Source organism: Bacillus sp. KICET-3 (assembly GCF_033261025.1).
Taxonomy (GTDB): domain Bacteria; phylum Bacillota; class Bacilli; order Bacillales; family Bacillaceae; genus Bacillus; species Bacillus sonorensis.
The window spans coordinates 633731-691401 of sequence record NZ_CP137345.1 but is presented as its reverse complement, the minus strand read 5'-3'; the positions used below and the strand labels follow the sequence as shown (position 1 = coordinate 691401).

The 57671-nt window shown below is 41.8% G+C and carries 50 protein-coding genes, 7 tRNA genes and 4 pseudogenes (1 of these 61 cut by a window edge); 19 read left to right on the top strand and 42 right to left on the bottom strand.

The features are described 5' to 3' along the window. Window positions 1-1382 (bottom strand): annotated as a pseudogene (locus R5H20_RS03440) (SpaA isopeptide-forming pilin-related protein); its annotated part reaches 247 nt to the left of the window's first position; the annotation flags it as partial. On the opposite strand from R5H20_RS03440, the pseudogene R5H20_RS03435 reads away from it, so the two are divergent. Together R5H20_RS03435 and R5H20_RS03430 are read left to right on the top strand one after the other, a co-directional pair. Continuing rightward, window positions 1367-1951 (top strand): annotated as a pseudogene (locus R5H20_RS03435) (sensor histidine kinase); the annotation flags it as partial. The pseudogenes R5H20_RS03440 and R5H20_RS03435 overlap by 16 nt on opposite strands. 225 nt (window positions 1952-2176) lie before the next feature. Further along, window positions 2177-3349 carry an iron-containing alcohol dehydrogenase gene (locus R5H20_RS03430; protein ID WP_006638841.1) on the top strand — a complete coding sequence of 391 codons (1173 nt, stop codon included), beginning with the start codon at window positions 2177-2179 and terminating at the stop codon, window positions 3347-3349. Between the two features lie 48 nt (window positions 3350-3397). Here R5H20_RS03430 and R5H20_RS03425 read toward each other — a convergent pair whose 3' ends face one another. Then, a complete protein-coding gene (locus tag R5H20_RS03425) occupies window positions 3398-4603 on the bottom strand; it encodes a Bcr/CflA family efflux MFS transporter (RefSeq protein ID WP_006638840.1) in 1206 nt (401 codons plus the stop codon). Window positions 4604-4813: 210 nt separating this feature from the next. Here R5H20_RS03425 and R5H20_RS03420 point away from each other — a divergent pair, with 210 nt between their 5' ends. After that, a complete protein-coding gene (locus R5H20_RS03420; protein ID WP_006638839.1) occupies window positions 4814-5260 on the top strand; it encodes an NUDIX hydrolase in 447 nt (148 codons plus the stop codon). Window positions 5261-5324: 64 nt separating this feature from the next. On the opposite strand, the gene R5H20_RS03415 is transcribed toward R5H20_RS03420, so the two are convergent. The 3 genes from R5H20_RS03415 to R5H20_RS03405 all read right to left on the bottom strand — a co-directional run bounded on the left by R5H20_RS03415 (window position 5325) and on the right by R5H20_RS03405 (window position 8772). Further along, window positions 5325-7208, bottom strand: a complete 1884-nt coding sequence (locus R5H20_RS03415) for an acyltransferase family protein (protein WP_006638838.1) — start codon at window positions 7206-7208, stop codon at window positions 5325-5327. Window positions 7209-7414: 206 nt separating this feature from the next. Beyond that, window positions 7415-8275: an anti-sigma-V factor RsiV gene (gene rsiV / locus R5H20_RS03410; protein ID WP_006638837.1), complete on the bottom strand. Its 861-nt coding sequence runs from the start codon at window positions 8273-8275 to the stop codon at window positions 7415-7417. After that, entirely contained in the window at window positions 8275-8772 is a 498-nt protein-coding gene (locus R5H20_RS03405; RefSeq protein ID WP_006638836.1) for an RNA polymerase sigma factor SigV, read from the bottom strand. The genes rsiV and R5H20_RS03405 overlap by 1 nt, the downstream gene beginning before the upstream one ends. A gap of 355 nt (window positions 8773-9127) precedes the next feature. On the opposite strand from R5H20_RS03405, the gene R5H20_RS03400 reads away from it, so the two are divergent. Continuing rightward, a complete protein-coding gene (locus R5H20_RS03400) occupies window positions 9128-9391 on the top strand; it encodes a CD3324 family protein (RefSeq protein WP_006638835.1) in 264 nt (87 codons plus the stop codon). A gap of 143 nt (window positions 9392-9534) precedes the next feature. Further along, entirely contained in the window at window positions 9535-10353 is an 819-nt protein-coding gene (locus R5H20_RS03395) for an alpha/beta fold hydrolase (RefSeq protein ID WP_006638834.1), read from the top strand. Window positions 10354-10401: 48 nt separating this feature from the next. On the opposite strand, the gene R5H20_RS03390 is transcribed toward R5H20_RS03395, so the two are convergent. The 3 genes from R5H20_RS03390 to R5H20_RS03380 all read right to left on the bottom strand — a co-directional run bounded on the left by R5H20_RS03390 (window position 10402) and on the right by R5H20_RS03380 (window position 12272). Continuing rightward, the gene (locus R5H20_RS03390) at window positions 10402-11142 is read right to left on the bottom strand and encodes an SDR family oxidoreductase (RefSeq protein WP_006638833.1); all 741 of its coding nucleotides are present in this window, start codon (window positions 11140-11142) and stop codon (window positions 10402-10404) included. Window positions 11143-11165: 23 nt separating this feature from the next. After that, window positions 11166-11747, bottom strand: a complete 582-nt coding sequence (locus R5H20_RS03385; RefSeq protein WP_006638832.1) for a TetR/AcrR family transcriptional regulator — start codon at window positions 11745-11747, stop codon at window positions 11166-11168. Between the two features lie 159 nt (window positions 11748-11906). Beyond that, the gene (locus R5H20_RS03380) at window positions 11907-12272 is read right to left on the bottom strand and encodes a putative zinc-binding protein (RefSeq protein ID WP_006638831.1); all 366 of its coding nucleotides are present in this window, start codon (window positions 12270-12272) and stop codon (window positions 11907-11909) included. A 297-nt stretch (window positions 12273-12569) separates the two neighbouring features. On the opposite strand from R5H20_RS03380, the gene R5H20_RS03375 reads away from it, so the two are divergent. Beyond that, window positions 12570-13355 carry a cyclase family protein gene (locus tag R5H20_RS03375; protein WP_006638830.1) on the top strand — a complete coding sequence of 262 codons (786 nt, stop codon included), beginning with the start codon at window positions 12570-12572 and terminating at the stop codon, window positions 13353-13355. 370 nt (window positions 13356-13725) lie between these two features. Here the strand turns inward: R5H20_RS03375 and R5H20_RS03370 are convergent, their stop codons facing one another. Beyond that, window positions 13726-14358 (bottom strand): DUF2306 domain-containing protein, encoded by a 633-nt coding sequence (locus tag R5H20_RS03370; protein WP_006638829.1) that lies wholly within the window; start codon window positions 14356-14358, stop codon window positions 13726-13728. 428 nt (window positions 14359-14786) lie between these two features. On the opposite strand from R5H20_RS03370, the gene R5H20_RS03365 reads away from it, so the two are divergent. Both R5H20_RS03365 and R5H20_RS03360 read left to right on the top strand, forming a co-directional pair. After that, window positions 14787-16175, top strand: a complete 1389-nt coding sequence (locus tag R5H20_RS03365; RefSeq protein WP_006638828.1) for an amino acid permease — start codon at window positions 14787-14789, stop codon at window positions 16173-16175. 134 nt (window positions 16176-16309) lie between these two features. Continuing rightward, a complete protein-coding gene (locus R5H20_RS03360) occupies window positions 16310-17671 on the top strand; it encodes a serine hydrolase (protein WP_006638827.1) in 1362 nt (453 codons plus the stop codon). A 191-nt stretch (window positions 17672-17862) separates the two neighbouring features. Here R5H20_RS03360 and R5H20_RS03355 read toward each other — a convergent pair whose 3' ends face one another. The 3 genes from R5H20_RS03355 to R5H20_RS03345 all read right to left on the bottom strand — a co-directional run bounded on the left by R5H20_RS03355 (window position 17863) and on the right by R5H20_RS03345 (window position 20097). After that, on the bottom strand, window positions 17863-18501 hold the full coding sequence (locus R5H20_RS03355; protein WP_006638826.1) for a nitroreductase family protein: 639 nt from the start codon (window positions 18499-18501) through the stop codon (window positions 17863-17865). A 15-nt stretch (window positions 18502-18516) separates the two neighbouring features. Further along, window positions 18517-18978 (bottom strand): MarR family transcriptional regulator, encoded by a 462-nt coding sequence (locus R5H20_RS03350; protein ID WP_373870236.1) that lies wholly within the window; start codon window positions 18976-18978, stop codon window positions 18517-18519. A gap of 222 nt (window positions 18979-19200) precedes the next feature. Further along, a complete protein-coding gene (locus R5H20_RS03345) occupies window positions 19201-20097 on the bottom strand; it encodes a LysR family transcriptional regulator (RefSeq protein WP_006638824.1) in 897 nt (298 codons plus the stop codon). Window positions 20098-20229: 132 nt separating this feature from the next. Here R5H20_RS03345 and R5H20_RS03340 point away from each other — a divergent pair, with 132 nt between their 5' ends. Further along, a complete protein-coding gene (locus tag R5H20_RS03340) occupies window positions 20230-20808 on the top strand; it encodes a LysE family translocator (protein WP_006638823.1) in 579 nt (192 codons plus the stop codon). Between the two features lie 104 nt (window positions 20809-20912). Next, entirely contained in the window at window positions 20913-21290 is a 378-nt protein-coding gene (locus tag R5H20_RS03335; RefSeq protein ID WP_006638822.1) for a VOC family protein, read from the top strand. A gap of 123 nt (window positions 21291-21413) precedes the next feature. On the opposite strand, the gene brnQ is transcribed toward R5H20_RS03335, so the two are convergent. Continuing rightward, a complete protein-coding gene (gene brnQ, locus R5H20_RS03330; RefSeq protein ID WP_206702659.1) occupies window positions 21414-22694 on the bottom strand; it encodes a branched-chain amino acid transport system II carrier protein in 1281 nt (426 codons plus the stop codon). A 475-nt stretch (window positions 22695-23169) separates the two neighbouring features. Beyond that, complete coding sequence (locus tag R5H20_RS03325) at window positions 23170-23751, bottom strand: TetR/AcrR family transcriptional regulator (RefSeq protein WP_006638820.1); 582 nt, start codon at window positions 23749-23751, stop codon at window positions 23170-23172. A 247-nt stretch (window positions 23752-23998) separates the two neighbouring features. Between R5H20_RS03325 and R5H20_RS03320 the strand changes: the two genes are divergently transcribed. Next, a complete protein-coding gene (locus R5H20_RS03320) occupies window positions 23999-25189 on the top strand; it encodes an MFS transporter (RefSeq protein WP_006638819.1) in 1191 nt (396 codons plus the stop codon). Between the two features lie 186 nt (window positions 25190-25375). On the opposite strand, the gene R5H20_RS03315 is transcribed toward R5H20_RS03320, so the two are convergent. Further along, on the bottom strand, window positions 25376-25960 hold the full coding sequence (locus R5H20_RS03315) for an NAD(P)H-dependent oxidoreductase (RefSeq protein WP_081605393.1): 585 nt from the start codon (window positions 25958-25960) through the stop codon (window positions 25376-25378). A gap of 110 nt (window positions 25961-26070) precedes the next feature. On the opposite strand from R5H20_RS03315, the gene R5H20_RS03310 reads away from it, so the two are divergent. Then, window positions 26071-26451: a winged helix-turn-helix transcriptional regulator gene (locus tag R5H20_RS03310; protein WP_006638817.1), complete on the top strand. Its 381-nt coding sequence runs from the start codon at window positions 26071-26073 to the stop codon at window positions 26449-26451. 418 nt (window positions 26452-26869) lie between these two features. On the opposite strand, the gene R5H20_RS03305 is transcribed toward R5H20_RS03310, so the two are convergent. Continuing rightward, window positions 26870-27691, bottom strand: coding sequence for a MerR family transcriptional regulator (locus R5H20_RS03305; RefSeq protein ID WP_006638815.1), 822 nt, complete (start codon window positions 27689-27691; stop codon window positions 26870-26872). Window positions 27692-27883: 192 nt separating this feature from the next. On the opposite strand from R5H20_RS03305, the gene R5H20_RS03300 reads away from it, so the two are divergent. Beyond that, window positions 27884-29086, top strand: a complete 1203-nt coding sequence (locus tag R5H20_RS03300; protein WP_006638814.1) for an MFS transporter — start codon at window positions 27884-27886, stop codon at window positions 29084-29086. Window positions 29087-29250: 164 nt separating this feature from the next. On the opposite strand, the gene R5H20_RS03295 is transcribed toward R5H20_RS03300, so the two are convergent. The 6 genes and pseudogenes from R5H20_RS03295 to R5H20_RS03270 form a co-directional block, all read right to left on the bottom strand. After that, window positions 29251-30357, bottom strand: coding sequence for a D-TA family PLP-dependent enzyme (locus tag R5H20_RS03295; protein ID WP_088273075.1), 1107 nt, complete (start codon window positions 30355-30357; stop codon window positions 29251-29253). After that, window positions 30357-30644, bottom strand: a pseudogene (locus R5H20_RS03290) (RidA family protein). Before R5H20_RS03290 ends, R5H20_RS03295 begins: the two are co-directional and overlap by 1 nt. Window positions 30645-30915: 271 nt before the next feature. Next, window positions 30916-32013, bottom strand: coding sequence for a threonine synthase (thrC, locus tag R5H20_RS03285; RefSeq protein WP_006638811.1), 1098 nt, complete (start codon window positions 32011-32013; stop codon window positions 30916-30918). A 74-nt stretch (window positions 32014-32087) separates the two neighbouring features. Then, window positions 32088-32402: a RidA family protein gene (locus R5H20_RS03280; protein WP_051056690.1), complete on the bottom strand. Its 315-nt coding sequence runs from the start codon at window positions 32400-32402 to the stop codon at window positions 32088-32090. A 55-nt stretch (window positions 32403-32457) separates the two neighbouring features. Beyond that, window positions 32458-33123 (bottom strand): helix-turn-helix transcriptional regulator, encoded by a 666-nt coding sequence (locus tag R5H20_RS03275; protein WP_006638809.1) that lies wholly within the window; start codon window positions 33121-33123, stop codon window positions 32458-32460. A gap of 238 nt (window positions 33124-33361) precedes the next feature. Continuing rightward, window positions 33362-33703: a winged helix-turn-helix transcriptional regulator gene (locus tag R5H20_RS03270; protein WP_006638808.1), complete on the bottom strand. Its 342-nt coding sequence runs from the start codon at window positions 33701-33703 to the stop codon at window positions 33362-33364. A gap of 105 nt (window positions 33704-33808) precedes the next feature. Here R5H20_RS03270 and R5H20_RS03265 point away from each other — a divergent pair, with 105 nt between their 5' ends. The 3 genes from R5H20_RS03265 to R5H20_RS03255 all read left to right on the top strand — a co-directional run bounded on the left by R5H20_RS03265 (window position 33809) and on the right by R5H20_RS03255 (window position 36668). Then, a complete protein-coding gene (locus R5H20_RS03265) occupies window positions 33809-34723 on the top strand; it encodes an arginase family protein (RefSeq protein ID WP_006638807.1) in 915 nt (304 codons plus the stop codon). A 470-nt stretch (window positions 34724-35193) separates the two neighbouring features. Next, window positions 35194-36303, top strand: a complete 1110-nt coding sequence (locus R5H20_RS03260) for a Rap family tetratricopeptide repeat protein (RefSeq protein ID WP_006638806.1) — start codon at window positions 35194-35196, stop codon at window positions 36301-36303. A 2-nt stretch (window positions 36304-36305) separates the two neighbouring features. Beyond that, window positions 36306-36668, top strand: a complete 363-nt coding sequence (locus R5H20_RS03255; RefSeq protein ID WP_006638805.1) for a hypothetical protein — start codon at window positions 36306-36308, stop codon at window positions 36666-36668. Between the two features lie 336 nt (window positions 36669-37004). Here the strand turns inward: R5H20_RS03255 and R5H20_RS03250 are convergent, their stop codons facing one another. The 7 genes from R5H20_RS03250 to R5H20_RS23510 all read right to left on the bottom strand — a co-directional run bounded on the left by R5H20_RS03250 (window position 37005) and on the right by R5H20_RS23510 (window position 45186). Then, window positions 37005-38090: a glycoside hydrolase family 26 protein gene (locus R5H20_RS03250; RefSeq protein WP_006638804.1), complete on the bottom strand. Its 1086-nt coding sequence runs from the start codon at window positions 38088-38090 to the stop codon at window positions 37005-37007. A 654-nt stretch (window positions 38091-38744) separates the two neighbouring features. Beyond that, window positions 38745-39338, bottom strand: a complete 594-nt coding sequence (locus tag R5H20_RS03245) for a YdeI/OmpD-associated family protein (RefSeq protein WP_006638803.1) — start codon at window positions 39336-39338, stop codon at window positions 38745-38747. A 37-nt stretch (window positions 39339-39375) separates the two neighbouring features. After that, window positions 39376-40095: a metalloregulator ArsR/SmtB family transcription factor gene (locus tag R5H20_RS03240; RefSeq protein WP_006638802.1), complete on the bottom strand. Its 720-nt coding sequence runs from the start codon at window positions 40093-40095 to the stop codon at window positions 39376-39378. A 565-nt stretch (window positions 40096-40660) separates the two neighbouring features. Beyond that, window positions 40661-41956 carry an MFS transporter gene (locus tag R5H20_RS03235; protein ID WP_006638801.1) on the bottom strand — a complete coding sequence of 432 codons (1296 nt, stop codon included), beginning with the start codon at window positions 41954-41956 and terminating at the stop codon, window positions 40661-40663. A 115-nt stretch (window positions 41957-42071) separates the two neighbouring features. Then, window positions 42072-43457: an aminotransferase-like domain-containing protein gene (locus tag R5H20_RS03230; protein ID WP_006638800.1), complete on the bottom strand. Its 1386-nt coding sequence runs from the start codon at window positions 43455-43457 to the stop codon at window positions 42072-42074. A 794-nt stretch (window positions 43458-44251) separates the two neighbouring features. Beyond that, window positions 44252-44455: a cold shock protein CspC gene (gene cspC, locus R5H20_RS03225; protein WP_006638799.1), complete on the bottom strand. Its 204-nt coding sequence runs from the start codon at window positions 44453-44455 to the stop codon at window positions 44252-44254. Window positions 44456-45087: 632 nt separating this feature from the next. Next, a complete protein-coding gene (locus tag R5H20_RS23510) occupies window positions 45088-45186 on the bottom strand; it encodes a molecular chaperone TorD family protein (protein WP_411859079.1) in 99 nt (32 codons plus the stop codon). Window positions 45187-45365: 179 nt separating this feature from the next. Between R5H20_RS23510 and R5H20_RS03220 the strand changes: the two genes are divergently transcribed. Beyond that, complete coding sequence (locus R5H20_RS03220) at window positions 45366-46394, top strand: Delta(5) desaturase DesA (RefSeq protein WP_006638798.1); 1029 nt, start codon at window positions 45366-45368, stop codon at window positions 46392-46394. 1340 nt (window positions 46395-47734) lie between these two features. Here the strand turns inward: R5H20_RS03220 and R5H20_RS03215 are convergent. The 4 genes and pseudogenes from R5H20_RS03215 to R5H20_RS03200 form a co-directional block, all read right to left on the bottom strand. Beyond that, window positions 47735-48376: pseudogene (locus R5H20_RS03215) on the bottom strand (glycoside hydrolase family 11 protein). 642 nt (window positions 48377-49018) lie between these two features. After that, complete coding sequence (locus tag R5H20_RS03210; protein ID WP_006638796.1) at window positions 49019-49516, bottom strand: hypothetical protein; 498 nt, start codon at window positions 49514-49516, stop codon at window positions 49019-49021. Between the two features lie 17 nt (window positions 49517-49533). Beyond that, window positions 49534-50394 (bottom strand): hypothetical protein, encoded by an 861-nt coding sequence (locus tag R5H20_RS03205; RefSeq protein WP_006638795.1) that lies wholly within the window; start codon window positions 50392-50394, stop codon window positions 49534-49536. Window positions 50395-50551: 157 nt separating this feature from the next. Then, window positions 50552-51577 (bottom strand): tetratricopeptide repeat protein, encoded by a 1026-nt coding sequence (locus tag R5H20_RS03200; RefSeq protein WP_100244895.1) that lies wholly within the window; start codon window positions 51575-51577, stop codon window positions 50552-50554. Window positions 51578-51937: 360 nt separating this feature from the next. Between R5H20_RS03200 and R5H20_RS03195 the strand changes: the two genes are divergently transcribed. Further along, window positions 51938-52786: a hypothetical protein gene (locus R5H20_RS03195; protein WP_006638792.1), complete on the top strand. Its 849-nt coding sequence runs from the start codon at window positions 51938-51940 to the stop codon at window positions 52784-52786. A 102-nt stretch (window positions 52787-52888) separates the two neighbouring features. On the opposite strand, the gene R5H20_RS03190 is transcribed toward R5H20_RS03195, so the two are convergent. The 8 genes from R5H20_RS03190 to R5H20_RS03155 form a co-directional block, all read right to left on the bottom strand. Next, window positions 52889-52972, bottom strand: a tRNA-Leu gene (locus tag R5H20_RS03190). Window positions 52973-52991: 19 nt separating this feature from the next. Further along, window positions 52992-53074, bottom strand: a tRNA-Leu gene (locus tag R5H20_RS03185). Window positions 53075-53084: 10 nt separating this feature from the next. Beyond that, a tRNA-Lys gene (locus tag R5H20_RS03180) sits at window positions 53085-53160 on the bottom strand. Window positions 53161-53168: 8 nt separating this feature from the next. After that, window positions 53169-53243 (bottom strand) — tRNA-Gln (locus tag R5H20_RS03175). Between the two features lie 14 nt (window positions 53244-53257). Next, window positions 53258-53329, bottom strand: a tRNA-Glu gene (locus R5H20_RS03170). A 29-nt stretch (window positions 53330-53358) separates the two neighbouring features. Then, window positions 53359-53449: transfer RNA gene (locus R5H20_RS03165), tRNA-Ser, on the bottom strand. Between the two features lie 3 nt (window positions 53450-53452). After that, window positions 53453-53527: transfer RNA gene (locus R5H20_RS03160), tRNA-Asn, on the bottom strand. A 115-nt stretch (window positions 53528-53642) separates the two neighbouring features. Beyond that, window positions 53643-54101 carry a SprT family protein gene (locus R5H20_RS03155; protein ID WP_006638791.1) on the bottom strand — a complete coding sequence of 153 codons (459 nt, stop codon included), beginning with the start codon at window positions 54099-54101 and terminating at the stop codon, window positions 53643-53645. Between the two features lie 108 nt (window positions 54102-54209). On the opposite strand from R5H20_RS03155, the gene cmpA reads away from it, so the two are divergent. After that, the gene (gene cmpA, locus R5H20_RS03150) at window positions 54210-54320 is read left to right on the top strand and encodes a cortex morphogenetic protein CmpA (protein ID WP_006638790.1); all 111 of its coding nucleotides are present in this window, start codon (window positions 54210-54212) and stop codon (window positions 54318-54320) included. Window positions 54321-54487: 167 nt separating this feature from the next. Here the strand turns inward: cmpA and R5H20_RS03145 are convergent, their stop codons facing one another. Further along, complete coding sequence (locus R5H20_RS03145) at window positions 54488-57607, bottom strand: MMPL family transporter (RefSeq protein WP_006638789.1); 3120 nt, start codon at window positions 57605-57607, stop codon at window positions 54488-54490. Window positions 57608-57671 lie beyond the last annotated feature (64 nt).

The following is a 57671-nucleotide window of genomic DNA, read 5'->3' as shown; positions in this document are numbered from 1 at the left end:
GCTCTCGACTGTCCTGCTTTAATGTCGAACTGAAGCGGTGTTTCGTCCAGCTGATAGCCGTCCGGCGCTTTTGTTTCGATGAATTGGTAGCGCCCAGGCGCCAGTCCTTTCACCGTGAACTGTCCATTCTGATCCGTTTTCCAGACTGCCGGCAGCTCTTTGCCGTAGCCATCGGTTTTAACAGGATGGCCGCTGGAATCCACCAGCTTGAATTCAGCCCCTTGCAAAACGGCATTTTTATCGTTACGATCCACTTTCGTCAGTTTGACATCGCCTGGCGTCAATAGATTCGCCGCGGTGATTTCGACTGGTTTTGTATCGGTATTGCTGATCTTGAACGGTATTGGCGTCTTATCCAAACTGTAATTCTCAGGTGCTTTTGTTTCGACAAACTGGTAATCGCCCGGTTTGAGACCGCTGACTTTAATCTGCCCTTTGTCATCAGTGGTCAGTCCGGCTTTCAATACTTTGCCGTTTGCATCTGTCAGATTGAATGTCGCGCCTTGAAGAACGGAGGCTTTGTCGTTCTGATCCACTTTTGTCAGGACAACGCCGTTCTCCTTGTTGACCGCCGTTAATTCAACCTGCTCCGGTTTTCCTGCGTGCTCAGCCTTGATGGTGAACTGTACTGGGCTGGTTGACAAAAGATAGCCGTCGGGCGCCTCTTTTTCAACAAATTGATAGCTTCCCGGAGCCAATCCGTCCGCCTCAATTTTACCGCCATCTTTTGAGACTAGATCGTCTCTGACTGTTTTTCCATCACTGTCAATGATTTTGAAAACAGCGCCGGCTAATCCTTTTCCATCTTCATCTTGTTTCAGCAAATGAACAGCGCCTTTATAGTTGACAGCAGTGCCGGCATCAGCCGCCTTCGGCTTCCCTTCTGCTGATTCAATGATGGTAAACTCTATTTTCTCCGTATTCAACACATATCCTTCCGGCGCTTTTGTTTCGACAAAGGCGTAATGCCCCGGCGCGAGACCTGAAGCTGTTACGTTCCCGTCTTGATCTGACGCCAGATCTTCCTGAACGGTATTCCCTTTCTGATCAACAATCTTGAAGACCGCTCCCTCTAGTTTATGGCCGTCCGCATCTTCCTTCGTCAATTGGACAGAACCTTTATGGTTGACTGCAATTCCGGCGTCAGCCGCCTCTGGTCTGCCTTCTGCTGAATCGGAGATGGCAAACTCTATTTTCTCTGTATTCAGCACATATCCTTCTGGCGCTTTCGTTTCGACAAAAGCGTAGTGTCCCGGAGCCAGACCCGAAGCCGTGACTTTGCCGTCTTGATCAGCGGTCAGCTCTTCTTGGATTGTGTTCCCTTCCCGGTCAACAATCTTGAAGACCGCTCCCTCTAGTTTTCGGCCGTCCGCATTTTCTTTACAATGTATTGAACACGATCATTTCCCTCAGTCATCTGGATATTGAAAAGGCGCGGGAAGTAACTGCTGAGTTTACCAATTTTTTAAGAATGAGTTTTAATTTTCAAAATACGTCTGCGATCAGCACATTCAGAAAAGAGCTGTCAATTGTCAGATCCTTTCTTTCAATTGAAAAAACGCGCTACGGTAACCGGCTGAAAGTCATATTTGATATCGATCAAGACATCGATTTCAATCTCCCGCCTTTAATGATTCAGCCTCTGGTCGAAAATGCCATTCAACACGGAATCGGCAGGAAAAGAGGCGGAGGCTGGATCAAACTGATAGCCAAAAAAGAAACCGACCATCAATATGTCGTCAAAGTCGAGGACAACGGAGCCGGCATGACACCGGAAAAACAAAAAGAAATCCTTTCCCCTGGTTTCGATCGCGTCGGCCTGAGAAATATTAACCAGAGGCTGAAGTATTTCTGCGGAAGCGAACTGGAGATACAGAGCACTCCAGATGTAGGCACCGCTGTCTCGATGGTGATCCATAATCATGAATCTGCGGACATTTCAGTGAGCTGAACCGGCTCACGCTCAGTATTTTTAGATGTAATCGCGGCAAATCCGCTGAAAATGGTTTTGCAGGCAAGCTTTTTTCGTTGGAAACAGCTGTTGGGAGGTGCCGGCCTCACGCTTTTTTGTGCTGTTTGGTCCTTCATTCCGTAAGAAGTTCAGCTCTTTTGCTCTTTCCGGTTATATGTTATAGTAGGAAACCTGTTTTTATTTACATATTGGAGGTTTGATGATATGGAAAATTTCAGCTACTATAATCCGACGAAGCTGATCTTTGGCAAAGGCCAGCTTGAACAATTGAAACAGGAATTAAAGAAATACGGGAAAAGGGTTTTGCTTGTATATGGAGGCGGCAGCATTAAACGAAACGGCCTTTATGATCAAGTAACAGGCGTTTTAAGAGAAGAAGGCGCTGATTGGCATGAACTTTCCGGAGTCGAACCGAATCCGCGCCTTGCGACAGTGCAAAAAGGAATCGATTTGTGCAGACAGCATGACATCGAATTTCTTCTCGCGGTCGGCGGAGGGAGCGTCATCGACTGCACCAAAGCGATTGCGGCCGGCGTCAAGTACGAGGGCGATCCTTGGGACATTTTCAGCAAAAAAACAACTGCGAAGGACGCTCTTCCGTTCGGTACGGTTTTGACCCTTGCCGCAACAGGATCTGAAATGAACCCGGATTCTGTCATTACAAATTGGGAAACAAATGAGAAGTATGTGTGGGGAAGCGATGTGACACATCCGCGTTTCTCTATTTTAGACCCTGTCAATACATTCAGCGTCCCTGAAAATCAAACGGTCTACGGCATCGTCGATATGATGAGCCACGTATTTGAACAATACTTCCATAACGTCGAAAACACGCCGCTTCAAGACAGAATGTGCTTTGCCGTGCTGCAGACGGTGATCGAAACAGCACCGAAACTCCTGAAGGATCTGCAAAACTATCAGCACCGCGAAACGATTTTATACGCCGGCACCATCGCATTAAACGGGACGCTGCAAATGGGATATTTCGGCGACTGGGCGTCCCATACGATGGAGCACGCCGTTTCAGCCGTTTATGATATCCCGCATGCGGGCGGACTGGCGATTCTGTTCCCAAACTGGATGAGATATACACTTGATACAAATGTCGGCCGCTTCAAAGCCCTGATGCTCAATATGTTCGACATTGACACTGAAGGCAAAACAGATAAAGAAATCGCGCTTGAAGGGATCGACAAGCTGTCCGCCTTCTGGACAAGCCTTGGCGCTCCTTCCCGTCTGGCCGATTACGACATCGGCGAAGACAAGCTTGACTTGATTGCCGATATTGCGGCTAAAGAAATGGAGCACGGCGGCTTCGGCAACTTCCAAAAACTGAACAAAGACGATGTGCTCGCTATTCTCCGCTCGTCTCTATAAAAGCAAAGGACGGAATCAAACGATTCCGTCCTTTTTTGTGTGGATGTGTTAGTTCTGCTCCGCTTTTTCTTTTGTCAGCGTGAAAAAGGCGACAGACCCGATGACGGCTGTGACAAACATGATGGCGCCCATTGGGATTGCCGTCGTTTCATTCATTCCGACAAGCGGGGAAACGATTGACCCGAGCAGCAGCGGGAGCATCCCCAACATCGCGCTTGCGCTGCCGGCACGGTGGCCCTGATTTTCCATCGCCAAAGTAAAAGTGCTTGTCAGCGTCATTCCAATCGTGATCATGTATATAAAAATGGAAATGACCAGTGTCGGAAGCGGACCTTTGATGATCGTCATCGTAAGCAGTACAGTTGTTGCAATGAGAGCGGTAATGACCGCCATGCGAAGCAATTTTCTTTCATGAACGATTCCTCCAAAGCGTCCAATGATAAAGCTTCCGGTAATGATGGCCAAGCCGTTAATGCCGAATAACACGCTGAAAACCTGCGGAGATACCCCATAAATATCCTGATACACAAAAGGCGTACCGGAAACATATGCAAAGCTCCCCCCGTGGATGAACCCGACTGTCAGCGCATACCCGATAAAAGACCGGTCCTTTACCAAACTGCCCATCGTCTTCACAGATGATCCGATTGAGCTTGGAATCCGCTTCTCAGGCGGCAAGGTTTCTTTCAGCCTCAGCGCAATAATCAGAACAAGGAAGAAGCCGATCAATGTCAACGTGTAAAAAATCGTGTGCCATGTTGCGAACGGCAACAGCAGAATGGCGCCGCCCGTCATCGGCGCAACCATCGGTGCGACCGCAGTGATGACCATTAAAAGCGAGAAAAACTTAGACAGTTCCCTTCCGGTAAACACATCCCGCACGATCGCGCGCGAAAGCACAATCCCCGCTGAAGCGGTAAACCCCTGCAAAAACCGGGCCAGCACCAATATGCCGATGTTCGGAGAAAGCGCACAAAACAGCGAAGACAGCGCAAATAAAAAGATGGATATTAATAAGGGCTTGCGTCTCCCCTGTGCATCACTGATCGGACCGATGACAAGCTGGCCGAATGTCAGTCCGATCAGACATGCCGTTAAACTGAGCTGTACGAGCGAGGCCCGGGCAGACAAATCATCGGCAATCTCGGGAAAGCTGGGCAAATACATATCGATATTCAAAGGGCCCAGTATGGCAAGCATGCCAAGCAGGAAAGCCAATGCGAGCCGTTCTTTTCCGGTTGGATTATGAAGCATATTATCAAAACCTTTCTATCGACCTAGTGAGCATCTATTCTTCAATCATGAAATGAAATCGGGCTGCAAACATTCGTATATTGTACCATATTTTTTTCATAGTGAAAGCCGTCTGCTCAAGTCGTATCCAATTTAATAGATACGACCGTGCTTTTTTTAGTACACTCATACTTGGAAGCGATGACACATAGAAAAAGGAGTTATGTTCATTTGAATGCTGTCAATACGATAGGCTGTTTCACGATTGTGGAAAATGATGAAGGAAAAATACTTCTGGTGAAAAGAAAAGATGTTCCTCTCTGGGATTTACCCGGAGGCAGATTGGACAAACATGAACATCCGGAAACATGCGCCATCAGGGAAATGAAAGAAGAAACGGGTTACCACGTGTCCATTGAACGCAAAATAGGAGAATACTACCAGCCCGATTGCCGGGATATGCAGTATATTTATACAGGAAAATTGCTGGGCGGTGAACCGCTGAAAGAAGGGGATGAAACAGCAAAAATCGGCTGGTTTCATCCAAGCCGGCTGCCTTTGTTCATGGTTCCGCATAGAAGAAAACAAATCAATCATTTTAGCAAACAGCCAAGCACACTAATAAAAGAAACTTTAATAACGCCGTATGTCATCAAGCTGCTCAGAAAGAGGGTTTAGAAAAACCCGGCAATTTCTTAAACGAAAAGAGGCTTCACCAAAAGCCTCTTTTTCTGTAAAATCTTTATTCCACCGCTTGAACGATAAGTGCTGTCAAAGCTTCAGCTCCTTTAGGCACAAGGTGTACGCCGTCTGAGGTAAAATATTCGGGGTGCTCAATGGCTTCGCTGTGCCAATCAACCAATGTAACATTCCGGCGGCCTTCTGCCTGCCTGCGCAATGACTCGTTCACCTTTCTCTCCCATTGGCGCGGCACCCGCGTGTTCACGAGATAAATGCGGGCTTTTGAGAAGGCGTTAAGGAGCTCGTCCATTTGGCTGTCTGTGAAATACCCGTTCGTCCCCAGTTCGATAATGACGGATTTGTCCGGCTGGTTAAACGATGCGTATTTTGGCGTTAAATGGAGCGCTTCTGATACCTGCCGCCCCACCTTTCCGTCTATCGTTATATGTGGATATTTGCGGCGAAGGTTTGACGCGATGTCAAGCATGACGGAATCGCCGATGGCCAGCACGTGTTCCCCTGAATCCTTCTCCGCCTTTCCCTCTGTTTGCTGTTGTGATGCCTTCTTTTCTTTATGCGGATGCCCGCTCGAGTTTTTCTTCTGTATCCCGGTTTCTTTTTGATCGTGCGTTGAATTGGTTCCGCCTGTTTGATCAGAGGTCCGGTATGAAGAATCACCTGCTTCTCCTGTGGCCTGGACATGCGGCAGCCGCGGCTGTTTGCTTTCTCCGGCTATTCCGGAAAGCCCTCCCGCAAAAATGATGAAGGCGGCAAACAGCAATCCCAGCGACATTCTGCTGACTGTTGAAGACGTTTTCCATTCCACAATCCTGTTAACAAAAACGCGGCGGAAAAACGGTCGAAAGCCGTCATTCCGAATCGGCTTCTCGATGAACCGATACGAAAGCTCGGCGAGAATCAGTGTTGCGGCAATTTTAAGGGCATCATGCCAATAAACCGGATTGCCAATCTCATGAACAGGCGTGCTCAATACGATGACAGGGTAATGCCAAAGGTAAATGCCGTATGATCTCGTACCAATCCAGCGCAGCGGCTTCCATGAAAGGAGATGACCCAAAAAGCTGCTTGGATGGCTGACGCATGCGATCAAAATGGCGGCGATGATACTGATGAGAAGCATTCCGCCATGATAAAGAAAGGGAGCGTATTCATCAACGAGATAAATGCACAGTATTATGATCATAAAAGCGGCGAGCTCGGTTCCGTGCAATGCCCGCTTCAGCCTGATTGGGAGCCTGTTTGAAGAAAGCCTTTTCATCGGCCACACAAGGGCTAAAGCGCAGCCAATCAAGAGTTCGAAAGAGCGCGTATCTGTTCCGTAGTAGACGCGGCTCGGATCTCCGCCTGGGACGTAAAGCACGCTCATTAATACAGCCGAGCAAAGCGCAAGCAATAAAACCGCTCCCGCCAGCTTGGTTCTTTTTTTACATATGTACATTCCCGCCACCAGAACAATCGGCCATGCGATATAAAACTGCTCTTCAATTGCCAATGACCAAAGGTTTTTTAAAGGCGATGGAGAGCCAAAGCTGTCAAAATAGGATAGATCATGGAAAATAAACCACCAATTGCTGACATACAAGAGAGAGTATGCCGCATCTCCTCGCACCGTATGGAGCAGCTCCTGGTGAAACAATACGACCCATATGACAGTCGCGATGATCATGAGGGATGCGGCCGGCGCCAGGCGCCGCATCCGGCGGATCCAAAAGCCGCGGAAATCCAAGTTAATATCATCTCCATACGCCGGCAATATGATGGATGTAATCAAGTAGCCGGATAAAACAAAAAAGATGTCGACTCCGATGAAGCCTCCGTCGGCCCAATTGAAGTTCAGATGGTATGCGATGACCGCCAGAACGGCAAAAGCCCGAAGTCCGTCCAACCCCGGTATGTAGCGATGATGCTGCGTCTTGTCTAACATGGTATTCCTCCAATAATGTCGCGGTTATTCCCGTTTTTACGTCATCTTTTTCTATTGGTTCCGAGATAATAGACGAAAACGAGATGGCATTTTGTTTCAAAAAGTACGATGAAATGCTAAACTTTTTTCTCCCTGACCGTTCCTCATAGAGCAGGCAGCGCACAGCAAACATCCATGATCCGCGGCATCATGGATGTTTTGCCTTGCTAGCGGATGTAGCGGCTTCCGACGAGCAGTTTTGAAATAACGCCGGTCGGAATTTCAAACTCTGCGACCCCCATATATCCGGGCGCAACTTCATATTCGTCAAACGAAATCACCAATTTATGATCTTCAGTAATGTAAAAGTTTTGGTCAGCGCGAATTTTTTTGAATGGCTCGATTTCATCATCATCAATCCAATAAATTTTATCATGATCTTCCTTCATTTGCTGCTTCATTTGCTCTTTAATGTTTTGGCTGATGACATCGATATAGCGGTCATCTTTAAACAAACTCTTCAGCGTCAGCAGGATTTCGTTCTTTTTGTCGATGGTGATATAGCGCTGCTGAGTGTAGCTGGATGCCTGCGTTTTTTCGATATTCCGGCGAATCGAGATCAAGTCCCTCGTGTCTGTTACTGTCTCATAATCGCTGTAAATGCTGAGATGCCCTTTTTTATGTTTGGAGGTGGCCTCCATAAATTCATTGTAAAGCTTTTGGCTTTCTTTCAAATACTTTTTGTTGACGTTCTCCTCAAGTTCACGATTGGACAGCCCGGACAGTGCCGGTGTTTTCACATCAATGCTCGACTGGTCTTTCTCTTGTTTGATCTCGGTAAACGTGATCGCTTTGACGACTTTGCCGATAACGGGGATTTTCGACATGGCTTGGGCGGCGTCGGGGTTGATGTTGACGGCCGCGGCAAATAACACAGCCGCCGCCACGGCTATTGATGCGGGCCACATCAGGATCTTCCGCTTCCTTTGCGGACGATGCTGAAGGGCTTTTTCGACCATTTCGTCCAGCTCTTTAGGAATGGGCACGTTTTGATACTCTTCTCTTAATTGTTCCAATTTCTTATCCATTACGACAGGTCCTCCTTCGCCAAATGAATGCGCATGAGCTTCAGCCCTCTGTAGAGCCGGGTTTTGGTCGTATTGATGTTTTCCCCGGTGATTTCCGCTATTTCTTCTAATTTCAGATCCTCGAAAAACCGCAGGACGATAATCGTTTTATATGGATGCGGCAATTCTTCAAGGGCTTCATAAAGGTCTGTATCTTGATATGTATCTTCTTTTCCTTTGCTTAGATACTCTATTGTTTGATCATCCATCACTTTTAGTTTCTTTTGCTTTCGGAGAAAGTCGATTGCTGTGCGTACCAGAATTTTATAAAACCAGCTTTTCATGGTTTCGGGATTTCGAAGGGAATCGACAGAAGCCAGCGCTTTGTGGATCGATTCCTGAACAATATCTAGCGCGTCCTCCTGATTTTTCACATAACTGTACGCCAGTCGGTAAACATGTTCTTTCCCGTCAGTTATGAACGCAACAAGCGACGCTTCGGCTGTTTGTTTCTTCATTGCTATAAAGAGCTCCTTTTTCCATAGGCTTTTCCAATATGTATAGACGTGAAAAGGTGGAAAATAGTTTGCGCCATTGACATCTTTTTTTCAGCTTTAGAAAACCAGATGGCAGTTTTGCCGTCTCACGATATTCTTCATTTTTGTTTTGAACCGTTTTATAATGGGTTCCAAGAGGAGGTGGGAATATGGCAATTATCACAATGCCGGATACAAAAGCGACTCATGCAAAGCCTGTGATTGGAAAGGCGATACTTTGCATGGGGCGGACATGATCACCCATCGCCTGAATGAGTTTTTCTGATCGATTGGCTTTGCACCTTATTTTGCGATCAAAAATAAGGAGCTGGCAGACATGGCATATCTCAATGCAGCGGCTATTTTACCCGAAAAGCTGATATCAGAAATTCAACAATATGTTCAAGGAGAAACAATCTATATCCCTAAACCCGTATCCGCCCATCAAAAATGGGGCGCCCGGTCTGGGGCGAGAAAGCTGATTGATGACCGAAATGCTTTGATGAAAAAAGCTTTTAAAAACGGCAGAACGATTGATCAATTGGCTGATGACCATCACCTCTCTGTAGAAACGGTCAAAAAGATTGTGTACTCGAAATAAAAGAAGCGAAGCACTGATCGGTCACGATCGGTGCTTTTCCTATATGGCGAGTTTGTTTCTCAGCCGATTTCTGCCTGTTGATCACGGCTCTCATCATGTATTGTAAAGGTGTGATGATCACAAAGAGAGGAGAGTATGTCATCATGACTGAAGTAAAAAACGGGATATTGAGGGTGCCCGGGGCCAGCCTCTACTACGAGATGCGCGGAACAGGACCTGTCCTGCTTATGATACACGGCGGCAACGGCGATGCTGATTCATACCCGATTGCCGGCCTTTTGTCCGACCGCTATACCGTCGTCACCTATGACCGCCGCGGCCACTCGCGCAGCAGACTTGAAAACCCGAACGAAAGCTGCCGGATTTCCGTGCACAGCGATGACGCCCACCGTCTGCTCGCCAGCCTGACCGATAAACCCGCCTTTGTTTTCGGCTGCAGTTCGGGAGCAGTCATCGGCGTTGATCTGGCCATCCATCATCCTGAACAAATCCGCGGTCTTGTCGCACACGAACCACCGATTCCGCAGCTGTTGTCAGGCAGTGACCGCATCTTGGGAATCAAAAGCTTGAAGAACCTTGAAAACCATTATCAACAAAACGGTTTACCGGCTTTGGAAGAGTTTGCACAAGCAATGGGCATTACGGCATCCGCCCAGCCAAAGCGGCCGGCGGCCCGGATGGAGCAGCTGATGGCCAATATCGATTATTTTATACGATCGGAAGTGCCGGCGCTGAGAGAATACAGGCCTGATCTAAACAGGCTGAGGGCTTCATCAATGGTCGCCGTGCCTGCAGGCGGGATTGATTCAAAGGGATTTCTCCCTTACCGGTATGCGCAAGCGTTGGCTGAGCATGTCGGAACGGGCGTTGCCGATTTTCCCGGCAATCATGTCGGCTGCTCATTATATCCGAAGGAGTTCGCTGAGAAGCTGGATGAAGTTTTGCAAAATCGCTTTGATTGATCACAGAAAGAGCCCAAGAAAAGAATTCTTAGGCTCTTCATCGTGTTTTTAAATAAATCCGCCGTTCACGCGGATCGTCTGGCCTGTGATCCATTGCGATTTTTCGCTGACCAAAAATTCAATCACATTTGCGATGTCTTCCGGTTCACCGATGCGCCCGAGCCCAATCGACTTTTTCAGCCCTTCGATCTGCTCTTCCGTCTTCCCTTCAGTAAACAGCTCAGTGTTGACAGGCCCCGGGGCTACCGCGTTAATCGTAATCTGCTTTGCGGCGAATTCCTTGGCAAGCTGGCGGGTAAACTGTTCAACAGCCCCTTTTGTTCCCGCATAGACGCTGTATGTCGGAAACATTTGCCCCGCGACAGATGTCGAAAAGTTGACGATTCTCCCCTTTTCCTCCATGTATGTCATCGCCTGCTGGCAAGCAAAAAATGTGCCTTTGACGTTAAGATTGAATTGCTTATCAAAGTCTTCTTCTGTGACGTCTTGAATCGGTTTGTAAATGTTCACTCCGGCATTGTTGATCAGGATGTCCACTTTGCCGAAAGCCTCTACTGTTTTGGTAAATAACGATTTCACACCGGCGACCGTGCTGAGGTCAGCCTGGACGGCAACGGCTTCACCGCCCTTTTCCCGAATGCCTTCTACCACTTCTTTTGCCTTTTCCGGGCTGCTTGCATAATTAACGGCGACTTTGATTCCGAGCCCGGCCAGCTGTTCGGCAATCGTCCGGCCGATTCCTCTTGAAGCCCCTGTTACAATTGCTGTTTTTCCTTTTACATCCTGCATGTTTTATCCTCCGCCTCAATGGTTTATTTTAAAAATCCTTTTTCTATCACATTCCAAACCATGTCAAATTCCTGTTCAATCGTATCTCTTTTCCACTCATTTGCATGTGCCGGATGATGGAAGCGTTCTGTTGCGTAAAAGACGGCCTTTGCCAATTGTTCTGAATCGCTTGGATTGACAGGACAGCGGGCAATAAGCTCACTCAATTGCTTGACGATTTGGTCGATGTTTTCGTCGACCAGCTTAGACGATTCATTGGTTACTTTTGCATACATGGCAAACAATTCTTCATCTTTTCCGGCATAATACCGCTTAAGCTCGAACAATTTCTCGATATAAGCTTTCACATGTGCTGCGCCTTTAAGAGAAGAATCGTGATAAACATCGGTAAGCGGCTTCAAAATCTTTTCATTCAGCCACATCTCGGTAGCGGCTTCAAAAATCTCTTTTTTGCTTTTAAAATGGCGGTAAATCGTGCCATGACTGACGTTCAGCGCTTTCGCCACATCTGTGATCGATGTTTTGGCAACGCCAAACCGCCTTAATGTTTCTTCTGTTGCTGTCAGTATTTGTTCCTTGGTTAACACTTCTGAAGAATTCTTCATCATTGTTCGGCTGCTGTATTCGAGCCGTTTGTGCCACCTCCTTGGATTCATCATAGCAAAGAATATTACAAATGACAAATAATTTATTTTGTCATTTGTAATCTCCGCTATGCCGTAAAAAAAACGACTACCGGGATAGTCGTTTTCTAAATGAACAGCTTAGGATTTCTGATTTGTGAGCTGCAAAATCTGATCATACGCATTTATATAAAGGACAGGGTCAGGATCTACACCCTTTTTCTTTGGTACATTAAAATCCGACAGTATGAAATGATGCTTTGGCTGAACGTCATGCTTAGCCAAACAGCTCTTGCAGCAGCATAAAGGACAGCCGTCAATTGCAATGATATCCCGTCCGGATGTTGCTGTTTTAACAAGCGGTTTCACATCACCGCCAACTCCGGCAATGCAGGACATTTCGGCCAATTTTTCCCGATCCATTTTGATGGCGATCATGTTAGCCGTTTGTGCGGCCGAGGAACATCCGGAGCATGAATACACTAAAGGCAAATCAGTTCTTTTCATCGGTTAACTCCTCCCAATTCATTTCTTGATTCTGATCACGGCAAAAACTATCATTCACTTTACACGAAGGGCATAAAGGAAACTGTGAGCTATATCACGTTTTCCAATTCCCGGCCAAATTTAAAAATACTAGCAGAGACTTATATAAATGAAGCTTACATCTATGTACAATAAAAAATATACAGAATGATTGAAAATTGCCGTCTTTTTCATTTTCTTACGTGCAGGTACAGGAAAGTTTTAAACATCATCCAGGTTGTTCAGAATGATCCATTCTTTAGCAAAGGAGAAAAACGAATGAAAATACAGCAAATCGTAGATCTATCAGTATCCCTAAAAGGCGGTATTCCATCTGACCCGCCAGGTTTTATACCTGAAATCGAGTATGCAGACCACAAACAAGGTGCTCAGCAGATGACCCAAAGCTTTCCCGGGCTTTCTCGAAAGGATCTTCCCGGCCAGGAAGGCTGGGCAATAGAAAAAGTGAACATGTCGACGCATGCGGGAACTCATATCGATTCACCTTATCATTACCGCTCTGTTACAGATGACGGCAAACCAATGCCGACTATAGATGAGGTTCCTCTTGATTGGTTTCATGGCCCTGGCGTTAAATTGGATTTTAGACATTTTGAAGATGGACATATCGTCACTGCTGAAGAAATCGAACGAGAACTTAACCGAATCAACCATCAGCTGGTTCCCGGCGATGTTGTGTTTGTGAATACGTCGGCTGGTGCGAAATACGGGGAAAAGGATTACTTAGACAGCGGCTGCGGAATGGGCCGCGAAGCAACGCTCTATTTAACTGAGCGCGGCGTGCGGCTTGTCGGTACTGACGCTTGGAGCTGGGACGCGCCATTCAGTTCAACGGCCAAACGCTACGCGAAAGAAAAAGATCCCGCCATAGTATGGGAAGGACATTTTGCCGGAAGTAAAATTCCTTACTGCCAAATTGAAAAGCTTGCGAATCTTGATCAACTCCCTTCCACCGGTTTTTATGTGATGGCGTTTCCGATAAAAGTCGAAAAAGCCTCGGCCGGATGGGCTCGTCCTGTTGCCATTCTTAGCACTGAGGATTAATTTAAGGAGTGACTTGATCTGCGGCAAAAATAAAATTGGCCGACCTTCAGTGAATGATTGGTGAACAGAAGGAGCTGATTGACCGTTTCCCGGCGGACTTAACACGGGCTTTACTGCGCACGAGACCCAACGAGACAAATCGTTCCTTCAGCAAAAAGAAGATGTCGCCAAGCCCCTTGTCATTGAAAATCCGTCCGGCGACATAATGGAAACGAGCGTTTCCGCTTATCCCCCGGGCGGTAAACCATGGCCGCGGCAATATTTCAGCGATGCCCAGACAATGGGCTATGCCTCTGTCATGACAGATGATGGCCTTTATTTATATGTAAAAGCAAAAATACCTGGGGTTTAGAAACCCTTGGTATTTTATTCAAAAAGAAGACATCCTTTCATTTCGGCTGGGAACTGTCGCATGCGGATGAGGCCGCTTCTGAATGACCCATTCAGCTATCGCGACATTCAGCACAATTGCCCCATAAACGCCTATCGTGTAGCTCACCTCATATATCAAGACGAATCCGCTATGACATACAAAGGTGATCAAATGAATGAACAGATTGGTAAAGCAGAATAAATAACTGCGGATCATCCACTTCCGGTGCTTGTCAAACTGCTTTCGCCTGGCCTGGAATACGGAAACGACCGTAGCCGCCGGCCAATACATGTTTACCAAATTAAAGGCTATGCTCACGATTCTCCCGCCCGTGGAATGGGGCGCCATATAGCCTGACGACAGCGTCACAATCATCACGCAAACGACATAGATGTAGCCGTTAAACCGGTGAAACTTGCGGCTGCTTGTCAGTCGTTTTCCAGAGAAATTGACAGCTCCGCTCAGCATTGCCAAACAGGCGGCAATCACGTGGACGTACATGACGCCAAGCCAGACCGGGAGATAAAACGAGTCGCGCAGATTTGTTTTATGGCTTAAAAAGGCTGTTGAATTCGGATCATAAATGAAATTTTTAAACACGGTATACAGTATATATATCATGATCAGCATTGCCGAACATATCGTGACTCTTTTTTTACTCAGCTTTTGTTCCTCCCTTGAAGCTGTGTTCTGACTAATAGGCAACTCGTATTGGCAAACCGCATCGGTCAGCCCGAACCGTCGAGTCCCTTTTTTAGGATACACCAATTGAGTTAGGATGCAACGGCGAAAAAGTTACAATTTTCCTCCATACTTCATTCCCGTCCGCATAGTTTTGCTCACTGAGATGAAGATGAAAAAACGCGAAAAGCGTGAACAAATCCATCCGATACCACTGCTCCTCTCTCTATGATCAGCAAAAAATAAATTCGGTTTATGAATCCCCTTTCATTTCATTCTGTCATAAATCCCTTCAAATTTTAGTGTTATAATAGAAGATAAAACATACGGGAGCTAGGTTAACATAATAAAGAAATTTAATTGGAGGCACACTGAAATTGACAGACGACATAACAAGAGACAGTGGTCGGCATGACCAAAAACTGTCCAGAGGTTTATCAAACAGGCATGTACAACTGATGGCCATCGGCGGGGCAATCGGAACAGGGCTGTTTCTCGGCTCGGGAAAATCGATCCATTTTGCCGGACCGTCGATATTATTTGCTTACTTGATCACAGGAATCATTTGCTTTTTAATTATGCGTTCGCTTGGAGAATTGCTCTTGAGCAATTTGAAATACCACTCTTTTGTTGACTTTGTAAGAGAATACTTAGGCGATACGGCGGCTTTTATCACCGGGTGGACCTACTGGTTTTGCTGGATTTCACTCGCGATGGCCGACTTGACGGCAGTAGGAGTCTATACCCAGTACTGGTTTCCGAACATCCCGCAGTGGCTGCCCGGCTTTATCGCCCTGATTATTTTGCTGATCATGAACCTGGCGACCGTAAAACTTTTTGGAGAAATGGAATTTTGGTTCGCGCTCATCAAAGTCATCGCGATCCTGGCCCTGATTGCGATCGGTCTTTTTATGATTATAAGCGGCTTTTCGACGCATTCAGGTGCTGCAAGCTTCGCAAATCTTTGGAGCCACGGCGGCATGTTTCCAAATGGACTGCACGGGTTTCTCCTTTCGTTCCAGATGGTTGTCTTTGCATTTGTAGGGATTGAACTTGTAGGACTGACAGCAGGCGAAACCAAAAACCCGGTGAAAGTGATTCCTAAAGCAATCAACAATATCCCGATCAGGGTTTTGCTTTTCTATATCGGCGCTCTATTTGTGATTATGTGCATCTATCCGTGGGACGTCATCAATCCTAGCGAAAGCCCGTTTGTCCAAGTTTTCGCAGCGGTCGGGATTGTTGCCGCTGCCACCATCATCAATTTTGTCGTACTGACATCGGCGGCTTCAGCTAGCAACAGCGCCATATTCAGTACAAGCCGGATGGTATATTCGCTGGCTAAAGAAGATAATGCGCCCGGGTCAATGACAAAATTGACTTCCCGTAAAGTACCGAGCAATGCATTGTTCTTTTCAGCCGTCGTGATTCTTATTGGCGTTTCTTTAAACTATATCATGCCAGAGGAAGTATTCACGCTGATCACCAGTATTTCTACCATATGTTTCATTTTCATATGGGGAATTACAGTTATTTGCCATTTGAAATACCGCAGAACAAGACCGGATTTGGCGAAATCGAACACATTTAAGATGCCGCTTTATCCATTTACTAATTACCTGATTCTTGCTTTCCTGGCGTTCATTTTGATTGTGCTTGGACTGGCGACAGATACCCGTGTTTCCTTATTTGTCACCCCGATATGGTTTATTTTGCTGATTGTGATTTATAAGATGCGGAAAAGAAAGGAACATCAAGTGCATTAACAAAGAGCACATTTTAAAGCCTTGAGAGAAAAACTGTTTTCTCTCAAGGCTTTTATATTTTTTCGAAAAACACAACCTGACAACAGCTGGAACCTCTATTTTCCATATTCGTATAAAAAAGCGGAGGTGGAAAAGTGAAACAGAAAAAAAGAGAGCGGCTTGCAAATTTGTTTAATGTATTGGGCGAAAGAAATCATATCAATGCGGCGGTATTAGTTGCGGAGGACGGCGACATTATCTATCAAAACTCCTTCGGTTATGCAAACCTGCCGGAAAAACGTTTATTACAGGATCATTCATTATTTGAATTAGCATCTCTATCGAAGCCCTTTACTGCCTTGGGGGTCCTTCAATTAGCACAGCAAGGGGCAGTGAATGTCGAAGATGAAGTAGAGCGGTGGATTCCGGGATTTCCCTATCAAGGTGTAACGATTCACCATTTATTGACGCATACGTCAGGCCTGCCTGATTATATGGAATGGTTTCACAAATATTGGGATCATAGCAGGATCGCCGTAAACCAGGATATTGTTGATATGCTGATGAATCATCAGCCGCCAGGCTATTTTGCCCCGGGTGAAGGCTGGCTGTACAGCAATACAGGATACGTACTATTGGCGGTTATTATTGAAAAAGCATCCGGCCTGAGTTTTCCGGACTTCATGAAAAAAAACATCTTCGGTCCGGTGAATATGCAGAGCACAAGGGTGTACAACAGAAGGCTTCAGCCTGAAACCATTGACGATTATGCGTTTGGATATGTGTATGATATCCATAAAGGACAGTATATTCTGCCTGATGAACTTGAAGAAACCGAATATGTCTACTACCTTGATGGGATACAAGGGGACGGAACCGTAAACTCAACCATTCGGGATTTATATGTGTTCGACCAGGCTTTATATACAGACAGCTTGATCATTCAAGCTTCCAAAGAGCTTGCATTTTCTCCCGTACGTCTGAAAAACGGAGAGACCGTAGATTACGGGTGCGGCTGGTTGCTTCAGAACAGTCCTGAAAAAGGGCGGATCGTCAGTCACAGCGGAGGCTGGCCCGGCTATTCGACTAAAATGATCCGATATATCGATCAACAGAAAACGTTCATTTACTTGAGCAATGTGGAACAGAATGATGAATATGAACAGGCCATTTTTGAAGCCGTGGACAATATCCTGTTTGATCAGGCTTACGTCATACCTGAGCGTCCTGCAGATAAAAAGAAAAAAGAGATCGATCCGGCCATTTACAGCCGGTATATCGGCAGCTATTCATTTCCAGATGGAACCATCGCTTATGTAACGGTTGAAAATGAACGGCTTTATATACAAATCACCGGACAAGCTCGTTTTGAGATATTTCCATCCTCGGACACACGTTTTTTTCTCCGGTCATTGTCTGTTGAAATAGAATTTATTTTGGAAGGTGGAACTGTCACTCGCTTTACCATATACCAGAATGGGGCAGTGGAAGAAGTGATGCGGATATTTGAGGAATGACCAACCGGAGAAATTGGAATTTTAGCGGGGACAGGTCCAAAACCGCTCTCCCTATTTTCAGAACAGGTGATGTTCTGCTGCCAGAAACTTTTATAGCGATATGAAAATAAGGGCTTCATCATGAGAAGCCCTCTTTTATTTAGAAAATCAATTGTTTGTAGCTTTTTTCCCGCCATCAAGGTCGGTTCGGATTATTTCCATTGGGCAATTTTAGCGACCGGAAGACGGTATGAAGCATATCCTTCGTCAGCAGCTTTTCCAATCGACAGAAGCATGACCGGTACATAGCGCTCTTTTTCCAAACCGAAGGCTTCAGCAATGTTTTCTTTGTCATAGCCGCCAATCGGGTTTGTGTCGTAGCCGTGTGCGCGGGCTGTCAGCATAAGCTGCATGGAGACAAGGCCGGCGTCAATCAGAATGGTTTCCCGGTTTACTTGGGCCGGAAGTTTTTCAAAATGCGCCGTCAAAGCTTTTATTTGTCTGTCTTTTACTTCTTGCGGCATGTAGCCAAGTTCAACGGCTTTTGAATAAATCTCTTCTAAATAATCTGCATTGTTCATGTCAGCAAATACAGCAATCACGGCAGATGAAGTAGCGACCTGTGTTTGGTTAAATTGAGCAAGCCCCGCGAGCTTTTCTTTGCCTTCCGGGCTGTCGATGACAAGAAAACGCCATGGCTGCGCATTGACTGAAGATGGCGCTGTCGTCGCTTCCTCTAATATTTCGGCCATTTCTTCCTTGCTGATTTTGACTGCCGGATCATAGTTGCGTATGGACCGGCGCCCTTTCATGATTTCCATAAAATCGTTTGTTTTTAATGCAGTTCCCATGTATAAACACTCCTCTTACGCTTTCATATTGTCTATATTTTTCTGCATCTGTGACAGCACATTCTTAAGCATACTGCATTCTTCTGCGCTGACACCGGCGAGCATTTCCTTTATGAAACGCTCCTTTTCTTTTTTGGAAGATTCGATTCGCGCCCGTCCCCGATCGGTCAAGCGAACAAGTATGATACGGTTGTCTTCAGGCTTCCTTCTTCTTGATACCATTCCTTTGGCTTCAAGCTGTTTCAAGTGTCTTGTGACGGCTGCGCCATCGAGATTCACCTTTTTTTGAAGGTCGCTTTGACTGATTTCATCTACGTGGAAGAGCAATGCGAGCAACTCCAGGCGAGATTGGCTGATGCCGGTGCATGCCTCAAACTTCGTGCCGATCACTTTGTTTAAGCATTGCAGCTGATATAAAATCTCGGCTTCTTGTGAACAACGCGTTGTCAAAACCCATCCCTTCTTTCTATTGAACAATTAATTGATGCATCAATTATTGATATATCAATAATATACAATCGGTTTTCTGTTTTTGCAAATGGTTTGCTTTTATTTTGGAACCTCTTCATACGGCAACAATGCAAAGGAGCCAAAGCCCTTGCATCTCTTCATGCGGCCGTTAGAACTGAACCTTCACGGTGTGAGCCAAAGTTTTATCTGTGATCAAAAGCAATCAGAACGATCGGAAATGACCTGATATCAAGACACTCCGGTATCAGACTCATTCACCGAATGTAGCACCAGTTCAACAAAAGCCTCTACAGCCGGCAGCTGCCATTTTTTCTTTTTGATTAACAAATGGGAATAAAGCGGATCAAGCTCTTCGGAATGGCAAAGGATTTTCAGCTTACCGCTCTCCACTTCTTCTTTGACTGTCATATAGGGTAAAACAGCAAATCCAAGTCCGCTCATAACCATTTGTTTAATCGCTTCGATACTCCATAACTCCATTGTTTGAAAGTGACGGATGTCATGCTTGATAAGATACCGTTCAAACATGGACCGATAGCTGCAGCCTTCTTCATTTGTGATAAAAAAATGTTTGCTGTTCTGTTTTTTATATTCATCAAAATGATCCGGTCCATCATGACTTCCTACAAGGACAATCTTCTCCTCGGTTAAAGTATAGTGAATGCACTTTTCTGGTTTTATTTCCGGATAGACCATAAAAGCGATATCGACACGTCCGCTTAACAGGTCAACCTGGTTTTGTCCGCATGTTCCGTTGCTTAATACGATGTTCACATAAGGATATCTCAATGAAAATTCCCTGATGATTGGTCCAAGTCTGGAAATGGTTAATGACTCGGGTGCAGCCACTTTTAATGCGCCCTTGATCTCTTGAGCGCTTTTCATATTCTTAATCTGATCGTGAGCAGAAAGCAAATCTTCCGCTAAAGGGATTAATTCCCTGCCTAAATGAGTCAGCTTTAAATTCCTTCTTTCATACGTAAATAACGCGCCGCCGATCTCATGCTCAAGCGCCTGGATATGAGTGGTTATCGTGGATTGCGTATAGCCCAGCTTAGCAGCAGCTCCTGTATAGCTGCCCATTTCGACAATGGCCTGAAACGTGATAAGATGTCTAATTTCCATGCAATTTCTCCTCAAATGTATGATGTATCGAAAAAATCGATAATGCTTTTTTATATTTCAATTTTATTTATAGATATCATTATCATACAATAAAAGCTGCCCACTATGACATAAGCAAATGAAGGTGATTCAATGAGTATCATAGCTTTTCTTTCGTATGTGATTTTAACATCAATTACGCCTGGTCCAAGCAACATCTTAATGATGAATGAAGCGCAGAGGTTCGGCTTTATCGGTTCATGGCGTTTCAATAGCGGCATTTTGTCGGGGTTTGCGGTGCTTGGGATTTTCAGCGGGGTATTTACGATTGGTCTATACAATTGGATTCCTGTTGCAGAGCCTTACTTTAAAATAGCCGGTGCGGTATATCTGCTTTATTTGGCCCGGCAAATCGGTTTATCTAAAAGGTCAAAGAATGATTCTGGACATGTCCATTCTTCCTTCTTATCAGGATTCATATTTCAAATAATAAATATCAAGAGCATTTTGTTCTTCTTAACATTGATGAGTGCTTTTATATTGCCGTTTCATCATTCTATGAAATCGATTATTTTTTATTTAGCGTTAGCCATTTTTCTGGGCTGGCTGGCGCTGCTTTTATGGTCGGGGTTCGGCGCTGTTTTTAAAAAGCTGTTTGCGAAGCATGATCAGGCATTTCGGGTCATCATGTGCTTGCTGCTCATTTACTCTGCGGTAAGTATTTTTCTATAAACCTTCTTTTAAGCCCCTTTGCCTTTTCAGTAATCAGCCTGGCAAACAGGATTTCAAATGTATGCAGTCGAATTTCTTTACATTGTATAGAGGAGGAAACGTACATGATCAAACGACTTGACCATTTTGTGTTAACCGTGAAAAACCTTCAGGAAACGATAAACTTTTACACATGTGTTTTGGGAATGGAAGAAGAAACGTTTGGTTCAGGCCGAAAAGCATTGCGTTTCGGCAATCAAAAAATAAATTTGCATGAGGCCGGCAATGAATTCGATCCCAAAGCAAAACACCCGTTGCCTGGATCTGCGGATTTGTGCTTTATTTCTGACGAAACGATAGATCATATCATCGGGCATCTAAGAAAAAACAACGTCAGCATTGAGGAAGGGCCTGTCAGAAGAACCGGTGCGCTCGGCCCGATTGTATCTGTTTATATGAGAGATCCAGATCAGAACCTCATTGAAATATCACAGTATCTGTAGAAAGAAAATGCTCCCGCTTCATTCTTCGTTTAACAGACCTTTCGCCGCGATTTTAGACAGCAAAAAATACCAAGGGTTCAAAACCCTTGGTATTTCTGTGATGCGGCGGTTTCGTCCACTATATTACGCAATACGTCTTTTTCGCATCAAACTCATCATATAACCGCCAAGCCCGCCTATAACAGCAGGAAGGAGCCAGCCTAAACCTATGCTGTAGAATGGAAGAAAATGAGTGAAGACATCATGAATGACTTCGACTTTTATTCCTCCGGCATTTAAGCCATCAAACAAGCTCACGATAAATGTTAAGATTAAGCTGCCTTGATAGACCTCTGACCTGCCTTTAAAGGCTGAATGCAAAAATGTTAGAAACATTAACGTAATCGCGATTGGATACATCGTCATTAAAACCGGGAGTGAAATGTTAATCAGCTGTGTCAGTCCTAAATTAGCAACCACTGCACTAAATATGGACAACGCAATCGCCAGATTTCTGTAAGAAACCCCCGGAAACAATTGATGAAAAAATGAAGCGCAGGCAGTGATAAGCCCCACACTTGTGGTCAAACACGCCACGGTAATCATTAATCCTAATAAGATCGCGCCATAAGAACCAAAATAATATTCTGACACTTTCGCCAACACTTCAGCCCCATTTTCAAACCGGCCTAATTTTTCAACGCTCGAGGCACCCATATAAGCAAGCGCAGAATAAAGAAAGGCTAAGAGTGTCGCAGCGATAATTGCTGCTTTTACGCAAACAGCCAAGACTTGTTTTCTATCTGTAGTACCTTTTTCTTTAATAGCCTTCACAATAATAATCCCAAACACAAATGCCACAAGCGCATCCAATGTTAAATAGCCTTCTTGAAACCCTTTAAAAAATTCATGTGCCGAATACTCTTTTGAAGGCGATTGAAAAGAACCGATTGGGTTGAAAATTGCTACAATTACAAGTATTCCTATAAAAGTCAATTTAATCGGCGTTAACACTTTTCCGACAATATCAACGATTTTGGCGGGATTAAGTGAAAGTAAACATGCAATTGTATAAAATATAACCGTAAATATAATTAAAGGGACATGTCCCGGATCATGAGATAAAAAAGGTTTAACCCCAATCTCAAACGACACACTCCCCGATCTCGGTATCGCAAAAAAAGGACCGATCGCCAGATACAGAACGACGGTAAACACCAGCCCGAATAATGGATGCACACGGCCCGCTAAAGATTGAAGATCATTTTTTCCCGAAAACACAAACGCTGTAATGCCGAGCAGCGGCAATCCAACTCCAGTGACTAAAAAGCCTGCATTAGCCGTCCATAAATTTGTTCCGGCTAATTGACCAAGCATCGGTGGGAAAATTAAATTTCCTGCTCCGAAAAATAGCGCGAATAACATTAGACCTATAATAATTACAAAAGATAACGGAATTTTTTGTCCCACTAGTAATCCTCCGATGTGTAAATAATATCTGTAATGTTAGCTATGTAGTATATAGAATGCAGTTATTACATATTAAAATTCCACTCCTGCTTTTTCTTTATTACCCTCGGCCCAGAAAATCAGAGGTTCATTAACTAACTCATTATAACATCCTTAACCAAACTTTAAACGTTTCAAAAAATTGAATTTCGCTATATATTCCGAATAATTTAAAAAGAGGTTGATTTTTCCTTTATAGGAAATTATCAATTTTGTTATTTGCATAAAAAGCTGACCGAAAAGCAACCGTTCGAGTATAACATAAATGAGAGCAAAACATAAAAAAACCAAGGACATCAAATCCCTTGGTATCTCGGGAATGCGGCAGAGAGGCTGATGAATCAAGTCTATGATTGAAAACGGCTATATAAGATGTTCCCAGATCCCGCATCTATTCTGGCAGCCGAATTCCTTTAAACGCATTCATCACCAAATCATGCACATAGGAATCGTTCACCTCGTCCCCGGTTATAAGCAGTCGATAGAAAATCGGTCCGTAAATGAGATCTATGCTCACTTCAATATCAAGATTCTCTCGCAATTCTCCTGTCTGAATTCCCTTCTCTAAAAGGCCCTTAGCTTGGAGGCGGCGAGGCTGGAAAAATCGTGCGCGATATTCTTCTGCCAATTTTGCATCCAACTGTCCTGCACCTATTAATTCCGTAATAACGGTTCCTTCCCGGCTTGTCAAAAACCTTGCTAAATTCGTGGCATGGGTTAATATGTCATTTACTGCCGATCCTGTATCAGGCACAGGCAATCTGTCCGTAGCGGTCGACAGAAAGCTGTCCATTATAACGGCAGCCTTGTTAGACCACCATTTATAAATCGTTGCTTTACTCACTTTAGCACGCTCTGCAATTTTATCGACTGTCACCGCATCAAAGCCATTTTCCAGCAATAGTTCATAGGCTGCAGAAAGAATCGCCTTATGCGTTCCCTCATCACGCGGCCGCCCTCGTTTACTCTGCACATGAATCATTCCTTCCCAAAATATAAACTATACGTTTAGTGTACTTAATGTGAGTAAAAAAGAAAATAGAAAAAAACCATTTACAAAACTGAACGTTTAGTATATTATTTCCCTATAAATAAAACTAAACGTTTAGTTTACAAAATAACCTGAGAGGAGTCTTCATCTATTGAATCCATGGAAAGGAGATTAATCAGCGAAACAAATCATGGCTAAATCTTAAAATCATTAAACAAGGAGCTTAATCATGGCTAATTTAAACACACACACAACTAATAAGAGGATTTCACCCAGTTTAACCGTTCTTCTCGCAACTTCATGCGGTATCATTGTCGCTAATCTTTACTATGCACAACCCTTGGTCGGATTAATTAGTAAGGCCATTGGACTTTCTCCTAGCAGTGCTGGATTGATTGTCACACTCACCCAGATTGGATATGTTGCCGGCTTACTATTTCTCGTCCCTTTGGGAGATATTATCGAAAACAAAAAACTTGTCGTTGTATCGCTCCTTCTAAGCGCAGCGGCTCTGACTGCAACAGCATTTGTGAAACATGGAACACTGTTTTTAGCAGCTGCGTTTTTGATCGGGTTGGGATCGATCGCAGCCCAAGTGCTCGTACCATTCGCATCATACCTTGCCTCAGACGCTGCACGCGGTCGTGTTGTCGGCAATGTCATGAGCGGCCTATTACTCGGTATCATGCTTTCCCGTCCGATATCCAGTCTAGTCGCTGATATCTGGGGGTGGAATGCAATATTTGCTTTGTCCGCGGCGGTTAGTGCTGTCCTGGCAATCGTATTATCAAAAGTGCTCCCTGCCAGAAAACCAACAGCAAACACAAACTATACTGCCTTACTGGGTTCAATGTGGAAGTTGCTGCGCACGACTCCAGTCTTACGCCGTCGTGCCGTCTATCATGCGTTTGTATTTGGAGCTTTCAGCTTGTTCTGGACTACTGTTCCATTATTATTGTCCAGTCCTGCTTTTCATTTTTCGCAAAAGGCAATAGCACTATACGCACTTGTGGGCATTGCAGGTGCAGTAGCTGCGCCAATAGGCGGCCGTCTGGCTGATCGCGGCTTGACCCGGCTTGCCACTGGAATAGCTCTCGGTGTTGTCATCGCTTCTTTATTACTGCCGCTAGTAATTCAGAGCAGCTCCCCCGTCGGAATAGCAGTTCTAGTGGTCGCAGCTATTCTGTTAGATATGGGCGTATCTGCAAATCTTGTGCTCAGCCAACGTGCCATTTTTTCGTTGGCACCAGAAATTCGCAGTCGGTTGAACGGATTATTCATGGCAATCTTCTTTCTAGGCGGGGCTATAGGATCGTCAATTGGAGGGTGGGCATACGCCTCAGGCGGATGGGGTACAACATTATGGATTGGCATCGCTTTTCCGGTCATAGCTTTGCTTTATTTCGCCACAGAAAAATAGTCTTTCACCAAAAATAAGCAGTCAGGTACAAGCTGATCGCTTATTTTTGGTGTATTTTTCTTTTTTCTCGGTAAGTCAACATCCCTTGGCGTAAATTTCCTATCATTGAATCGGAGCGGTTTGCTGAACAAGAAAAATCCTGTGTGATGATAACAGGATTTTCGACGATTTTTTTATAAATTAAATCTATTCACTTTCTAGTTGCTTCAGATAGTTACGCAGGCGAACCTTAGGGTTTAATTCTATATTTGTAATATGTTCTACATACCGACTCGCACTTTGGGCGATTTCTTGGTCACTGATTTTATTGGCGCGATATTCGGCAAAGGAAAGCAGATAGGCCATGCCTACTAAACTGGCAGACGCCTGGAACGGCTTTGTCAGTTCGCTTATTGAAAATAAGTTATATCCGCCGGCTTGATAAGAATGTTCAGGTGAACCGATGGACATGGCCGTCACCCACTCTTTTCCTTTCAATTTCGTTCCGCCGGGGCCATGAGCCCAACCAAAAGTAAACACCTCATCAAACCACTGTTTTAAAAGCGGGGGACTGCTGTACCAGTATAATGGAAATTGAAAAACAATACGATCATGGGCAAGAAGCAATTGTTGTTCATATTCCACATCAATCGGTTGATGGCGATATTTTTCATAAAGATCATGGACAGTTATTCCCGGTTCACTTAAAACCGCTTCTTTCCACTTTTTGTTGATTCGAGAAGCTTCAATGTTCGGATGTACTACGATTACTAGTGTTTTCATATGAATCATTCCTTTCATTTCTTTGATGTGACATCATTATATGATGTATATTAAAATATAAAAAGTACGCACATTAATTGTATATAGTATCAAAAAGTATACTATGAGGAGTGAACAGCATGAGAAATCGAAAACTTGGTTTTGATTATTCTTCGGATCACTTTGAAGGATGCCCGGTGGAGACCACATTAGATGTAATTGGCGGTAAATGGAAAGGCGTTCTCCTTTATCATCTCATTGACGGCAAAAAGAGATTTAATGAATTCCGAAGACTTTATCCTAAAATTACCCAGCGCATGCTTACTTTACAATTAAGGGAACTGGAACGTGATGGCGTGATTCACCGCGAGGTTTATAAACAGGTCCCTCCAAAAGTGGAATACTCTTTAACTGAGTTTGGAAAAACTTTGGAACCTATTATTTTACACATGAAGGAATGGGGAGAGAAGTATAAAGACAGAATGGTTAACATCGAAACCACGCTTAAAGCTGAAGATTAAATCTAATTGACTTTAGCCTCGAAAACCATTCCTGATTTCGCAAAAAAAATACCAGGGGCATCACAACCCTTGGTATTCCTATGATGCGGCCGAGAAGGCCTGGATTATGAGCTTCACCTACTTTTTCGTAATGCCTCAGTGTCTTTACAGTCGTATTCCCACTTTGCGCAAATTGACTCACTTTCAAAACCATTCCCCCTTTCAGGATCTATCATCATCTGTGACGTTGCGTCTTAGGCAATGCCTTTTTAAAAATACGTGCTATCTATTGAAACAAAAAGAACTGCAGCTCATGCAGCCCTTCTCCTGTTTTAAAGCCCGTTTCCCAAGAGCTCAATGGGCACTGTTTTCCGCTATAAAGATGGTTATTTCATGCATATCTCATTGGTGCCAGGTTCGTTTACATCAAAAAAATCCGTTACATCTCTTTAACTTGAATGAGGATTTTGGTGATTTGATTTTCAAATCCATCGACCATCACTTCATCAAGCATGAATTCCTCATATGCATACTCGCCTATCTGCATCCCGTTCTTTTCAATGAATTGAATCATTCTGCTGTAGGCATCTTCAACTTCTTCGCCTTTTTGATAGCCGACTGCATACAGCCCTTTTGGTCTCACATGATGGTTTACCGTATCGATTCCTTCTTTTACTTTTATATAAAAGTGACTGTAATTATAGAAGTCTTTTTTTAGAATTTGTTCCCGTGCAAATATCCCGCCGACAGGATAGCCCTCATCTAATTTGCGGGACTCAACATAGTGAATGAGTTCTGAAATGGCCGCAATGTATTTTCGTTCTGGTAAATCTAATGTATATCTGCTGATCAGATATTTTTCTTCATTTAAAAACTGAAAAGAAACCGAAGAAAAATCTGTTTTTAATGCTTGTTCAGCTAACGCCACTTTCGTCTGTATAATCTTTTGCAAATGCTTAAGCTTGTTGATTTTGTCCTCAATTTCAACAGTCTTTTCTTTCAGAAGCGGTACGATCCTGCCCGGTGTTTTGCCTTTTATGAGGGATTTGATTTCTTTTAACGGTACACCAACCTCTTTAAACAAATTGATCACTTGAAAAAGCTCAAATTGATGATAAGAATAATATCTATAGCCATTGTCTTTTTTTATTTCCGGAGAAAACAGACCAATCTCGTCATAATGAAACAGCGTTTGTTTTTTTATGTTGCAGAGCTTGGCAAACTCACCTGTTGTGAAATACTTTTTTAAATCTTCGCTCATAAAAAATCTCCTTGACTATACGGTAGCTATATACTTTATGATTATTGTACTGGAAAGAGGCTTCGATCAACAAAGAAAAGGATCAGTTTGAAGCGGAAAATCTCTTCGCTTGTCTTGGATCATTCTCAAAGTATAAATGGCAAAACAAAGCGTTACTCTTTGCCTTGATTAATGTTAGAGGAGTTTTCACAGATGAAAAAATCAATTAAAGAACAAAAAACGGTGCTTATTATTTTATTAAGCAACATTTTCATCGCATTTCTTGGCATCGGTTTAATTATTCCGGTTATGCCTTCTTTTATGAATATCATGCATTTATCCGGCAGTACCATGGGGTATCTTGTTGCGGTTTTCGCCATTTCCCAATTAATCACTTCCCCTTTCGCAGGAAGATGGGCTGACCGTTTTGGAAGAAAAAAAATGATTGTCCTCGGATTGCTTGTATTCAGTATATCAGAGTTGATTTTTGGATTGGGGACCCATGTTTCAATGTTTTATTTATCGAGGATATTGGGCGGAATCAGCGCGGCCTTTATCATGCCTGCTGTAACAGCGTATGTGGCTGATATAACAACCCTGCAGGAAAGGTCAAAGGCTATGGGTTATGTATCTGCCGCGATTAGCACCGGCTTTATTATCGGACCTGGTGCAGGAGGGTTTATTGCCGATTATGGCATTCGCATGCCATTTTTCTTTGCTGCCGGCTTAGCATTAATAGCAGCCGTCTCTTCCGTTTTTATATTAAAAGAGTCATTGTCAAAAGAAGAACGCGAACAACTCTCATCTCATACAAAGGAATCCAGTTTCTTTAAAGACTTGAAGAAGTCGATTCATCCTGTCTATTTCATTGCATTTATTATCGTCTTTGTGCTGGCTTTCGGCTTATCAGCCTATGAAACGGTATTTAGCTTGTTTTCCGATCATAAATTCGGCTTCACACCAAAAGATATCGCGACCATTATTACGCTCAGTTCCATTGTTGCCGTCATTATTCAAGTTTTATTATTCGGGAAATTGGTCAATAAAATTGGCGAGAAAAGGATGATTCAGCTTTGTCTCATCATCGGTGCGGTCTTGGCTTTCGTATCTACTGTGATGTCAGGATTTTTAGCTGTTTTGCTTGTCACGTGTTTTATTTTTCTGGCGTTTGATTTGCTGCGCCCGGCCTTAACTACTTTTTTATCCAAAGTTGCCGGTAACCAGCAGGGGTTCGTCGCGGGCATGAACTCCACTTACACGAGCTTGGGGAATATATTTGGTCCGGCTCTGGGCGGTATTCTATTTGATCTTAACATTCATTATCCTTTCCTTTTTGCAGGTATCGTTATGATTGTCGGCCTGAGTCTTACAATGGTATGGAAAGATCAATCAAATGAAGTTTCAACCTTGAATTAGCCGGATGATAGCTGTGAGGAATAGGGGCGTATATGAAGAAGAAAACATACCAAATCATGTTGGTATGTTTTTTATTTTAGTGTTATAAACGCCTCATTCATTACACCCGTTTTAAGATTTTGGGCGCAAAATTGCACTGTTGTTGGCTTTAAATGAATGTCATCTTATTGTAATTTCCCTCTGCACTCTACCAAAATCTCTTCAAGAACCTTACCTTCCGAAACTAAGTAGGCTTTTTCATGCAAGTTACATACCGGACAGATATGATTTGGAATAATCCGCACCTTATCTCCGATGCTTACTTGCTTGTTGAATTCTTCATTGTAAATAGTAGCATGTTCGTCAAACACATCGTGAATATAGACATTTTTAAATTCTTTCATTTTGCCAAGACCTGTAGTGGCTGTCAGGCCTTTCGTTCTTGTTTGGGCAGTAATCCCTTTTGCTCCCACATCAGTAATGACACGCTCTTTTGTTGGTTTGCTTATAATGGTTGTAAGTACAGTTGCTGCACACTTATCGTATGATCCAATCACATTTGCTTGTGAGGCATCCATTAAAATGTAAGTGCCAGGTCTGATTTCGGTTACTCCTTTTGGGATGTCGAATTGAAACATAAATGGCGGAGTAGATCCTATGCTGACAACCTCTGGCTCACATCCCATTTCAGCTGCTATCTCGGCAAAATAAAGCGTCCTGTCTGCACTGGACATATAAAGCTCTTTGCATTCATCTGCACTCTCCGCTTTATATGTATGTCCATCATGAGAAAAAACCCCTTTTAAGTGAACATTACGACTATTTTTCACAGCTTCCAATAGTGTACGAAAATCGCTTTCCTCAATAATGCCTGACCGCTTTTCGCCAACTTCAATTTCCACTAATACCTGTGCTTTTTTGGCTGATCCTTGAAAAACCTCTTCTATTTCATTTACCTGATAAACACTGTCAATTCCAAATGAGATATCGATGGTCTCTGACAATTTTCTGATTCTCTCGATTTTGGTTTTACCGACAATCTCATTGGCAATAAATATGTCTTTCAAACCATTCTTCGCCATTACTTCAGCTTCGCCTACTTTGGCGACCGTAATTCCAACAGCCCCAGCTTCTTCTTGAATTTTCGCCAGTTTGGGCATTTTATGGGTTTTCGTATGAGGACGTAAATTCACTTTGTAACGATCAGCATATTCTTGCATTGATTTAATATTTTTATAGAGAATATCTTTATCTATCAGAAGTGCTGGCGTATCTAATTCTAAATCATTCATTATTCTTCCTCCTTTATAGCCGCCACTGCTTCCATTTCAACAAGACAGCCCGCATATAAATGATTTGATGGAACACCAACTCCAGCCGGTTTATGGCTGCCAAAGAAATGAGCATAAACCTCATTGATGTCCGGCCAATATTTTACGTCTGGGGTATACAGTCTGGATAATATAACATTTTCCTTGCTTCATCCTCTTTCTTTAAGCACAAGCTCCAAATTTGCTAATGCCTGTTTTGCTTCTTCTTTCATGCCCCCGGCTGGAGTTTTTCCCGTTTCCGGATTCATAGACAACTGCCCTGAAATATAGAGAACACCATTGTGCTCCATAGCCGGCACGTAATGGCCCCCATGACGTGTTGAATATTTAGTGTATACAGGCTTCAATATCACCATCTCCTAAAATATGACACCGAGCATATGAAGCTGCCCGCATCGACGTTCCGGTCGGCAGCCAAACAAAACAGCCAGGTTTTAGGTCTTGCTTTCTTACTGTCTCAGGATCGCGCTTACTTGCAATCGTGCCGCGGTACTAAGCATAATGATTTTCTTTGTTCTGCTAATTAGATTTAATCCCGGCTCCGCATAAAGGAATGACGATTTTTTCATCAGAAGAACGATCGTATTTTACATAGCCCGCATAGTTTGCAGCTGTTGTAGGTTCTACATAAAAGCCTTTACTTGCCAGTGCAGCCCGCGCTTTTAACATCTCATCTTCATTCACTGTTATCATTTGGCCGTTTGTAGCACGGATGGCTTCTAATATTTGAGCAGATCTTGCCGGTTTGGCAATTGCGATGCCTTCAGCAAGTGTTCCGCTGTTTTCAACGGGTTGAGCCGCTTGTTGATTGTTGATAAATGCCTTTGCCAACGGCGCACAATTCTCCGCCTGTATCGCAACCAGTTTTGGCATTTTTTCGATACATTTGTTCTCCATTAATTCTTTAAATCCATAGTAGGCCCCGAGTAGCAGCGTACCATTTCCAACTGGAATCATCAGCGTATCCGGCGCTCCATTCATTTGTTCCCAAATTTCATAGGCATACGTTTTTGTTCCTTCATAGAAAAATGGATTATACACGTGACTGGCATAGAATTTTTTCTCTTTATCAACAGCCTTTTGCGCCGCTTCAGCTACATCTTCTCTAGTGCCTTCAATTTCGCGAACGTTGGCGCCATGGGCTTTCACCTGCGCGATTTTCTTAGGTGATGTGCCTTTTCCGAGAAAGATGTCACATGCTATATGAGCCCGCTTCGCATAAGCTGCAATCGCTGTCCCCGCATTTCCGCTGCTGTCGGCTATGACATGTTTCACTCCCAATTCTTTTGCCTTGGCAATTAAGACAGCTGCACCACGATCTTTAAAAGATAACGTAGGCATCATATAATCGACTTTCACAAACGTATTCGGTTCTGCGCTGTCTAATACAATTAAAGGTGTATATCCCTCCCCCATAGTAATGTCACTCCATATTGCGGAGTCATGTTCAAACGGCATCACATCAATATATCTCCACATTGAAGGCATTTCTTTGTATACTTTAGAAAAAGGTACATTCTCTTTTACCAGATCTAACACTCCGCCGCACTGACATTTCCATCCTTGTTCGGTCACATTGTATTTCGTTCCGCAAGAATGACATTCATACTGATCCATCATCTTCCTCCCTCTTGTCATATATTTTTTTATATTTCATGTATTTTTTTATACAACATAGGCAAAAAAATATATTACATGCTGGCGATCGCTTCAATCTCAATCTGAAAACGATAGTGCAGCTCGTTCGTCGGGACAATTGATCGCGCCGGCTGATAACCGTCAACGACACCCTGATAGACATTATCTACACGGTCTAATAAACCGATATCGTGAAGATACAGCGTCACCTTTAACATTTTGTCTTTATGACTGCCGGCTTTTTTTAAGATATACGCTATATTAGACAATGCCTGTAAAGTTTCTTCTTCAATCGTGCCAAATTTCTTTTCCTGTGTGATTGGATCAATGGCAAATTGTCCTGATACATAAATCGCGTTCTGATGAATGACGGCTAATGCGTAATGGCCATTCGGTCTGCTTCAAAAATACTCTCCACTACGCTCACTCCGATTGCTTTTTTTTGACTTCATCCAAGTAGCTATAGACCGTTACTTTTGAGATGCCTAATTGATCTGCTACTTTATCAACGGCACCTTTCATGAGGAATATCCCTTTTTCATCCATAAATCGGATGAGTTCGATTTTTTCCCGGCGTTTCATCAGAGAATGTTTGCGGTTCGCAACAATTTGTTCGATTAACTGATTTGTAATTTCTTCCACATTTTGAATCGATGTTTCCTGATTTTTTGCATTCGGAGTTTGTATGTGAGTATCTTTTTCATTGTGCGGCATTAATGCCTCCAACATTTCTTTCATCTGAATCATTACATTCATGTCATAGTTGATGCAAAACGCCCCAATCACCCGGTCATTACAATCTCTAATAAGGGTGGTCGATGATTTGATCATTCTCTGATCATCTGTCTGGATTTCATATCCTGCTAAGTAATCCTCTTTGAATTCATCGGATAATAGCACCTTTTTCACCAAATGGTCAAAGGATTGACCGACCTCTCTTCCTGTCACATGATTGTTAACTGTAAAAATGACGGAAGACTGGGGTGTTGTCAAATCATGAATGACGACTTCACAATTTGGTCCAAACATTTCCCCAAGCGTTTTTGCAAATGGAATATAACGGTTTAAGGTCTGTTTTGCTTCTGTCAAAATCTAAACACCTAACTTTCTTTTTCCTGCATAAATCTCTAAAAATTTCAGTTCGTGAATTCATTATATAATTTTTTATATGAAAATGAAACACACACATATTTTTTTATATGATTAAACCTAAAAAACCATACCTTCACCGGGTACGGTTTACTTAAGGAAGGTTCGATAAATATTCTCACTCTCATTTGTTTTTTTCCATGGCCTTTCTAATATGAAAGCAATCAGAAAACCAGGTTTAATTATTTTGATTTTTTACGCCCCACTCACATAACTCTTCCAAAACCGGTAATAGAGTTGCCGCTTTTTCTGTTAGACTGTACTCGACTTTAGGCGGAACTTGAGGATACTCTTTTCGGTTCACCAAACCATCCGCTTCCAATTCTTTAAGTTGTGAACTCAATGTTTTATAAGTAATAGTCCCTATCTGTCTTTTCAGCTCATTAAAGCGAACCGGTTGATTTTCCGCGAGGAGGTAAATAATCACCATTTTCCATTTGCCGCCGATCACGGACAATGTGTAGCCAAAAGGTGTATCTTGAATATTTTTAACTTTGCCTTTATATTCAGCCATGCTCATATTCACACTCTCCTTTTGGATAGTACCTGTCATTAAAGTGCGTACTATTTTTTTATTTGCGTTCATTTTATACTAACATTACTTTGAAGTAAAGGAGAGTAAAGCATGGCTAAAAAAACGATCCGTCTGTTAATGCCGCAATGGCAAGGGGGAAACAACCCTAACTACTCTTTTGGAGCCGAACTGCTTGCTTGGCTGGCGCCTGAAAATGATCAGCCCCTTATTCATGTTCCGGTTCAAGCTTATGATGGAACTCCGCTTGAAAACGAGAACGGTATGAATGGGAGAAAACAGCTGCTGGAACAATTAAAGTCTGCTCATCATATCATTGATGCTCATAAGCCAGACCGCATTGTCATGTTTGGCGGTGACTGCTTAGTTGAACAAGCCCCATTTGCCTATTTAAACGAACGATACGGCGGGGAATTAGGTTTAATTTGGATCGATGCCCACAGCGATTTAGTTAGATACGTCGGGTATGATAATGGCCATACATTGCCTCTCGGGAATCTTTTGGGAGAAGGAGATGAGGAGTTCGCCAACCATGTGAAAATCCCTCTAAAACCTGAAAATGTCTTTATCGCGGGATTAGCAGATCCTGCAGAACAAGAAACAAAAGTGATTTCAGAAGAATTTCAAAGACTGGGTATTGCTCCTGGAGAACCAGACACAGAAGTGATTCAAAGACTGGGTATTAGAACTGCTGGAACCAAAGAGTTAGCGAACAGTACTGAATCTATAAAAGAGTGGATTAAAGAAAGCGGCATTAAGCACCTGGCCATTCACCTTGATTTAGACGTACTTGACCCAAAGGCATTTCGTTCTTTATTATTCGCCAACCCTGAAGCACCTGTAAATTATTCTCCTGAGGGAACAATGCAAATGCCTCACCTGCTTCATCTGCTGAAAGAACTGTCTGAAGAAACAGACGTAGTCGGATTAGGGATTACGGAGCATTTACCGTGGGATTCTATTCATTTAAAGAATCTGCTCGGGAAGATACCTATTTTAAATCAATAAACTCATAAAATGGAGCCTGAGCATCCTCAGATGAATAGCCCCCCTACAAAAAAGATATCTTTTGTTTTTTGTAAATCAGTCTTCTAACCTCTGTTTTCCAAACAAAGAGTAATAAAAAACAATTGAATGCAAAGCAAAAAATACCAAGGGCGTCTCAACCCTTGGTGTTCCTGTGATGCGGCCGAGAGGACTCGAACCTTCACGGGGTAGCTCGGGGCCAGGTCTCCCTAAAGTGAATCGTATCAAAACCTGCCATTTCGATGATTTAAAATTATTCGTTGCACTTATTTGCATTATTTTCATTTTGTGAACATCATAGGCACTGCAATCCCACCCCAAACCTGTCAAACGACTTCTATTGCGGCACACCGAAAACTTTTATTTTTTTAATTCTCGAAACTGAGGAAATGTGTTAACATGTGCAATAAATGGATAGAGAGAACGTCTTGATTATGAAAGGGGTTTGCATCATGAAGCAAAAAATTCCATCGGAGAATGTTGCTATAAAAATAAATGATTGGTATTCGATGATACGCAGAAACCAAGTCACAGACGCAGAATTTATTAAAGCCGAAATTCAACAAGAGCTTGAAGAAATGGAAGAAAATCAAACCGTATTGTTGTATTACTCTTTAATTGATTTCCGCCACAATCTCATGTTAAGAGACCTGAAGCCTAACGACGCAATAGACATTTCTGATTCATTATCGAGTATTGAAACCAAAAAAGAGGACATGCAAAACACCCAAGTTGATGAAATGATTCACTACTACTATTGGTTTTTTAAAGGGATGTATGAATGTAAGCAGCACAATTTCAATACGGCCATAACCTGCTACAAAATCGCCGAAAAAAAATTGGCATCTGTTGACAGCGAAGAAGAAAAAGCCGAGTTTTACTATAAGCTGTCCGAAATTTACTATCACCTCAGACAAAACTATATCTCCATGAATTATGCCACAATGGCGCTCGATACGTTCAAAGCGCATGAGACCTTGATAGAAAAAGAAATCTATTGTTATTTTGTTATAGCCGGAAATCAAGTTGATACCATGAAATATAAAGACGCCTTAATGACTTTACAATCCGCTTTACTTGAAGCTAAGAAAACGGATAATAACCGCTTGTTAGCGTCAGCTTATTTTAATTTGGGGAACTGTTATTTTTATTTGAAACAATTTTCTGAATCATATGAACATATACTAGAGTCTTTAACAATATTTAAAAAAGAAAATTCCTCATATATCCCTAAAGCTTTATTCCAGCTCATGTATGTTTGTTTAAAACAAGAAAATCACCCAGAGGCACTAAGCCTTTATGAACAAGGTATAGAGCAAGCAAGGGCCATCAATGACAAATCCCATGAAGCCCAACTTAACATATTGAAAAAAATTTATTTGGAACACGGTTCTCCAGAGGAGGAATTCAAATATCTTGAAGATAAAGGGCTGTATGCGGATATTGAAGAATTGGCATTAGACGCGGCAGAATATTATAATGAAATTGGTAAACTTGAGGAGTCAATCCAATTTTACCGGAAAGCGATTCAAGCAAAGAATATGAATAAAAAGGGGAGTTGATTATGATGAAAAACAAAATTCTGCTCGGTTTTACTTTGTTTTCTTTGGCTGCATTAGCAGTGATTTCAATTACATTTGCGGCCCCATCCGACTCTTACCAAACCGCCGGAAGAATGATTACGTCATCATCAACCAATGATTTTCAAACCGCCGGCCGAATGATCACATCATCAACCAATGACTTTCAAACCGCCGGCCGAATGATCACGTCATCAACCAATGATTTTCAAACCGCCGGCCGAATGATCACATCATCAACCAATAATTTTCAAACCGCCGGCCGAATGATCACGTCATCAACCAATGATTTTCAAATTGCCGGCCGAATGATCACGTCATCTCTCAATAATTTTCAAACCGCTTAAAAAGCAGGCATATGCCTGCTTTTAATTGTTATTTAACTATTCGGTTTCCTTCACTTTGTTTTTTCTTGTCCAGATTCAAATAACTAAGCAAATGTGGAGTAAAATAAGAATAAAAATACCAAGGGCGTCCAAACCCTTGGTATTCCTATGATGCGGCCGAGAGACTTGAACCTTCACGGGTTATTAACTCTTTAAGGAAGGGGTCTAACCCCCTTTCTCGTTATACATGGCATCTTCTTAGACACCCAATCTGTCATTTTCTCCGTTACCGGCAGAATCATTTTTTCTTCAAAAAAAGCACTATATAGAAACTGCTTTGTGGTGTTCAGGTTTCATTTATTCAGCTATTGGTGTAAGTGAGCTGCCGCCCCATATCTCGCCCTTGTTCAGTGTCCAGCTGTCATTATAGAGATTAGAGGCGCCCTGATTAGCCGCAGGGCTCCAACCCTCATCCCAAGCTAAGAAATAAATGGTTTTTGGATATTTTTGTTTAACCGCATTGATAAATTGGGAATAATCCAGACTGCCATTTGTTGTTTGCGGGCCAACTTCAGTGAAAGCAAATGGCTTATTAAGAGCTGTTAACTCGTCATATCCTTTAATCGAATAAGCATCTGAGAAATACGCGTCTAATCCAACAATATCAACATATGAAGACCCGGGATAAAAGTCTGTCTTAAAGTCTCGATTGGCGTCTGGCGCGTATACCCAAATCAAGTTGTCCAAACCTCTTGTATCAGTCATATAATGATAAATTTTTTGGTAAAGCTGTTTGTAAAGTGAGATACGCTGGTTATCCTTTTGGTTATAACCGGTAAGTCCCCACCAGAACCATTCTCCGTTCATTTCGTGAAGAGGTCTGAAAAGAACTGGAACGCCTTCATTTTCTAACTGCTGAAGGCCATCTGCGATTTTGGCCAGTACGGCGTCCAACCGTTTGCCCTCTGTGGTTGATGGGTCTAAGATATTTTCATACTGACTGTTTGAGATTTGTGTTTTATAATGGCCAGATTGAAACGCAGGATTAGGAAGATGCATACTGATCTGATGTATGCCTCCGCTCTTCCAATGAGAGATTAGATCATTGTTACAGCTATAGTCGATCGCATCGGCAATATTAGCTGTCTCCATCCATCCTCTCGAATAATCACAAGCATAAACAGCAGGTAACTGGCCTGTAGCATTTTTGATTCGATTGGCTTCTGTCATGGAAAACGTCGCACTTGTGTATCCGCCGAATGCACCTGACAATACGCGGTTTTCCGACCGGTTTGGCAGGTGAGCGAGCCAATTCATCAGCTCCTTTGTTATCGACTGGGCTTTTGGGTTCACCGAATTCACTGTATGAGCAGACACCGTCTGCGAGAAAGCTGAAACGATTAATAAAGCAACTAATAAAGAGATTCCAAATTTTTTGTACATAACATAATCTCCAATTTTCTTTAATTTTTAGTACGTCATAATCAATTTCTCTCAAAAAAATTACCAAAATGATATTATGTGCAAAATTTATGAATGCCGGTTTTGTATCACCCTCTTTTTCTTAATCTGCTGCTTGAATATTCAATCTCCCTTTCAGCTAAGAAAAGGAAATATATTCCCTGTAGGAGCGAAACTAATAATAAGCTGAAAATTACTCCTTATCATGAGACTGTTGACTTATTTTATTTCAGTCTTTAAGATATGCTTTTTTGTTCCAATTGACTCTTTTTACCTATTTATCTTGTTACATTAAGTACGATAAAAAGAGGTGGATGAATTTTTCATCCACCTGCTCTATTTTAAAGAAGAGGAATTTTTAAAATGAGTAACAGATATGAAACTACTTAATAACCCAGCAGTGATCGCAATGCAAACTTTCATACATAAAAAAGAGGAGTAACACATTGTCTACTCCTCTAGCTTTATCTCTTTCCCCTCAATAAAACGGTATCATCAGTTACAAAACTTTTAAGCATTTGAAGTTATTCATTATACAGATTTGCATCATTTTTTTCCTTTTAAGCACTTAAAGGGCACTGTTTTGTTCGCTTGCGATTCTTAAAGTTTGATTTATTTAATTTCTCATCGGATGTGCTAATCCTTTAAACCCTTGCCGTCGAGAATTTTCTGCACGCATTTTTCAACCCTTGACTCGCGTGTTTTGGATTGTTTGGCTTGAGAAAAATAAAGAATGTATGCTCTTTGCCGCCCGGGGGTCAATGCTTCAAAAGCAGCTTTCAAACCAGGGATTTCAGCGAATTTATTTTGAAGTTCTTCAGGAATTTTATATTCTGTATTCTTTTTAAAATCCACTTCCAAACCGGCCTTTTCAACTTCAATGGCTTCATGAATATAGGCTTTCAAGACGGCTTCCATTTCAGCGATTTCCTGAACATTGGTGAACCGAATCTGGCGCGCCGCCTGTACGTTCTCCGTCTGCTGGATCAGAATCCCATGGGGATCCTTTAACAAGGCGCCTTTGTGAAACAGAAGCGCACAATATTCTTTAAATCCGTGTATTAAAACGATGTTTTTATTGTTAAACGTGTAACAAGGATGCATCCACTTAAATTCTTCGGTCAGCTCACAATCAAGAACAATATTTCTTAACTTCTCAAATTCTTCCTTCCACTTTGCAGCTTTGCTTAAAAATTCATCAACCTTTGGATTCATTTTACCGTTTGTCATCAAGGACACCCCTCTTTCCGAGCAGTTTGCTGTGGTCTTACATTTCCTCTAACAATTTATTAAGTTCTTCGCCCATTCTCGCCCAACCGAATTTTGCACCATTGAACGCTTGATCTTCTTTTTCGAAGCCTGTGTGTTCAAGATGTAAAGAGGTTTTTCCACCCTCATGCTTTAATGTCCAGGTGACTGTAGTGTTTATCCCGCCGCCTACCCAGGTGTAAGATAATTTATAAGGCTCATCCACTTCAAGAACTTCGGAATCAATAACTAAATTCCACTGTTCATTCCGAAACTGAAATTGATGTCCGACGACAGGTTTAAAATCATTAGGCATGATCCATTTTGCAAGAGTATTTGCATCCGTTAAGGCGTGCCATACCTTTTCGATCGGGCTATTAAAATGAAAATCGTGTGATACCGTTAAACTCATGTTTTGTTCCTCCTGCAGTATTTGATTTAAAAGCAACATTCTCTCGCTCCAGAATTTCCTGTAAAACGACACCCAATCCTCAATTTCTTTCAATGGGGCGGCATTCAGCCGATAGCGCGTTTCCCTGCCGACCTTTCTGCTCATTACGAGGCCGGACTCTTTAAGGATTGCCAAATGCTTTGAAACCGCGGTACGGCCCATGTCAAAATGAGCAGTCAACTCTTTGAGCGGCAATTCTTCCGCGTCAGCCAACAAACGCATCAATGTGCGTCTTGTCGGGTCTGCGACGGCTGTATAAATGTCACGCTCTTGATTGTTCTCGTTCAAAATCCTCCTCCCCTTAATAGGACACTGATTGGTGTCTTGATTATAGGACACTAATTGGTGTCATGTCAAATTTTATTTTTGCCATCACGGTATTGCTTTTATCCTCCTATCATTTAATTTATAGGTTTCTTCTTTATGATTTGGTCAATAAATATGCAACAGTAAAAGAAAGGCTTGGACATGCTTCTATAAAGACGATGATAGATGTTACGGACACCACCTTTTCCCCACAAACAAAATACCAAGGGCGAATAAGCCCTTGGTAATTCTATGATCGGCTGAGAAGACTTGAACCCCACGGGGGTGCCCACTAGGCCACAATATAGTGAAAGCTTACTATCAGTTACAAAACCCCGTCATTTCAAGTATTTGAAGTCGTTCATTATACTCGTTTGCATCAATTGATGTGCATTTTGGGCACAAAATGGGCACTTTTCAAGCAAGAGAAATAGCTGTCAATGCCGGATTTATACCCAAGTGATTCATTTTTAATCCATTGTTTTATAATTTATTTCATCTCTTTTGATGTACATGCAAATTTACTGTTTTCATAAAACAATCCGGCTTATTTTTTACCTCCGCGAGACCATATCATCACCGGAATTAGTAATAAGGATACAATCCCTCCAGTAAATGATAATGTTAGATAACTTGAACCTGCCACAATCATTCCAGACAATGCTCCCCCGGCAGCTCCTGACAACGCAATCAGAACATCCACTGTACCTTGAGTTTTCGCCCGTGTGGCAGTTTCAGTAGAATCAACAATAAGTGCAGTTCCACTTATCAAACCCAAATTCCATCCTAATCCAAGTAAAGAAAGAGCAATGACGATAAGAACCATAGAATCTCCTGGTGCAAATGCTGCTATTAAGCCTGCCAGAAGCAATGTAATTCCAGAAGCAACTGCCGTCGCAGGACGCCCCAACTTATCAACAAGAACACCTGTAACCAGCGAAGGGAGATACATGGCGCCTATATGAAAACCAATAACAAGACCGACTGCACCCAAGCCATGTCCATGATGTCTCATATGAACCGGTGTCATTGTCATAATAGCCACCATTACAATTTGAGTAAGAACCATAATCGTTGCACCAACGATTATGCCTTTTTTGTTTTCTGTGTGTTCAGTTGTCGCTAAATGATCTTTATCACTGGGCTCTTGGTTGGTCGCTTCGATTGTTCTTGCTATAACTAATGGATCCGGACGAAGCATGATGAAAAGGACAACACCTGCTAAGATATATGCCGCCGCGGCTAAAATGAAAGGACCTGCCAATGATGGAACACCGATAGAAAGAGCGAAATCCCCCGTCACATTCACTAAATTCGGACCTGCAACCGCCCCAAATGTTGTCATAACCATCGTCACGCTGACAGCAGTCGCCCGCTGTTTACGATTTGCCAAGTCCGTACCAGCATAACGGGCTTGTAAATTTGTCGCTGTTCCTGCACCATAAATAAGCAATGAAGCAAATAACAAGAAAATACTATTTATGATTGCTGCAATGATGACTCCTATTGCTCCAAGACCGCCGATCATAAAACCGGCTGATAGACCTGTACGGCGTCCATAGCGCTGAGAAAGTCTGCCTACAAATAAGGCTGCTCCCGCTGATCCTAAAGTAAATAAAGCTGTCGGGACCCCTGCGTAAGCATCCGTTCCGAGCATTTTCTGAGCAATAAGCGCACCGACAGTAACTCCTGCCGCCAGCCCTGCACCGCCAAAAATTTGCGAAATACTTACAACGAATAATGTACGCTTGTATAACATTTTTTGTTTTTCTGGAGAACGAATGCAGCTTTGTAAAGAAGCTGTTTGGAAATCTAATGATTTTGCACTATCCTTTTGTAACATATTCTGCCCTGCCTTTCTAAAAGCCTAATTCTATATTTAATCCTCCAACTTGATTTGGATCATCATAACACGCACAAAAAAACCATACAATATTATAATTGTATGGCGAACAATATTAGGTAAGATCGTTTAGCAGACGTTTAAGGATCATTAATCCTTGCTCAAGCTCTTCGAGCGTTTTTGGTGCACATACAGAAACCCTTACCGCCCTTTCCGGACAACTATTTCCAACTACGAAGCGTTCAGCCGCATACACTTGCACGCCATGTTCTGCAGCTAATTTTTCAAATTCAGCACCTGTAATCCCACCCGGTAACAACAGCCACCGAAAGATGCCTGTTTCAACACCTAAACATGTATAGTCCGCAAAATATCGATTTACGATGTGGTTTCTGCGAATGGTTTGTTCAAGATGACCCTCAATTAAGACTTCAAATTGATTCGATACAATCGTCCGTGCCGTAAGTTCAGCCAATAGCGGGGAAACGGTGATATTTAAATTATAAAGCGCCTTCGAAATCGGCTCCTTAAATTGGCTTGGCACTGCCACATACGCTAGCCGCAGCCCTGGCGCTAATGATTTAGATAAACTTGCAATATGGATAACTTGTTCCGGCGCGAATGAAGCAAGTGCTGGAAGCGGATTTTTGCCAAGAAGATGGTACGATGCATCTTCAATAACAAACAGATGATATTTCTTTGCAATTTCTGCAATCATCCTGCGATTCTCAACAGACATAAAGGAAGCTGTCGGATTATGATAATCCGGGATCAAATAAACCCCTTTAATATTTTCATTTTTACACGCATACTCAAGTGACTCCGGACTCATTTCATAGTTCTCTGATTTTATCGGTACGATTTGCACACTAAGCATTGCTGCAGCAGTTTTTAATCCAGGGTACGTATGATCGTCAACACCAATGCGATCCCCAGGCTTACAAAGACTCGCCAATGCAGCGGCAATCGCATTTTGCCCTCCATTCGCAAATAAAATGTGATCAACGGCTGTTTCAAACCCGCCTCTTCGGATTAGCTTTACAGCTGCATCCTTTTGCCAAAGGCTTTCGCCTGCCCGGCCATAACCAAACCATTTTTCATAATCTGTCTCTTGCAGCATGCTAATCAGTTGGAGCAGCAGCGGCTCATAAGAAGCATGATCCGGCAGTGTCGCTCCCATTTCAATGAGCTTTGGCTTTGTATCTTCAAGTAAATACGCATTCGATAACGCATCATACGATACAAATGTGCCGCTCCCAACAGTTGCACTTAACAGGCCCTTTAACTCACACACTTTAAACGCCTTTGAAATGGTACTCAAATTTAAATCCAAATAATCAGCCAGTTCCCGCTGAGGAGGAAGTTTTGTTCCAGGCAATAAAACTCCGTTTACTATATCCTGCTCCAATTGCCTTGCAAGTGCTTTATAAATGGGCTTTTCCGTTTTATCAATCAATGGCTTCCAGCTCATCGGATAGTTTTCAAAAGAATTGATCGGCATGAGACGCCATCCTTTTTCACTCAATTATATGATTGTGTGGTTTATAAAACAATCATCATTTATATCCTGACCATCAGAAGGAAATGGCGGACAAGTTTATGACTTTTTTTAAGTAACTCAAGCACATGTGGGGTAAAGCAAAAAAAGGGCTCATAAACCCTTGGTATTCCTGTGATGCGGCCAAGAGGACTTGAACCTTGACGCGGTTGCCCCCATTGTTTTCATTACAACCTCTATCTTCCATTTTCATCATTTCTATATGTTCTGACGAATTATGGTTAACAATTGGTGATTAAATTTGTGCCCATAAATAGCGCCAACTTTATTTAATAGAAATCGGTACTTCGTTTATCGTGACGCTTTTGGCGGATGGCACACGACACATTTACGCAGGCTATTTTTTTGAATATCGTAAATGTTTTTTGCCTCCTCGCTAAATAGTATTGGTCCCGAACGACGGCTGCCAAGCATTTGGAATAGAAAAGATCTTAGCTGATCTGAAAATGGTTTGCAGGACTTGAGATTGTGAAGTCTTGTACTTAAATGAACGGGCAGGTTAGTAAAAAAAATATAATTGGATTTGAAAAGAAAAACAAATAATTTATACACACTCCGCATATTGTCAATTCAGTATGTTATACTGTAAACAAACCTTTGAAGCGTTAAATCTTTTTCTATTACCTTTTACCACCTCCCTACTCGAACGTTGAGTAGGTTTTTTTATTAAGCATTATACAGAGAACATAAAAAAACAGGCCCTACATAGAGAGCCTGTTTGTATAAACGATTGAAAATTAAGCAGATTTTTGAACGTTAGCAGCTTGAGCTCCGCGAGGACCTTGCTCAACGTCAAATGTTACTTTTTGACCTTCGTCTAATGATTTGAATCCGTCACTTTGGATTGCAGAAAAGTGTACGAATACATCGTCTCCATTTTCACGTTCGATAAATCCAAAACCTTTTTCTGCATTAAACCATTTAACTGTACCTTGTTCCATTTTTGTTGCCTCCTAGTGCGTTACCGCACATTGTATTACTATCCTTGCCCAAAGTATCATCAAGACGAAAAGTCAATATTCATACTATCCTTTACACCGAACAAAAATAATTCCTCTTTAGCATAACAGGAAACGGAAATAATTGCAATTAATCTTTTCGTTTTCTTCATGGCATTATTTCTTAAATGTGGAAATCGGTGCAAAAGCGGAATATCCCATGTCTAAGCGGCCTAATAACTATGGTTTGAAAACACCGTGAAATGAATCACGAGTGTCTTCAAAACTTTTTCTTTGCTAAATAGTACTTCATTATTGATTGTTAAAGATTGCTTTAAAAAGCTCAGCTGTTTCTTGTTCAAGTGCAAGATATTCTTTTAAAAGCAGGGCTGTTCACCGGTAAAGCTTTGTTTCTGCAGATGTTTCCAAAAGTCACTCATGGTATATCCCCATTTGCCAAGATGCTCATAAAAAATAAAACTTGACCATAAATAATCTTCGTTTTCTTCATTTCTACTTTCCAAAGCTTTTTAATTCAAGCTCAATAGTCTTCTAGCTCTCTTTATTTTGACACTCAAAAATCAATCGATATATAGGGCAGGATTTCCTTACTTGTAATGTTTGTCCTCAAACAATCAATGTTCACGGTCTAAATAAACCGATTTCCATAGGGGAGCAGGGAGAGAGTTTGGCCCGATAAAGAGCCGGGTATAATTTTCATACGCCTTTTGTATCCCGGCTGGCTCTGCTAATAAAGATTTAATTGAGCTGGAAATCAGTCTCTAATTCCCGATACTTTTTACAGATGATAGGAAAGATACTTCACATATAGGTGTATGACGTTGGGACTTCAAAGGGCAATAAAACGTTTTCTATACTTAGAAGATCATCATGGGAGGGGAAACTTTAACAAATGAATGAGCAAAACTTAAGGACTTTGAGAAAACTGGTTACACCTTATGAAAAGTCCGATTTACAAAAAAGTATTTGTCAAATCATTAACACATTGGTACCATTTTTCCTGTTATGGTGTTTGGCATATAAGAGCTTGTCGATTTCTTATTTCCTCACATTAGCGATTTCTATCGTTGCGGCAGTTTTTTTAGTGAGAACCTTCATCATCTTTCATGATTGCTGCCATTATTCCTTTTTTAAGAACAGAAAGGCGAATCGAATCCTTGGAACAATAACAGGAATTCTGACTCTGCATCCTTTTGATCATTGGGCACACGACCATTCTGTCCATCATGCGACAAGCAGCAACCTGGACAAACGCGGTACAGGCGATATTTGGGTGCTGACCGTTGAGGAATATAAGGAAGCCTCAACTAAGACAAAAATAATGTACCGTTTGTACAGAAATCCGTTTGTTATGTTTATTTTAGGGCCGATTTACGTCTTCGGAATTACCAATCGTTTTAATCGTAAAGGGGCAAAACGCAAAGAACGGATGAATACGTATGTAACGAACCTGGGAATCGTCGCTTTGGCAGCACTTTTATGCTGGGCTATTGGCTGGCAAAACTTCCTGCTGGTTCAGGCGCCAATTTTTATGATATCGGGATCTCTCGGAATTTGGATGTTTTATATTCAGCATACGTTTGAGGATTCTTATTTTGAAGAAGATGAGCATTGGGAATATGTAAAAGCAGCAGTTGAAGGAAGCTCTTTTTATAAGCTTCCAAAAGTCATGCAATGGCTAACAGGCAATATCGGTTTCCATCATGTTCATCATTTAAGCCCGAGAATCCCAAACTATAAGCTTGAAGAAGTGCATAACAACATTGAACCATTGCAAAACGTTCCGACCATTACACTGGCAACAAGTCTTAAGTCGTTAAAGTTCCGCCTATGGGATGAAGAAAGCAAAAAATTTGTTGGTTTTAGCCACTTAAAAAAAGCTTCTAAAAGCCAAGTATCAGCGCAGCTAAGAACGGATTAAATAACTCCCCATAATCGATGATAACAGGCAGGGTATCTTACAGAATAAAAGTGCAGACTCGCACAACGGTTTTGTGCAGAGGTCAGCACTTTTTTAGTGCCAAATATACTTGCAGACTTGGACAATGCGGTACATTTGTCGCCGATTTTCCGCAAAAAAATAATAACAAAGGTGATTAAACCCTTGGTATTATTGGGATGCGGCCGAGAGGACTTGAACCTCCACGGGTTATTCACCCACTAGGCCCTCAGTAAAGTGGAAGCTTATCACGATTTATGAAAGCTTGTTTTCATTGTATCTCTTTACACCAATTACATAAAATTTCATTGTTTTTTAAGAATGATGGAGGAAAAATGGAGTAAGCTTTTCAAACGAATTCCGTAATGCTTACCAAAGTGGTTATTAAGATTTTTTTGCTTTTTTAACAGGGTCTATCCATTATATAGAAGGTATTTTAGGAAAAGGGCAAGAAAATCTCTTGAACTAAGATTTGATAAGTATGTAAAACCTACTTTAAATGATCTTCTGAAATATGAAGAATTGGCTTGGGGAACTTTAGAAGGGCACATTGCCACCGCGCTCCATAATACCGGAATAAAAAACAGTACCGCGCGTAACCTTGCCTATTTCATTACACAATGTGCAAGATGGATATTTTAGAGGGAACTCTAAGAATGAATAATGAAGAAATTGCTACATAATTAATGTTAATGAGAAATGCTATTACTTCCTTACACGAACATCTAGCACCTGACTTCAAAACAAGAGATTTAGTTCTCTAAAAACATGGTTTTACAGAAGAACAAATTTCAGAATTCGACAAGTTTTTACTTGATGTTGCTATGAAAAAATTAAACCCATCTAGAAGATTTTAGAGAAAAATTAGCCGAAATAAAAGGAATACCTCTCTTTACGAATGAAGCAACTGAGGAAATACTTTTAGGGTGCAAATCAGATGGAATACACGCAAAAATCATTAATAACGCATTAAAATAAAGCAGGCATATTCCTGCTTTAAAATTTATATCGGTTCAAATTCTATAACTTTGTTTCTTTCCCTTTATCCTCTTCACAATCCGGTGTTTTCCTATCAAAGCCTAACCGATCGTTTTTCCCACTCCCAGGAATATGATCTAGATGATGCTAAGGCCGTTCGCCTAGCAGAGAACGGCCTTTAACCATTACTAACGATTTTAATAATCATTTACCATGCCCGAGGCATATATTGGAATTCCAACTAAAAGACCGTCGCCTCTTAGTAACTCACAATAACAATGATTATAAAGTTTCTCAAGGAACGAACAGCAGCCCGTTAGCTACCCCTGATTAAAGATGATCTGTTACCACACTGTTACGTTAGAACTTCCACTACTTTGATATCCCTCTGTCGCTAAGACTTGGTAAGACCAATTACTACCCAGATTCATTCCATGACTCTTCCATGCTTTAACATGATTGCTGAAAGTGATTTTAGCGTTGCTTCCAGTTGGTCTCTTCTACTGGCGAACACTCCAGTACTGCGTAAAAGTAGTTTTTTCGCCATCAATGGAAGGTGCGTTATAACGTGTAGTTGTATATATGTCATATGTACCCCCATCACTGTATACAGTACCTTTATACGTTCCAGTAGGTCTATAAGTCCCCCATGAATCCACTACATAATATTCTATGAGAGGTGATCTCGTCCAACCATATAAAGCCAAATATCCATTGCCATTCGGCGCCCAAACTCCGGCATTATAGTTTATTGTCCTAGATGGCGAACCTGTAGTCCAACCTTTACCAACAACGAAATTTCCGGTATTAGACCAATTAACACTGTAATTCCCTCCAGGTCCATTGACAGCGTTGACTGTTCCGCCGCCATCAGTCCAATTTTGCCAATAGTCTGGGCTAGCTGCAGAGGCGGTTGCCGAAAACAAGCTAATACTCATTAAAGCTGCCGTTAATCCAACTAAGAAATTCTTTTTAAACTTAAACATATGTTACCTCCTATATTATTTTTTCTGACTTTGACTTGAGGTAGCACTCGTATATATTTAAAACATTATTAATTACTAACGCCAAAGCCTTTGATCGTCCCCTTCAATATACTACCATGAATTCATGAGTGAATATTAAGAATATCTGTAATTTAATTACAAAGACCTAAAAAATTGCATTATAAGTGGTCTTGTAACACCATAGCCTTATCCTTTTTCGTGAATCACAATTCTTGTTTCTAAATCTGATGGAGTAATATCTGTAATTAATGCCCATTCGAATCATTTCGTATGAAGGAGATATACATTAGGGATTGTGAAGTTACGGACACCTTTTTCCAAACAAAAAAAGAGATGGCTGACAAATTAGATGACTTACTTTAAGTTAGTGGACATTTTTGGACGCAAAAAAACATTTTCATGGAGGAAACAAAAAATACCAAGGGCATCAAAACCCTTGGTATTTCTGGTATGCGGCCGAGAGGACTTGAACCTCCACGGGTTATTCACCCACTAGGCCCTCAATAAAGTGGAAGCTTATTATCAGTTACATAAGCCTGTTATTTCAAGCATTTAAAGTCATTCATTACACTCATTTGAATTATTTCATGTGCATTTTGGGCACAAAATGGGCACTACTTTTTATAATCCTACGCTACTTAATGCTTTGAGATTTTTTTCTTTTGAAACACCTATGTAATCTAGTACCATTACGTAATATAACAATTCTATAACTCTCAAATCAAAAACAATGTCTTTATGGCTTTCACTAATATCGCCATGTGCAATCTTATTTCTATATCGTGCAATTCTAACGGCAATTTCCTTAAAACTAATCTTTTCTGTGTTATATATATTCTTTATTAAACCTTCTAAGACATCACTATATTTTATTAAAGTCCATTCTATTTTATCTGACAATTTAATACTACTTCGCTTAACTAGATTTCTAATGCCTTTAAAGTACCTCTTTTTTTCACCTGTGTGAGATTCAATTTTCTCTTCAAGAAACGCTAAAATTTCCTTCTCTTGTTCACTAAATTCATGTAAGTTCTCTCGCTCGATACCTTCTTCCGCTTTCTCTTTCCCCTGACCTTTTGAAAGGTCATATTGCCATTCAAATCCTGCAGTTGCCATCATAAAACGAGAAGGTGTTATTAGATTTTTCTCTTTTGAATTATCTGGGAATGCCTTAAATAAATTTTTTTATGGAGCATACTTTCAAATAAGACACCTAAATTATCTTCTATAATTGAAATATCAACAATGTTCTCTCTAATTATTCTAGGATCTTCTTCAATATGTTTTATTCCCTCTCTCAACACATGTAAGGTTCCTATTTTTAAATAATCACCTGATTTCTCATCTATTTTTTTCAAAGACACCTCATTAATTGAAATATTTTTTCTATATGTTAAAAAACTTAATGCGTTTATGAAAGCATACGTCAATTCTTGCAACTTATTATAATCATCTGATGATTTTTCAAAATATAAAGTCAGTTCTGTATGTAAGCTTAACGGCGATTTATTATTCCAATCAATATTTCGTGAAATATTCAATTTTCCATTTATCAACTCTTCTTTGAAGTTAAAGGTAAAGTTTCTCTCTAACTCTGTAAAAGGTCTTGCTACAAATTCAATTTCACCTGTTTGTTCTTTAGATGTGATTGAATAAGCATTTTTCAAAGGATAAAACGAATTAAGTTCCTCAGCCTTGAATTGAATTGCATCAAACGATGTTTCAAGTGTTTTAAATACAACGTATAATTGTATTCTGAAAAAATATGTTTTAAAAGCTTTCTTATATCCGTGCATTACTTTAAATACAATTTGACGATTATTAAAAGTCCTTCCGACAAGAATATCGGGTATATCTATTTTCTTTATCCTCAACAACTCTTGTAGATCATCATTACTTACGTCTGTCCTATTTTCAATTTCTTCAAGAATAAGATTGAAATTTTCCAAAGAAAAATAACATTGTCTTTTGTTAAAAGTAATTAGTCCTCTAATCATAATTTGACTCACCTTCGAATTAAATAAATTGACCTTTATCTAAAAATAAAGAGTGATATCAAAAACATTGGTATCACTCTTAAATACACCTTTTTTTTACGTTTCTATTCTGTCCGCGACCTTCAATCCTTTTCCGCTAAACGAAGAATTTTCAACATTACTTAGTCCTGTAATTCCCAAACCCACCACCACTGCCAACGATAAGATTGTCAATTTGAGTTTCACTGATCATCTCTCCTTTTTGAATTTGATTTTTGGCCAAGATGACTTCCCTATAATACTTGGAAGATCTATCTGAATCACCATTCTTACGGAAAATTTCAGCAACTTCAAATCCATATTCATCAATATCTCCATACATTTTACGCGATAAGAAGAAATTGAATGACTCATCAATTAAATTATAACACCCCTCTGTCAAATATAAAGCCTTTAACAAATCCAACTTTACAATATATTCTGAATTCTTTCTTTCTAATGCGACTGCATATCCCTTATCATAATAAAACTTTGCTGATTTCAAATCGCCTTTCTTAGCCTGAACATGAGCCAGATTAAATAAAGTTTTTTCGATACATGCGTGGTTTTCTTTCTCAAAGTAGTCATAGGCTTCTAATAAAGAACGATATGCTTTTCCATACTCCCCCATATGGTTATAACAAATTCCCATATTTAACTTTGATGTCGCAATATGAAGATGCCTTCCAGCATCTCGCGAAATTTTTAATGTTTCTTTGAATCTTTCTAAAGCACCTTTATAATCTAATGAATCAATTAAATTGCCCGCAACCACATACTTACAACGTAAAACACGATCAATATAATTATCATATTTATTATAGATGTGAATTGCTCTTTTAACATACTCAAATGAAATGTAAGTTTGTTTCATATAATAATATATTTCAGCCATCTTATAATAAAATTCAGCATGTTCTATTTCATCATCTACATATTCCAACGATTTTTCTGCCCGTCTATACGCACTTATTGCCGCAACAAGTTCCTTACGTCTGAATTCATACATCCCCATAAAGAAAAAGAAATAATAATCCAGCATACCTTTCAATTGCCTTTGATATGCCTTAAGTGATTCATATGTACTTTTTAAATCTTCATCATTTTTGAATTTGAGATAGCTTAGCATTAATTCATGTCTAAACTCCATAAGCTGATGATACATATAACATCAGATTCTTGTCCCTTTCATTTTTGATTAATTTTTGGGACTTCTTCTATTTACTTTTTCTCTCTCTTTACAACTTGCTTTATTGACTCTAAGATGCTAAAAAGGATGCACACCCTTTTTGAGTTTTCACCCACTATATTAACTTTTACACTTGTCATCTAACCGTCGGGGAAGATATATTCAGATAAGCATTTCTGGATTTATCCTTCAACAACTAGCATTAAATCTCCTAACTAATGTTTATAGCAAACACTCGATCACATCTATACAACATTCCCTCTTTTTTCAAAAGACAATATTTAAAAAATCCGTAGTTTATGATAAAATTCCCCAAAAAAGGGAAGGTGATGTTTTTTGAATATTATAGAACGATTTATAATTTTATTAGGTACAGGCGTAGCTCCTATTATCACTTTAATAATCTCTTTAAGGCAAAACTTCTTGGAGAAAAAGAAAGATAAACAAAAGGGGGAACTTGCAAATTATAATTTCACTCAAAACGGAAATTACAATCAAATGAATGTGCTTATTAAAAATAATACTGAACAAGAAAAGTATTTTAAATTGCTATACGAAATTGAAATGGCAGAACAAAAACAGCACAACTTAAATAAAATTGCCCAAAAAATAGAACAATACTTTATTAAATTCTTTATCTTAGTTGTTTTTATTATTGCTTCTAAAAATCTATACTTGAATTGGAAATCACATCTTAACTTATTTGAAAACTCACAAAACATTACTTTATCTTTATATAATGCTTTTCAATCTGCAGGACAAGTAATGATATATATGATCTTCTCCCTTAGCTTTGTGCTTATTTTAAGTTTGTTAACTTCAAGTTCAGCCAAATTTTCATTTCGAAACATTTCGCTATGGATTTATATTTTAATCATTAACATTGGAAATATATATACACTTACCCTATGGAAAGAAAAAACATTAGGCAAAGAATTTATTGAATTACAGAAATATTCACAACAGATTGAACATAGCCCGACTTTAAATGCAATTTTAGAATATTTACTACCAACACTTATACTTTTACAGATATGTGCTGCCTTTATCGTAGCAAACCATTTAACGAAATTAATTCTTGTTCATAAAGTCTATTCTCCAAAGACCAAACGAAATGTTTTAATATCAACTATTTTTTTAGTTTCAGTACCTTTTATTTATCGTTATTTTGTTGTTTCGCCTTAAATATTTTCAATCCGCAAAGTGAAAAACTTACATTTTCATATAGAAGAGATATGATAAGAAATACAAAAATACCAAGGGCTTCAAAACCCTTGGTATCATTGATGCGGCCGAGAGGACTTGAACCTCCACGGGTTATTCACCCACTAGGCCCTCAACCTAGCGCGTCTGCCATTCCGCCACGACCGCATGTGATAAAGTTGTAAAGTGCGGGTGAAGGGACTCGAACCCCCACGCCGTAAAGACACTAGATCCTAAGTCTAGCGCGTCTGCCAATTCCGCCACACCCGCGTATGTGACATGGTGAGCCATGAAGGACTCGAACCTTCGACCCTCTGATTAAAAGTCAGATGCTCTACCAACTGAGCTAATGGCTCATATAAAATGGCTGGGCTAGCTGGATTCGAACCAACGCATGACGGAGTCAAAGTCCGTTGCCTTACCGCTTGGCTATAGCCCAATCATATCGAAAAATGACCCGTACGGGATTCGAACCCGTGTTACCGCCGTGAAAGGGCGGTGTCTTAACCACTTGACCAACGGGCCATATATGAATTCAGCGTCATATTCTTCAATGGCGGAGAAGGAGGGATTTGAACCCTCGCGCCGCTTACGCGACCTACACCCTTAGCAGGGGCGCCTCTTCAGCCACTTGAGTACTTCTCCATATGGCTCCACAGGCAGGATTCGAACCTGCGACCGATCGGTTAACAGCCGATAGCTCTACCACTGAGCTACTGTGGAACAATCAGACTCACTTCATTATAAATATGACGACAAATTGTGTCAAGAAAAACAATTTGTTTTACTGCCTGTCTTGCGACGGCTTTTATAATTTATCATATATAAGCCCGATCAGTCAACCCTTTTTTATTATTTCTTTTATTTTTCCCCCGCATTTGCCGCAGACATAGCGTTTTGTATCTATTGCGCGCTTTCTTATAAAAGTTTGGCCGCATTCCGTGCATCTGTACGTGCGGTTTTTTCTCGTTTGTTTTTTCGAGCTGAGCGGGGTGCAGAACCTCGGGGCGCCGACTTCCTTTAAAAGCATTCTAAATTCCTTGTCACGGTGTTTGTAGCCTTTTCCTTCAAGGTGAAGGTGATAGTGGCACAGCTCATGTTTGATGATGCCTTCAAGCTCTTTTTGGCCGTGCTCCACTAAATATTTTTTGTTCAGCTCTATGTCGTGGGAGTGCAATAAATATCTGCCCCCGGTTGTTTTCAGGCGGTTGTTGAAGTAAGCCTTATGCCGGAACGGCTTTTTAAAATAAGCGAGCGAAATCTGTTCAGTGAGCTGCTGCAGCTGTTGTTCGTCCATTTCTTATCTTCACCTCATTTTCAAAAACATTGAACGGGACAAATTCCCGGCGGCATAAACTAAAAAAGAATCCACACTCTATGATCAGAGCCTCAGGAGGGATTGTCAATGCCGAATTGGCTCAAAAACCAGATGCAAAAAGCTTTTTATGAGAAAGATCATTATCAGATTAAATTGCTGAACCAATGCTGGTATTTTTACAGAAAAAAACACTGCTGATGAGCAGTGTTCATCGGAGCCCGAATGGAATTTCTTCTGTTTCCTCACCATCCTTCACTGGTCCTTTTATCATCTCACACAATGGCGCCCGTTACTCCCCAAATGGAGCTGACCGCCCGATTTCGGGGAGCATGGGCGAACGATTCTTATGCGGATGGACGAGCCGTTTATTCTGATCTTTTAAACGGAAACCAGTTGGCTGAGCCGAAGATCCGAACCATCACAGGGACGAACAGCGGCAGCATGACGAATGCGTACAGCAAGAGACCCGTCAGTACAAGGGTGGCGATTTGCAGAAGCGATAAAACGCCGGACGGCAGCATCGCCGCAAAGGTTCCCGCCAAGATGATTGCGGCTGAAATAATGACGGACCCCATATTCTTCATCGATTCGATCATTGCCGTTTTAATATCCGTTCCACGGTATTCGTTAAAGCGTTCCATCAAGAAGATCGAATAGTCCACACCAAGCGCCATTAAAATCACGAACCCAAAGAAAGGCACCGCCCAGTTGAGGCCGGGATAGCCGAAAAACGCCGTGAAAATAAACTCGGTTACACCGATTGATGCAAAGTACGTCAAGATCAACGATCCGACCAAATACACCGGCATGACGATTGAACGGAACAGCAGGACGAGAATCAGGAAGATTCCGATCATCATATAGATCACCGTGTTGCTGAAATCCTGGTCTGACAGCTGCTTCAGATCGGCGTTGATGCTGGAAACGCCGCCGACGCCAAACGATGCATCTTTCAAATGCGTGTCGGGAAGAACCCGTTTTAAAGATTCTTCAATGTCTTTGACATTGGCAATCGCTCCGTTTCCGTACGGATTGCCTTCCAATATCACATCGATCGTCGTGATCTGGCGGCCGTCTGACATATAGGAATTAAACACCTGCTGAAATTGCTTGTTTTTCAGCACTTCTTTAGGGACAAACCAGCCGGACATTTCTTGATCGGATGCGTTTTTCAGCTGATCCAGGTAGTCGCCCGCTCCCATCAGACCGCTTGAAATGTTTTCGAGGCCGTCAACGCTTGAATTCAGCCCTTTTGTTAATTGATCGAGCTGGCCGGCGAATTCTCCGACTTTTTCCTTCATCTGCTTTTGGCCTTCGGCGACATCACCTGCGCCTGATTCGAGCTTAGGCAGCGAATCGGCGAGCAGTTCCTGCCCCTTCGATGTCTCTTCAAGCCCTTTTTCGATTTGGCCGAGGCCGTTGATCAGAGCATCGATTTTGCTTGTGTACACTTTTTGCTCTTCCTGCGCTTTTGCGATAAATGCATCTGCTGCTTCAAGCTGCTTTTTCGCGTTTGCCGCCTGCTTCGTGTAAACGGCCGCTTTCTTTGATCCTTGCTTGATTGCCGATGCAAGCTCTGTGTAAGAGCCTTTAATCGCTAAATAAGAAGGATTCTCCTTCACTTCGGGAATTTCGCTTTCAAGATTTTTGAAATTTTGATTTGTCTGCTCGATCATTTTTTGCACGTCAGCCGTTATGCCTTGGGCATTTTCGGCTTGTGACAATGCCGCTTTCAAGACTTTCGATATTTCTTTGTAGGTTTCGATTTGCCTATTTAATTGACCGACTTGCGCCATCAGCTGTTTTTTCGCAGCTTGAATTTCTTTTTTCGCTTGGGCGACGCCTTCTTTGCTTTGGTCTGTTCCGTCCTTCAGCTTTCTCATATTGGCTTCAACGTCGCTGATTCCGGCTTGGATCGATTCTGTTCCTTTGATCAGCTGGTTGATTCCTTTTCCGGACGCTTCGATTTGCGGCTTTTGATCCGCGATTGACTTGCTCGCCTCTGCAAGCCCGTCTTTAATCTTTTTCAGACCTTTATTGCCGCTTTCAAGCCCTTTATTCAGCTCGTTCGCCTGTGTTTTGACATACAGGTCGCTCAGCCCTTTTCCGACCGGACGGGTCGCACTGCGAACTTTGCTGACGCCGTTTGTCTGTTCAATGGCGCGGCTGATTTTTTCGATTGCGATCAGCCCGTCATTGGTATCGAGCGCATCCGATGTTTTGAGCACGACCGTGACCGGCAAAGATTCCCCCGGCCCGAACTTGTCGGAAATGGTGTTAAAAGCGCTGACGGATTCGTATTGATCTCCGATTTCGTCAAGGCTGTTGTAGGAAAGCGTTCCTTTATACATCAAGATCGGCGGAACGGCCACGGCTGCTACGATCAACAGGCTGATCAGCGGCTTGCTGAAAGCGAAACGGCCGGCGGTTTCCCATAGCTTTGACTGCGGGTGCCCGATATTTCCTCTTACAGGCCAAAACAGCACTTTCCCCAAAACAGCCATGAAAAACGGCACGATCGTCAGAAGCGCCAAAATCAGGACCGCGACACCTACCGCTACTGCGACCGCGGACTTATAAAGCTGGAATTCGGCAAAGCCGATGCATGTAAAACCGATCAAAACGGCAATTCCGCTGAACAGAACCGTTTTTCCTGCCGTTTTATACGTTGTCAGGATGGCTTCAAACTTGTCTTTCCCGTGGGCGAGTTCTTCCTTAAAACGGCTTAAAAGAAGAATGCAGTAATCCGTCCCGATTCCGAACATGATCGCCACCATGAAAATTTGCGTAAACGTAGACAGCGGAAAATCAGCGTATTCAACAAGATAGGCGACAACGGACTGGCTCACAAGGTAGGAAAGTGCGACCGCCAAAAGCGGAACAAAAGGCGCAACCGCAGAACGGAATACGAGTATCAGCACGATTAAAATAAAACCGACCGTGATATATTCGGTTTTCTTCAAGCCTTCCTGCGAGCTTGTTATGACATCATCATCGATGAGCGGCTGCCCGGTCATCTCGTAGTCAAGCTTTAAAGTTTTGAGCTTTTCATTGACCTTTGCTTTAAAATCGGCCGCACTGATTTTGTTCGCATCAAATGTGACAGGCACTAGCAGCGTCGTTCGATCCTTTGACAACAGCTGCTTTTGAATATCCTCATCCGCGTCAAAGTACGATGTGATATCTGAGACGTGAAGCGCGGAATCCTTTTCTAAAATAGTGATCGCGTTTTTTAAAGCCGCCTCCCGATTCGGCAGGAGCTGTTTGTCCTGAAATACGACGACAATCGATTTGTTCGTATCCCCGTCTTTTGACATTTGTTCGAGAAGCTTGTTCGCGTAAGAAGACGGATAGCCTTCAGGAACCGCTATCTGGCCCTTTTCCTTTGTTAATTGCCCCATATCAGGCGCCGTGATGAATAAGACGGCGGCCATTGCAATCCAGAGCGCAGCAATGATCCATCTCGCCTTTATAATCGTTCTCATTGACGTTTTATTCCTCCTCTGTGAACTGTGCAGGTAGATTGATTTCTTTGTATTTTAAGAAAGA

Coding starts and splice junctions, on each gene's coding strand:
- R5H20_RS03405 (WP_006638836.1), bottom strand. CDS start 8,772: ATGAAGAAACAAACAGCCGAAGCGTCGCTTGTTGCGTTCATAACTGAC.
- R5H20_RS03210 (WP_006638796.1), bottom strand. CDS start 49,516: ATGATGGCAACTGCAGGATTTGAATGGCAATATGACCTTTCAAAAGGT.
- R5H20_RS03245 (WP_006638803.1), bottom strand. CDS start 39,338: ATGACAAACGGTAAAATGAATCCAAAGGTTGATGAATTTTTAAGCAAA.
- R5H20_RS03355 (WP_006638826.1), bottom strand. CDS start 18,501: ATGGGAACTGCATTAAAAACAAACGATTTTATGGAAATCATGAAAGGG.
- R5H20_RS03200 (WP_100244895.1), bottom strand. CDS start 51,577: ATGTATCATCAGCTTATGGAGTTTAGACATGAATTAATGCTAAGCTAT.
- R5H20_RS03230 (WP_006638800.1), bottom strand. CDS start 43,457: ATGCCGATCAATTCTTTTGAAAACTATCCGATGAGCTGGAAGCCATTG.
- R5H20_RS03265 (WP_006638807.1), top strand. CDS start 33,809: ATGGCTAAAAAAACGATCCGTCTGTTAATGCCGCAATGGCAAGGGGGA.
- R5H20_RS03155 (WP_006638791.1), bottom strand. CDS start 54,101: ATGGACGAACAACAGCTGCAGCAGCTCACTGAACAGATTTCGCTCGCT.
- R5H20_RS03415 (WP_006638838.1), bottom strand. CDS start 7,208: ATGTTAGACAAGACGCAGCATCATCGCTACATACCGGGGTTGGACGGA.
- R5H20_RS03380 (WP_006638831.1), bottom strand. CDS start 12,272: ATGAAAAGAACTGATTTGCCTTTAGTGTATTCATGCTCCGGATGTTCC.
- R5H20_RS03320 (WP_006638819.1), top strand. CDS start 23,999: ATGGCTAATTTAAACACACACACAACTAATAAGAGGATTTCACCCAGT.
- R5H20_RS03310 (WP_006638817.1), top strand. CDS start 26,071: ATGAGAAATCGAAAACTTGGTTTTGATTATTCTTCGGATCACTTTGAA.
- R5H20_RS03255 (WP_006638805.1), top strand. CDS start 36,306: ATGATGAAAAACAAAATTCTGCTCGGTTTTACTTTGTTTTCTTTGGCT.
- R5H20_RS03145 (WP_006638789.1), bottom strand. CDS start 57,607: ATGAGAACGATTATAAAGGCGAGATGGATCATTGCTGCGCTCTGGATT.
- R5H20_RS03235 (WP_006638801.1), bottom strand. CDS start 41,956: ATGTTACAAAAGGATAGTGCAAAATCATTAGATTTCCAAACAGCTTCT.
- R5H20_RS03375 (WP_006638830.1), top strand. CDS start 12,570: ATGAAAATACAGCAAATCGTAGATCTATCAGTATCCCTAAAAGGCGGT.
- R5H20_RS03315 (WP_081605393.1), bottom strand. CDS start 25,960: ATGATTCATATGAAAACACTAGTAATCGTAGTACATCCGAACATTGAA.
- thrC (WP_006638811.1), bottom strand. CDS start 32,013: ATGGATCAGTATGAATGTCATTCTTGCGGAACGAAATACAATGTGACC.
- R5H20_RS03300 (WP_006638814.1), top strand. CDS start 27,884: ATGAAAAAATCAATTAAAGAACAAAAAACGGTGCTTATTATTTTATTA.
- R5H20_RS03340 (WP_006638823.1), top strand. CDS start 20,230: ATGAGTATCATAGCTTTTCTTTCGTATGTGATTTTAACATCAATTACG.
- cspC (WP_006638799.1), bottom strand. CDS start 44,455: ATGGAACAAGGTACAGTTAAATGGTTTAATGCAGAAAAAGGTTTTGGA.
- R5H20_RS03295 (WP_088273075.1), bottom strand. CDS start 30,357: ATGAATGATTTAGAATTAGATACGCCAGCACTTCTGATAGATAAAGAT.
- R5H20_RS03395 (WP_006638834.1), top strand. CDS start 9,535: ATGACTGAAGTAAAAAACGGGATATTGAGGGTGCCCGGGGCCAGCCTC.
- R5H20_RS03345 (WP_006638824.1), bottom strand. CDS start 20,097: ATGGAAATTAGACATCTTATCACGTTTCAGGCCATTGTCGAAATGGGC.
- R5H20_RS03390 (WP_006638833.1), bottom strand. CDS start 11,142: ATGCAGGATGTAAAAGGAAAAACAGCAATTGTAACAGGGGCTTCAAGA.
- brnQ (WP_206702659.1), bottom strand. CDS start 22,694: ATGTTATTCGCGCTATTTTTCGGAGCAGGAAATTTAATTTTCCCACCG.
- R5H20_RS03220 (WP_006638798.1), top strand. CDS start 45,366: ATGAATGAGCAAAACTTAAGGACTTTGAGAAAACTGGTTACACCTTAT.
- cmpA (WP_006638790.1), top strand. CDS start 54,210: ATGCCGAATTGGCTCAAAAACCAGATGCAAAAAGCTTTTTATGAGAAA.
- R5H20_RS03400 (WP_006638835.1), top strand. CDS start 9,128: ATGGCATATCTCAATGCAGCGGCTATTTTACCCGAAAAGCTGATATCA.
- rsiV (WP_006638837.1), bottom strand. CDS start 8,275: ATGGATAAGAAATTGGAACAATTAAGAGAAGAGTATCAAAACGTGCCC.
- R5H20_RS03270 (WP_006638808.1), bottom strand. CDS start 33,703: ATGAGCATGGCTGAATATAAAGGCAAAGTTAAAAATATTCAAGATACA.
- R5H20_RS03370 (WP_006638829.1), bottom strand. CDS start 14,358: ATGCTGATCATGATATATATACTGTATACCGTGTTTAAAAATTTCATT.
- R5H20_RS03250 (WP_006638804.1), bottom strand. CDS start 38,090: ATGTACAAAAAATTTGGAATCTCTTTATTAGTTGCTTTATTAATCGTT.
- R5H20_RS03335 (WP_006638822.1), top strand. CDS start 20,913: ATGATCAAACGACTTGACCATTTTGTGTTAACCGTGAAAAACCTTCAG.
- R5H20_RS03430 (WP_006638841.1), top strand. CDS start 2,177: ATGGAAAATTTCAGCTACTATAATCCGACGAAGCTGATCTTTGGCAAA.
- R5H20_RS03385 (WP_006638832.1), bottom strand. CDS start 11,747: ATGAAGAATTCTTCAGAAGTGTTAACCAAGGAACAAATACTGACAGCA.
- R5H20_RS03425 (WP_006638840.1), bottom strand. CDS start 4,603: ATGCTTCATAATCCAACCGGAAAAGAACGGCTCGCATTGGCTTTCCTG.
- R5H20_RS03305 (WP_006638815.1), bottom strand. CDS start 27,691: ATGAGCGAAGATTTAAAAAAGTATTTCACAACAGGTGAGTTTGCCAAG.
- R5H20_RS03260 (WP_006638806.1), top strand. CDS start 35,194: ATGAAGCAAAAAATTCCATCGGAGAATGTTGCTATAAAAATAAATGAT.
- R5H20_RS03205 (WP_006638795.1), bottom strand. CDS start 50,394: ATGATTAGAGGACTAATTACTTTTAACAAAAGACAATGTTATTTTTCT.